The sequence below is a fragment of the uncultured Parabacteroides sp. genome, assembly GCF_905196875.1.
Lineage (GTDB): Bacteria > Bacteroidota > Bacteroidia > Bacteroidales > Tannerellaceae > Parabacteroides.
In genome coordinates this window covers 1-46,486 of record NZ_CAJJWO010000039.1, presented here as the reverse complement: position 1 = coordinate 46,486, position 46,486 = coordinate 1, and the positions used below count along the sequence as shown (strand labels likewise).

General features: G+C 42.8%; 37 protein-coding genes. 16 read left to right on the top strand and 21 right to left on the bottom strand.

The window, feature by feature from the left end; translation table 11 throughout:
• The first annotated feature begins 218 nt into the window (after positions 1-218).
• From prmA to kdsA, 7 genes are all read left to right on the top strand, one after another.
• Entirely contained in the window at positions 219-1,070 is an 852-nt protein-coding gene (gene prmA / locus QZ076_RS13760) for a 50S ribosomal protein L11 methyltransferase (RefSeq protein ID WP_293713889.1), read from the top strand.
• Between the two features lie 88 nt (positions 1,071-1,158).
• Positions 1,159-1,380, top strand: coding sequence for a YtxH domain-containing protein (locus QZ076_RS13755; RefSeq protein ID WP_028730468.1), 222 nt, complete (start codon positions 1,159-1,161; stop codon positions 1,378-1,380).
• 6 nt (positions 1,381-1,386) lie between these two features.
• A complete protein-coding gene (locus QZ076_RS13750; protein ID WP_293713884.1) occupies positions 1,387-1,794 on the top strand; it encodes a phage holin family protein in 408 nt (135 codons plus the stop codon).
• The gene (locus tag QZ076_RS13745) at positions 1,751-2,131 is read left to right on the top strand and encodes a hypothetical protein (RefSeq protein WP_293713882.1); all 381 of its coding nucleotides are present in this window, start codon (positions 1,751-1,753) and stop codon (positions 2,129-2,131) included. Before QZ076_RS13750 ends, QZ076_RS13745 begins: the two co-directional genes overlap by 44 nt.
• A 238-nt stretch (positions 2,132-2,369) precedes the next feature.
• Positions 2,370-3,371, top strand: coding sequence for a type I glyceraldehyde-3-phosphate dehydrogenase (gap, locus tag QZ076_RS13740; protein WP_293713880.1), 1,002 nt, complete (start codon positions 2,370-2,372; stop codon positions 3,369-3,371).
• Positions 3,372-3,444: 73 nt separating this feature from the next.
• Complete coding sequence (gene miaA, locus QZ076_RS13735) at positions 3,445-4,368, top strand: tRNA (adenosine(37)-N6)-dimethylallyltransferase MiaA (protein ID WP_293713878.1); 924 nt, start codon at positions 3,445-3,447, stop codon at positions 4,366-4,368.
• Positions 4,365-5,168: a 3-deoxy-8-phosphooctulonate synthase gene (gene kdsA, locus QZ076_RS13730; protein WP_293713876.1), complete on the top strand. Its 804-nt coding sequence runs from the start codon at positions 4,365-4,367 to the stop codon at positions 5,166-5,168. The genes miaA and kdsA overlap by 4 nt, the downstream gene beginning before the upstream one ends.
• Before the next feature lie 81 nt (positions 5,169-5,249).
• On the opposite strand, the gene QZ076_RS13725 is transcribed toward kdsA, so the two are convergent.
• A complete protein-coding gene (locus tag QZ076_RS13725; protein ID WP_075558185.1) occupies positions 5,250-5,951 on the bottom strand; it encodes a Crp/Fnr family transcriptional regulator in 702 nt (233 codons plus the stop codon).
• 189 nt (positions 5,952-6,140) lie between these two features.
• Here QZ076_RS13725 and QZ076_RS13720 point away from each other — a divergent pair, with 189 nt between their 5' ends.
• Positions 6,141-8,300, top strand: coding sequence for a DUF5686 family protein (locus tag QZ076_RS13720; RefSeq protein ID WP_293713894.1), 2,160 nt, complete (start codon positions 6,141-6,143; stop codon positions 8,298-8,300).
• Here QZ076_RS13720 and QZ076_RS13715 read toward each other — a convergent pair.
• Genes QZ076_RS13715 through QZ076_RS13695 form a run of 5 tightly spaced genes read right to left on the bottom strand, consistent with a single transcriptional unit; the run spans position 8,294 to position 14,868 of the window.
• Positions 8,294-9,145 carry an N-acetylmuramoyl-L-alanine amidase-like domain-containing protein gene (locus QZ076_RS13715; protein WP_293713874.1) on the bottom strand — a complete coding sequence of 284 codons (852 nt, stop codon included), beginning with the start codon at positions 9,143-9,145 and terminating at the stop codon, positions 8,294-8,296. The genes QZ076_RS13720 and QZ076_RS13715 overlap by 7 nt on opposite strands.
• A 33-nt stretch (positions 9,146-9,178) precedes the next feature.
• Positions 9,179-11,197 carry an excinuclease ABC subunit UvrB gene (gene uvrB, locus QZ076_RS13710; RefSeq protein WP_293713873.1) on the bottom strand — a complete coding sequence of 673 codons (2,019 nt, stop codon included), beginning with the start codon at positions 11,195-11,197 and terminating at the stop codon, positions 9,179-9,181.
• A 2-nt stretch (positions 11,198-11,199) separates the two neighbouring features.
• Complete coding sequence (locus QZ076_RS13705; protein WP_075558188.1) at positions 11,200-11,400, bottom strand: PspC domain-containing protein; 201 nt, start codon at positions 11,398-11,400, stop codon at positions 11,200-11,202.
• A gap of 60 nt (positions 11,401-11,460) precedes the next feature.
• The gene (locus QZ076_RS13700) at positions 11,461-14,124 is read right to left on the bottom strand and encodes a DUF5916 domain-containing protein (RefSeq protein WP_293713871.1); all 2,664 of its coding nucleotides are present in this window, start codon (positions 14,122-14,124) and stop codon (positions 11,461-11,463) included.
• A gap of 6 nt (positions 14,125-14,130) precedes the next feature.
• Entirely contained in the window at positions 14,131-14,868 is a 738-nt protein-coding gene (locus QZ076_RS13695) for a copper homeostasis protein CutC (protein WP_293713869.1), read from the bottom strand.
• Between the two features lie 187 nt (positions 14,869-15,055).
• Between QZ076_RS13695 and QZ076_RS13690 the strand changes: the two genes are divergently transcribed.
• The 7 genes from QZ076_RS13690 (at position 15,056) to thrC (ending at position 24,684) form a co-directional block, all read left to right on the top strand.
• Positions 15,056-15,985: a DMT family transporter gene (locus QZ076_RS13690; RefSeq protein WP_293713867.1), complete on the top strand. Its 930-nt coding sequence runs from the start codon at positions 15,056-15,058 to the stop codon at positions 15,983-15,985.
• A gap of 38 nt (positions 15,986-16,023) precedes the next feature.
• Positions 16,024-16,719, top strand: a complete 696-nt coding sequence (locus tag QZ076_RS13685; RefSeq protein ID WP_293713865.1) for a prolyl oligopeptidase family serine peptidase — start codon at positions 16,024-16,026, stop codon at positions 16,717-16,719.
• Between the two features lie 69 nt (positions 16,720-16,788).
• Positions 16,789-17,814, top strand: a complete 1,026-nt coding sequence (locus QZ076_RS13680; RefSeq protein WP_293713863.1) for an HlyD family secretion protein — start codon at positions 16,789-16,791, stop codon at positions 17,812-17,814.
• On the top strand, positions 17,814-19,376 hold the full coding sequence (locus QZ076_RS13675; RefSeq protein ID WP_293713861.1) for a DHA2 family efflux MFS transporter permease subunit: 1,563 nt from the start codon (positions 17,814-17,816) through the stop codon (positions 19,374-19,376). Before QZ076_RS13680 ends, QZ076_RS13675 begins: the two co-directional genes overlap by 1 nt.
• Positions 19,377-19,727: 351 nt before the next feature.
• Positions 19,728-22,169: a bifunctional aspartate kinase/homoserine dehydrogenase I gene (gene thrA / locus QZ076_RS13670; protein ID WP_293713859.1), complete on the top strand. Its 2,442-nt coding sequence runs from the start codon at positions 19,728-19,730 to the stop codon at positions 22,167-22,169.
• Between the two features lie 2 nt (positions 22,170-22,171).
• The gene (locus QZ076_RS13665; protein WP_293713857.1) at positions 22,172-23,374 is read left to right on the top strand and encodes a cofactor-independent phosphoglycerate mutase; all 1,203 of its coding nucleotides are present in this window, start codon (positions 22,172-22,174) and stop codon (positions 23,372-23,374) included.
• Complete coding sequence (thrC, locus tag QZ076_RS13660; protein WP_293713855.1) at positions 23,371-24,684, top strand: threonine synthase; 1,314 nt, start codon at positions 23,371-23,373, stop codon at positions 24,682-24,684. Before QZ076_RS13665 ends, thrC begins: the two co-directional genes overlap by 4 nt.
• A 35-nt stretch (positions 24,685-24,719) precedes the next feature.
• Here the strand turns inward: thrC and QZ076_RS13655 are convergent, their stop codons facing one another.
• The gene (locus tag QZ076_RS13655; protein ID WP_293713853.1) at positions 24,720-25,088 is read right to left on the bottom strand and encodes a DUF488 domain-containing protein; all 369 of its coding nucleotides are present in this window, start codon (positions 25,086-25,088) and stop codon (positions 24,720-24,722) included.
• Positions 25,089-25,236: 148 nt separating this feature from the next.
• Between QZ076_RS13655 and QZ076_RS13650 the strand changes: the two genes are divergently transcribed.
• Positions 25,237-25,653 carry a DUF5856 family protein gene (locus tag QZ076_RS13650; RefSeq protein WP_293713851.1) on the top strand — a complete coding sequence of 139 codons (417 nt, stop codon included), beginning with the start codon at positions 25,237-25,239 and terminating at the stop codon, positions 25,651-25,653.
• Between the two features lie 77 nt (positions 25,654-25,730).
• Here the strand turns inward: QZ076_RS13650 and QZ076_RS13645 are convergent, their stop codons facing one another.
• The 14 genes from QZ076_RS13645 to QZ076_RS13580 form a co-directional block, all read right to left on the bottom strand.
• Entirely contained in the window at positions 25,731-26,732 is a 1,002-nt protein-coding gene (locus tag QZ076_RS13645; protein WP_293713849.1) for a LacI family DNA-binding transcriptional regulator, read from the bottom strand.
• Positions 26,733-26,774: 42 nt separating this feature from the next.
• Positions 26,775-28,217 carry a sodium:solute symporter gene (locus QZ076_RS13640; protein WP_293713847.1) on the bottom strand — a complete coding sequence of 481 codons (1,443 nt, stop codon included), beginning with the start codon at positions 28,215-28,217 and terminating at the stop codon, positions 26,775-26,777.
• 23 nt (positions 28,218-28,240) lie between these two features.
• Positions 28,241-29,911: a ribulokinase gene (locus tag QZ076_RS13635; RefSeq protein WP_293713845.1), complete on the bottom strand. Its 1,671-nt coding sequence runs from the start codon at positions 29,909-29,911 to the stop codon at positions 28,241-28,243.
• A gap of 60 nt (positions 29,912-29,971) precedes the next feature.
• A complete protein-coding gene (locus tag QZ076_RS13630) occupies positions 29,972-31,960 on the bottom strand; it encodes an SUMF1/EgtB/PvdO family nonheme iron enzyme (RefSeq protein ID WP_293713892.1) in 1,989 nt (662 codons plus the stop codon).
• A 158-nt stretch (positions 31,961-32,118) separates the two neighbouring features.
• Positions 32,119-33,759: a RagB/SusD family nutrient uptake outer membrane protein gene (locus tag QZ076_RS13625; protein WP_293713843.1), complete on the bottom strand. Its 1,641-nt coding sequence runs from the start codon at positions 33,757-33,759 to the stop codon at positions 32,119-32,121.
• Between the two features lie 23 nt (positions 33,760-33,782).
• Positions 33,783-36,815, bottom strand: coding sequence for a TonB-dependent receptor (locus QZ076_RS13620; RefSeq protein WP_293713841.1), 3,033 nt, complete (start codon positions 36,813-36,815; stop codon positions 33,783-33,785).
• Between the two features lie 35 nt (positions 36,816-36,850).
• Entirely contained in the window at positions 36,851-37,762 is a 912-nt protein-coding gene (locus tag QZ076_RS13615) for a dihydrodipicolinate synthase family protein (RefSeq protein WP_293713839.1), read from the bottom strand.
• 6 nt (positions 37,763-37,768) lie between these two features.
• Positions 37,769-39,544 (bottom strand): L-fucose isomerase, encoded by a 1,776-nt coding sequence (locus QZ076_RS13610; protein ID WP_293713837.1) that lies wholly within the window; start codon positions 39,542-39,544, stop codon positions 37,769-37,771.
• A gap of 331 nt (positions 39,545-39,875) precedes the next feature.
• Positions 39,876-40,313, bottom strand: coding sequence for a DUF695 domain-containing protein (locus tag QZ076_RS13605; protein ID WP_293713835.1), 438 nt, complete (start codon positions 40,311-40,313; stop codon positions 39,876-39,878).
• Between the two features lie 30 nt (positions 40,314-40,343).
• Entirely contained in the window at positions 40,344-41,075 is a 732-nt protein-coding gene (locus QZ076_RS13600; RefSeq protein WP_293713833.1) for a DUF5036 family protein, read from the bottom strand.
• A gap of 27 nt (positions 41,076-41,102) precedes the next feature.
• Entirely contained in the window at positions 41,103-42,065 is a 963-nt protein-coding gene (locus tag QZ076_RS13595) for a transporter (protein ID WP_293713831.1), read from the bottom strand.
• A gap of 129 nt (positions 42,066-42,194) precedes the next feature.
• Positions 42,195-43,280, bottom strand: coding sequence for a glycine cleavage system aminomethyltransferase GcvT (gcvT, locus tag QZ076_RS13590; RefSeq protein ID WP_293713829.1), 1,086 nt, complete (start codon positions 43,278-43,280; stop codon positions 42,195-42,197).
• A gap of 12 nt (positions 43,281-43,292) precedes the next feature.
• Complete coding sequence (gene pepT / locus QZ076_RS13585) at positions 43,293-44,513, bottom strand: peptidase T (RefSeq protein ID WP_293713827.1); 1,221 nt, start codon at positions 44,511-44,513, stop codon at positions 43,293-43,295.
• Positions 44,514-44,527: 14 nt separating this feature from the next.
• The gene (locus tag QZ076_RS13580; protein ID WP_293713825.1) at positions 44,528-45,931 is read right to left on the bottom strand and encodes an amidophosphoribosyltransferase; all 1,404 of its coding nucleotides are present in this window, start codon (positions 45,929-45,931) and stop codon (positions 44,528-44,530) included.
• Positions 45,932-46,486: the final 555 nt, after the last annotated feature.

The following is a 46,486-nucleotide window of genomic DNA, read 5'->3' as shown; positions in this document are numbered from 1 at the left end:
ATTCCTTGATTATTTTATGAAGTTCAATATTATTCTGCTGATAATCTTTTTACTTGCTAGAAAAAACATCCCGCGAAACATCGCAAAAAGAACAGGAAACACAAACACACACCTTCCCGCTTTCCCCTTTTATCGCCCTGATTATAGTACTGCTCCTACTTAGATTTATTAAATATATTCGATACCTTTGCCCCAAAAACAGATAAAAAGTAACGAATATGAATTATTACGAACTGAAATTCACATACGAATCGCCTGTCGAAACAACCGTTGTCAGCGACATTCTCGCCGCCGAACTGGGCGAGATCGGATTCGAGAGCTTCACCGAAAGCGAAGACGGGTTGCTGGCATACGTATCCGACTCATTATATAATGTAAATACATTACAGGACAAACTGAAGGAATTCCCGCTTGAAAACGTCGCCATCCATTACACCGCACAAGAGGTAGAAGGTAAAGACTGGAACGAGGAATGGGAAAAGAATTACTTCAAACCCATCCGTATCGGCAACGACTGCATCATCCGCGCCTCTTTCCACGAACCGGAGCCGGGCTATACATATAATATAATTATAGACCCGAAAATGGCATTCGGTACAGGCAACCACGAAACGACCTTCCTCATGATCAGCGAAATGCTGAAACTCGACCTTGAAGGTAAAGATCTGCTCGACATGGGATGCGGCACAGCCGTCCTGGCTATTCTGGCAAAGATGAAGAAAGCCGGCAAGGTAGTCGGTATCGACATTGACGAATGGGCTTACAACAATGCGCTTGAAAATATTCGCCTGAACAATACGGAAGATATACAGATTGCACTGGGCGGCGCCGAACAAATAACCGGATTCGGACAGTTCGACATCGTATTTGCCAATATAAACCGTAATATACTTTTGAACGATATCAAACACTATGTCAGCTGTATGAAGTCGGGGGCACTTCTTTTTATGAGCGGATTCTACACTCAGGACATTCCATTCATCCAGGAAGAATGCGAACGCAACGGACTGATATTCCAGTCTTACGAAGAAAAAAACAACTGGGTGGCCGTCAAAACGCAGAAGCCATAACTTTATTTAACAGTAAAAGTTAATGCAGAAATAAACCATCATCCAAAGAAAAGCGTTATTTTAGTAGACACATTTAAATGTAAGAGTTATGAAAAATGTAGATTCTAAGTTATTACTAGGTTTGGTAGTGGGTGCAGCAGTTGGTGCAGCAGTCGGATATCTGGCAGCTACCGATAAGAGAGAACAGTTACTGGAAGAATTGAACGGTGTAGTTGGAAAAGTAAAAGAAGGCTTTAATTCCGCTCTCGCCAAGTACAAAGAAGGTAAAGCTGAGGTAGTAAAAGCTACAGAAGAAATTGTAGCTGAATAATCATTTATGGAAAAGGATTCAGGAAAAATCTTTCGTGAGCTCAAAGACGATGTCTCGACTTACGTAGAATTAAAGCTTGAACTTTTAAAGTTAAGCACATACGAAAGGAGCGGCCAATTGATTGCCATTCTTTCGTATGGCTTAATTTTATTGTTCCTTGCTTTCTTTGCTATCCTGTTCATATTCCTGGCTTTAGGGTTCTTTATGGGAGATATATTCGGTTCGATGGGAACCGGGTTTGCCTTTGTGGCAGTGCTGTATCTCCTATTGATCGGGCTCATTATAATGAACAAAGGTAAAATCTGCAACACTGTACTCAACGTAGTGATCGCAGCATTAAACGGTAATGACGAAAAAGACGATGCAACAGATGCAAAACAAGCCACTGACACCGCTGGAGAAGCTGATTTCTGATAAAGAGCGTATCCGCAGGCAATGTGTTATACAGGAACAAAAACTGAATGACGACTTTTCTTATATCCAGGAAAATGCAGGAAGTCTGCTGATTTCCGGTTTTACCACCCTATTATTCCCGAACACTAAATCAAAAAAAACAGAATCCGCCGATCAGGCAACTTCACCCGTATCTCCCGCAGAAGCAGCAATCCCTATCGGCTTCTCGGATTATCTGAGCATAGCACAAGGACTTCTTCCCGTTGCATGGGACGTTGCAAAGCCTTTTTTGCTTACTTGGGGAATACGAAAGGCTCAAAGCTGGTTTACAGGCTTATTGTTCAAGAAAAAGAAATAGCCGTGAACAATTAATTTATGTTAGAGGGCATATTTTTCTCTACATAATAAATGTAAAATAGAAAAAACATGACTACATTTGCAGTCGTTAAAAACAAGGATAAATAATGAAACATAGTATTTCTCTTTTGATCGCATTCACAGGAATGCTCCTGATGTTGGTTTCGTGTGCAACTCCTTGTGGCTGTTAAATGGATTTTACGTAATATTTTTAATAAACCCATAAAAGTTTTATTACAATGATTAAAGTAGGTATTAACGGTTTCGGCCGTATCGGACGTATGGTGTTCCGTGCTGCAGTTAAAAACTTCGGCAATGATATTCAGATCGTAGGTATCAACGACTTGTTGGATGCTGATTATTTGGCATACATGCTGAAATATGATTCAGTACACGGCCGTTTCGATGGTACAGTTGCTGTAGAAGGTAACAATTTGGTTGTAAACGGTAACAAAATCCGTTTGACTGCAGAAATGGATCCTGCTAACCTGAAATGGAACGAAGTTGGTGCTGACGTTGTAGTTGAATCAACTGGTTTCTTCCTGACAGACGAAACAGCTCGCAAACATATCCAGGCTGGTGCAAAGAAAGTTATCATGTCTGCTCCTTCTAAGGACGCTACTCCTATGTTCGTTTATGGTGTTAACCATACTTCTTACGCAGGTCAGGACATCATCTCTAACGCTTCTTGTACTACTAACTGCTTGGCTCCTATCGCTAAAGTATTGAACGACAAGTTCGGTATCGTTAAAGGTTTGATGACTACAGTTCACGCTGCTACTGCAACTCAGAAGACAGTAGACGGTCCTTCTAAGAAAGACTGGAGAGGTGGCCGTGGTATCCTTGAAAACATCATCCCTTCTTCTACAGGTGCTGCTAAGGCTGTAGGTAAAGTTCTGCCGGTATTGAACGGTAAACTGACAGGTATGGCTTTCCGCGTTCCGACTTCTGACGTTTCTGTTGTTGACTTGACAGTTGTTCTGGACAAACCGGCTACAGTTGAAGATATCAACGCTGCTATGAAAGAAGCTTCTGAAGGCGAATTGAAAGGTGTACTGGGCTATACAGAAGATGCAGTTGTTTCAACTGACTTCCGTGGCTGCGCTATGACTTCAATCTTCGACTCTAAAGCTGGTATCTCTTTGGATGCTAACTTCGCTAAGATCGTATCTTGGTACGATAACGAATGGGGTTATTCAAACAAAGTTTGTGAAATGGCTCGCGTTATCGCTGGTAAGTAATCAAAATACAAATCAGTATATGGAAGCCGTCCGCTGCAAAGTGGACGGCTTTTTTTGTATCTTTGTCATGTAAATGAAAACATATCAACTTATAACGATACTTGGGCCGACCGCTTCCGGTAAAACTCCTTTTGCCGCAGCCCTGGCCGACCGGCTGGATACGGAAATAATCAGTGCCGACTCCCGCCAGATCTACCGTGGCATGGATATAGGCACCGGAAAAGACCTGGCAGATTATACTGTCAACGGCAAGCCCGTCCCCTATCACCTGATCGACATCTGTGATCCGGGATATAAATACAACGTTTTTGAATACCAGCACGATTTCTTCCGCGCCTATCAGGATATACGGGAAAAAGGGAAACTACCTGTCCTCTGCGGTGGCACGGGCATGTATATCGAGGCCGTACTAAAAGGTTATAAACTGCTCGACGTTCCTCAAAATCCGGAACTACGTGAGTCATTAAAAGAGAAATCACTCGCAGAGCTGGAACAAATACTGTCTACCTACAAGGTTTTACACAACAAAACCGATGTAGATACAGCCCAGAGAGCTATCCGGGCTATAGAAATCGAAGAGTATTACAAGGCGCAAGCCCCCGATACCAACGAATATGATCCGATCGACAGCCTGATCATCGGCATAGATATAGACCGTGAGCTACGCCGTGAAAAAATATCCAAACGATTACGTGCGCGTTTGGACGAAGGCATGGTTGACGAAGTAAAAGGAATCATCGACTCGGGCGTAAAACCGGAAGATCTTATTTACTACGGACTGGAATACAAGTATCTGACATTATATATCATCGGTGAACTTTCATACGAAGAGATGGTTTCACAACTGGAGATAGCCATCCACCAGTTTGCCAAGCGGCAAATGACCTGGTTCCGCGGAATGGAACGCCGGGGATGCACGATCCACTGGATCGATGCCACCCTGCCGACCGAGGAAAAGATAGAAAGGACATTGGAATTATTGAACCAACAATTATGATAACAGTAAACGATTTTAAGAATAAAGAAAACTTCTTCCTGATGGCCGGTCCTTGTGTGATCGAAGGAGAAGATATGGCGCTGCGAATCGCAGAGAAGGTAGTTGGTATTACTGAAAAGCTGAATATACCATACATCTTTAAAGGTTCATACCGTAAAGCCAACCGTTCCCGCCTGGACTCGTTCACCGGGATCGGCGATGAGAAAGCACTGAAGATACTGCGTAAAGTAGGCGAAACATTCAATATCCCTACCGTAACAGATATCCACGAAAACCACGAGGCAGCAATGGCCGCCGAGTATGTGGATGTATTGCAAATCCCTGCTTTCCTCTGTCGACAGACCGACCTGTTGGTGGCAGCCGCGAAGACCGGAAAGATAGTCAATATCAAGAAAGGACAGTTCCTTTCGCCGGGAGCCATGCAGTTCGCCGTACAGAAAGTGGCCGATGCAGGCAACGACAACATCATGGTTACGGAACGCGGGACGACATTCGGCTACACCGACCTGGTTGTCGATTATCGCGGCATTCCGGAAATGCAGACATTCGGTTATCCGGTTATCATGGATGTAACCCATTCCCTGCAACAGCCCAACCAGACATCAGGCGTAACAGGTGGTCTGCCCGCATTGATAGAAACGATCGCTAAAGCAGCCATCGCCGTAGGAGCAGACGGTCTCTTTATCGAAACACACCCGGAACCCTCCAAGGCAAAATCCGACGGTGCCAATATGTTGCAACTGGATCTGCTGGAAGGCCTATTGACACGCCTGGTTCGTATCCGCGAAGCTATCAGGTAAACAGTCGCTTAATCACAAAAAGAAAGGGCTTTCGATCGACGAAAGCCCTTTCTTTTATATTCTCAAAATACCAGGTCTTTATTATCCCATCTTACTAATCTTCCTCAACTTATCGTCGTCAATCAACTTGATCTTACGTCCGTCGATAGCGATGATACGCTCAGAGACAAAGGTGGACAGCGTCCGGATTGCGTTGGAAGTAGTCATGTTCGACAAGTTGGCCAAGTCTTCACGGGATAGGTAGATACTCAGGGTAGCACCGTCCTCTTCCAACCCGTAACTGTCTTTCAGGAATAACAAAGATTCTGCCAGACGACCCCGGATATGCTTCTGCGTAAGGTTCACGGTACGTTCGTCCGCAACTCCCAAGTCGAACGATAGCTGGCGGATAAAGAACATGGCCAGATGCGGGTTACCCATTAACAATTCGGTAACAACCGTCATCGGTATCAGGCAAACTGAAGATGCTTCGAACGCAGAGGCATTCGTCAAATAGTTCTCCTGAGCAAAGTTTGCGCGATAACCAAAATATTGTACAGGCTTGATCATACGAATAATCTGACTTCGACCGCCAACTCCTTCTTTAAAGATCTTCACCTTGCCTTTTAGTAAGCACATCATGTCCCTTGGTTCGTCGCCCTCGCAATAGATCAACTCGTTACGTTTGAAATGCTGGATCGTCGAATTATTACGGAGAATCTCCCGTTCTTTATCGGTCAGAACTCTCCATACTTCTGCTAAACTGGCCGATAGATCGACCTCTTCTTTTTGTTGTTTAACCACGACTGTTTTATAACATACTTGTGAAGCACAAATGTACAACTTTTCTTTTGAATTAGTAAAATGTTTAATACGATAAATTGTATTTTAGATTACATTTTACTTTCTTTTACTACAAATTCAAATTTTATTCGTTACGTTTGCAGCAAAAGGGGTGATAATTTGTTGAAAAGATACGTTTTGATATTTGCTCTGATTTTGTTTACTATAACTGCTTTCGCCAAACCGGAAAGTGGTTATAGAAGTAAGTTGTTGCCTGACTCAAAAGAGAAAACAGAGTCGTCCGTAAGAGCCGACTCCATTATGAAAGAAGTGATTAGGAACGCTGAAAAATACCAGCATGTACTGTCAAAATACGAAGCGGAGATATACATTAAAGGACGCACGGAAATACTCAAACACAACTTCCTGTTACGCTTCGGGCACCATCTTTTCCCCGTCGACTGGAAGAACAAAGACATGATCTTCGAGATGGTAAGTTACTCCAAGTTCAATGCTCCGAACAGTTTCCAGCATAATTTCCAGGCAGTAAACGGGAATAGTATCCCCAACAGTAAAAAACAACAGGAGGCTTTGAGCTTCCTCAACCTGAATGTATATTCCTCGACGATCTACAACGAAGGCATCATCACGCCCATGACTCAAAACGCATCCAAATTTTACTCCTTCAATCTCGAGGAAGTCTCCGATACGACCGGCATAAAGATCTACAAGATACGGTTCATGCCCAAGCTATGGAGCCAGAAGTTGATTTGCGGGGATCTGTACATCCGCGACAAGTCATGGATCATCGATAAGATAGATGTGAACGGTCGCTTCGACTTTGCTGAGTTCAACCTGGTAATGACATTCGGAAGGGATTACCGCCGGTTCATCCTTCCGGACAAGGCCAGTCTGTTCCTGCGTTATCATGTATTGGGTAATGCTATTGCCACCAGCTATCATTCTTCGTTTAAATACAACGCAATCGAGTGGGTAGAAGAAGACAATGAAAGTAAGAAATGGAAGTCACTCGACCTTACCGGATACTACAAGCTTTCGTCCGATACCGTCCCCATTATCACCGATACAGCATTTTGGAACAAGGAACGCGACCTGCCACTCACTCCAGATGAGGAAAGACTCTACCAGATAGCCGAGAAGAAGAAGAAAAATGAACAGGAAACGGATACCGCCAATATCACCAAGTACCTGAAGCTGACGGAAAAGTTCACCAACACGATCAGCATGGACTACAAGACGACCCGTCTTAAATATTCGGGTATATTCAATCCGTTCCAACTGGGTTACTCCGGACACAACGGTATCACGTACAGGCAGCGTCTGCGTATCAGTAAAACATTCAACAAAGACCGCCAGCTTCGTTTCCGCCCGGATGTCGGTTTCGTATTCAAAAGGAAAGAAATATTTTTCAGCGTAAACGGCGACTGGGAGTACCAGCCCGAAAAGAAAGGTATACTCAGTATTTCAGTCGGTAACGGTAACCAAAGTTATTCGTCGGCTATCATGAAAGATATCAACGAACAACTCAAAGACTCATCGTTCAACTTTGATGACCTGAATCTCGAGTACTTCAAACATTACTATGCTGAAATACGAAATAACATAGAACTGTTCAACGGTTTTCAACTCTGGACCGGTGTCACCTACCACCGCCGTATCCCGGTGAAAAAAGGCAGCAATATAACAGATCCCGGCGAAGGAGTGGAAGAGCTGATCAATGAAAACTATCACGATTTCACACCTGTTATCGGTATCTCCTATACTCCCCGGCAGTATTACTGGATGGATGGATACCGGAAAGAATATCTGTATTCCCACTATCCTACCATATCCGTCGAGTTTGCCCGGGCGATACCCGGAGTAGGCAAGAGTACCGGTGATTATGCGCGTATAGAGGCTGATATTCATCAAAGTATCCCTTTAGGATTGGCCAGGAAGCTGAATTATCATCTTAGCGGTGGAATGTATCTAAACCCGAAGTCGATCTATTTTGCTGACTTCCGTTATTTTTCGCGCCGGCAATTCCCGGAATCATGGGGGGATGAGTTCGGAGGTGTATTCAATCAGTTAAGAAGTTTTTGGTTTAATGCATCCGACAAATACGTACAAGGTCACCTGATGTATGAGAGCCCTTTTATCCTGTCGCAGTTATTCAAGAAAAAGACGTCCAAATATATCTTGTCCGAACGTTTTTATTTCAGCCAACTTTGGACACCTGTTCTTCCTAGCTACACGGAGGTGGGATATGGTTTCGGTAACCATATCTTCAACGCCGCCCTATTTGCCGGCTTCGACAGGTGGAAGTACCAGAATATCGGTGTCAAATTCGCCTTTGAATTGTTTCAATGATGTGCCTGCGGACGGACAATCATAATCCCGCTATTCCGCTTGATACCTTCCACATACTCCTGCAAAGGGGCTTCATTGACTATTACCTTCTTCAGTGTAGTGGAAGCATGGATAAAAGTCAACTTCTCTCCTACCCGGCAAACGACACCGACATGGGATATATCCAGCCCTTTTATCGTAGTGACGAAGCAGACGATATCGCCGTCTTTGATGCCGGCAGACAGCTTGTCTATATCTGTTTCCGGAATATAATAATAAGAGCGTGCATTGATTTCCTTTTCTTTGGAGGCGATCTTCGCGACAAGCGCCGGATTCTCTTTCAACGACTTGTAACTATCCGGGTGAGTCGACATAAAAGAGACGTCGACAGGAAGGGAGATCCCTCCGATTTCCCGGGTTACATCTTTCACGATGCCTTTCCGTTGATTCTCAAATATCCAGTCTGTCGTATAATGCAAACGGTCTGCGTAATCATGAATTTCCCCGTTACGATAACGGAGGGTTTGCAGATTCTTACAAAACTCTTCAAAGGAAGGAGAAACAGATTGCATAGTCCTCGTTAATGCGATGACATTCTCTACCAACGTCATACAATCCATTTCCCGAAGGTTGATGACTAATCCCTCCGGTTCCTTTTCCAAAGTAGCGGCCACATAAGGGGCATTCAGGAAAAAACGGGCCGTTTTAACCATCAACTCTCCGGTCGGCAATGACTTATTTTGGGCCATCTCCGCAACATATCGGTCAAAGACAACACGGTCTTCATCGGTACAATATATTTTATCGGCAGCTTGCACACGAAAAAAGAAAAAACAAGTAAAAAGCAAGAAATAGATTATTTTCATAAATTCATTATTTGTCAGATTTAAGCTATCTTTCTATACTTTAGTTTTCAACTGGTCTTCCAACTTAATCAGCTCATCCCTAAACTGTGCAGCCTCGATAAAGTCAAGCTTCTTGGCAGCTTCGGTCATTTGCTTCTTGGTTCGTTCGATGGCCTTTTCAAGCTGCGAACGGTTCATATACTGAACAACCGGATCGGCAACCAAGCTTGGTTCCGGTTCGATATAAGCATACGGTTCGGCGGTAGCCTGCTTTTCACCCAGGAGGGAGACACTATTTTTTACTACCTGCTTAGGAGTAATGCCATGCAGTTCGTTATAAGCCAACTGCTTCTCGCGGCGACGGGTCGTTTCGTCCATCGTCAGTTTCATACTCGCTGTTATCTTATCGGCATAGAAGATAACTTTTCCGTTCACGTTACGGGCTGCACGTCCGGCTGTCTGCGTCAGAGAACGGTGGGAACGGAGGAAGCCTTCTTTATCGGCATCCAGGATAGCAACCAAAGAAACTTCCGGCAAGTCGAGCCCCTCACGTAACAGGTTGACTCCGATCAGGACATCAAAAAGGCCTTTCCTCAGATCATCCATGATCTGGATACGATCCAACGTATCGACATCGCTATGGATATAGTTACAACGTATTCCCATACGGGTCAGATACGTTGTCAGCTCTTCCGCCATCCGCTTGGTAAGGGTTGTCACCAACACACGCTCATCGATAGCCGAGCGCTGGATGATCTCTTCCATCAAATCGTCGATCTGGTTCAACGTCGGGCGCACTTCGATCACCGGGTCAAGAAGTCCGGTCGGACGGATCACCTGATCCACCACGATACCTTCGCTCTTCTCCAATTCGTAGTCGGCAGGCGTTGCACTGACGTAAATGGCTAACGGGGTAAGCGATTCAAACTCATCAAACATCAGCGGACGGTTATCCATCGCGGCGGGCAGACGGAAGCCATATTCCACCAGGTTCTTTTTACGCGAATAGTCACCTCCGTACATCGCACGGATCTGCGGGATCGTCACATGGCTTTCATCGACAACCAGCATAAAGTCTTTCGGGAAATAGTCGAGCAGGCAGTAGGGACGATCACCCGCCCCACGCCCGTCGAAGTAACGGGAATAGTTCTCGATACCCGAACAATGCCCCAACTCACGGATCATCTCGAGGTCGAAAGTGACACGTTCGTACAAACGTTTCGCTTCATAATGCTTGCCAATCTCCTTCAGGAAGTTCACCTGCGTACCGAGGTCGACATCTATCTGGCCAATAGCCGCGTTGATACGTTCCTGGGTAGTGACGAATAGGTTAGTCGGATAGATGTTCAGTTCATCCTGCTCGTCTATCTCCTGCCCTGTCTTCGGATCGAAAGAGGACAGGCGGTCGATCTCGTCTCCCCAAAATTCTATGCGGTAAGCCACACCGTCGAATGTTTCGATGGCGGGGAAGATATCGACCGTATCACCGTTCACACGGAAACAGCCGCTATTAAACTCCAGTTTGTTGTTCACATACAACGCATCGACAAAACGCCGCAATAACTTATCGCGGTCGATCTGCATCCCTTTTTCCAGATGAGTCACCTTTTCAGCAAAAGCCGTCGGGTCTGCCATACCATAGAGGCAGGAGACGGAAGAAACTACGATCACATCCTTTCTGCCCGATAACAGAGATGCGGTCGTACGCAAGCGGAGTTTATCGATTTCCTCGTTGATCTGCAAGTCTTTCTCGATATAGGTATCGGAAGAAGGCAAATAGGCTTCCGGCTGATAATAATCGTAGTATGAGACAAAATATTCTACGGCATTATTAGGAAAGAAGGCCTTAAACTCGCTATACAGCTGGGCTGCCAGCGTCTTGTTATGACTCAATATCAGCGTAGGCCGTTGCACCTCTTTAATAACGTTGGCAATAGTAAAGGTTTTCCCGGAACCAGTAACACCGAGCAGTGTCTGGAAAGGCACACCACTCTCTATGCCCTCCGTAAGAGCCGCTATTGCTTCCGGCTGATCTCCCGTAGGGCTGAATGGTGAAGATAATTCAAAATTCATTCTTAATAAAAAGTCTTTTTAGGTATAACTAACCAAAGGATAAAATAGGCTATCACTCCGGAAAACATTGTAAATAGACTCAACAGGATGTATCCCACACGGACCAGCGTCGGATCCAAATCAAAGTAATCCGCTATGCCGGCACATACACCGGCAATCATTCCGTTATTCGAACGGGTAAGTCTTTTAGGTTCTTCTTCCATGATCTGTCATTTTAGTTTTGTAAAGATACTAATTATATATATATGGTAGAAGAGATCAGGCTACAAATTGAACCAGTAATTCATCTTCAGCATAAAAGTATTGGTAGCCGGAAGACCGAACATCCGGTCGAGGTTACTCCCCCAGCCGCTTACCATCTGGTTATCCTGGTTAGACATACGGTGTTCCCATACAAAATAAAGTGTAGATCCCGGCAGATACTCCCACCGTGCCACGAGGTTGGAACGAAATTCATTAAAACTGAAATCTGGGTTCCTGAACGAAGCCTCCCCTTTTCCGCTCTTTATCCCGTAAACGCCATCGGCATAACTGATCTCGTCGGCAGTAAAGAGGTGGAAACGATTGTCGTAAGTATGCGAACGGGTATCGGCCGCCTCCTTGAAGCCGCTGAACTTTGCTGTCGACGTAAACGGAGAACCATAGAACTGGATGGAAATATCCGGTGTGACATTTACCTGTAACTTCATAGTCAATCCATACGTTTTCTGCTTCATATGCCCCATCAGGTAGATCAGCGAAAGATCGCCCGGGGAGGCAGATGCATCCGAGGGCAGTAATGTTCCGACATACTGCATGTTGTCCATATTCCAGGCATAATCTACCTGTCCGGATAAATAGACATGGTTCCCCAAGCGGAAGGTAAGACTCGGCATCAGCGTATTGAAGCGGTTATATCCGTCGAGGTTATGATTTCCTTCATATTTGAGCATGAACATCATCCGCTGGGCCTTATCCGTATTGACTTTTACGGAGGTCTGGAAATAAGGATCGAAACGCATATCAGGCCCCCCACGAAGCATGCGGCTGTCGAGACGGTTCCAGACAAAAGTTTCTTTCATATCCATTTCGTAACGGTTCATCGTCATACTCTGCCAGCGAAGAGCCAGGTCGTTACTAAAAGGCGTCCCCCCGTAATTCCATTGATTTTTCTGGGTAACGGTAAAAGCGTTATAACGGAATATTTTCCAGATATCGGTCTGTCGGTAAGCAATCTCCGTCTCATTCGTCCGGTTATCGGTTTCTTTCATATATCCCATATCGTTGAGGTCGAAACCTGGAGACGACCAACTGAATGTTTCCGAGAAAGCCCATTTGGCATTCCCCTTTCGTCCGGCTTTCACATATCCGCCCGTCCCGTTCAGGGAACGGCGGTCCGGATCGACTCCCAGGTAGCCGACTGCCGATGCCCGCTGGTAATAATGCACCGGGTTCGTTTGCAGGAGGGTAATCGCCTTCTTGCTACCGTTCAGCGAGCTGACCATCCCTTTCACATCGATATAATAAAGTCGGTTCTTAAAATACTGGGTAAAATCGATACCGGCGGTAAAGGCGTTGCGTACCATGAAATCTTCCAGGTAAGGTTGTTCCAAGGCCCGGTTAACGGAGGTTATCATTCCTCCCAGCAGGCTGTTTCCTTTCCAGTTTTTCTGGACACGTGCCACGGTGTAATTGGTCAGGGGTTCCACCACTTCGACATCTTCCACCCCGCTACGGGTCACCTTAGCCGACGAGCGGGCTGTGACGCTCTGCACCACTCCGATCGTCACACCCTGCCGGTTCGTGCCCGTCAATTTCAGAGCACCGATAATAGGAACGTTCTCTTTACTGTCGGCAAAACTGTTTATATTGTCTATCCCTTGCGGTGTATAGGAAGGGGCTGCTCCGATACGGCGGGTGTAAAACATCATATCGTTGCCGTTGGCAAAATCGAGGATATGTTTTCCTTCCAGGAAGAAAGGACGCTTCTCGTCGTAAAAGGTTTCGTAAGCGGTCAGATTCATCACCGAAGGGTCGAGTTCGACCTGCCCGTAATCCGGGTTGATCGTCAGGTCCAGCGTAAAATCGGAAAGGGCGAACTTGGCGTCGAGGCCGACATTCCCTCCCCAGCTATGCCCCTTCTGGTAAGGACTTCCGGGTATCTTCGGTTCGTTGCGGTATTTTCCCATCACATAGGGGAGAAACTCGATGCCTCTCGGTTTGGGAAGATCGGTCATCCCGTGCATTTCTCCGAAGGAAAAGACATGGCCGTTGTTCTTCAAAGGGATCATGCTCCAGTTCTGCACTTCGTTGTTCCGGCGGATGATACGGCGCACATGAAGCCCCCATATCCCATCTTCCGAATGCTGGTTATACCGGAGCTGGCTGAACGGGATGCGTAACTCGGCCGTCCAGCTCGAATCCGGCAGATTGATATGTGTCTTCCCTTCCCAGACAGCGTTCCAGCTGAGGTTGACATTCAATTTATCTGTTACAACCAGGTCGGTCTTGTTTCCCCCCAGGTTGATGTTGAATTCAGGAGCGGCCCGGTAATCATGATAGGTGTCGAAAGCCACGCTGATCAGGTCACCCATACTGTTATCGTCTCGGTTCCCGATAAAAGGGATCATCTTATCCGGGCGGATATCTTTACAATAGACACCTACGTAGATGTATTTGTTATCGTAGAACAATTTGACACGGGTCGGGGAATCCGGTATACCGCGTTCGTAAGGAATGATCTGGACAAAGCGGTCGGACCACTCCCCTTGCTTCATCCAGAAATCTTCGTCCAGGCGTCCGTCCATCACCGGCTTCGTTCCTGTCACTTTCGTTATATTATAGATGCGCTTGTAAGCGTCTTTGAACGGGACAATAGAGTCCTGCTGTGCATGACAGAAGGCACAGAGTGACAGGAAAAGGGTAACAAAGGATGGCCGGTGTTTCATTCTATATCAGATGTAAGCGGCCACTTTATTCCGGTCGGTTTCCACTGTTTCAAACTCAGAAGAAACGATACTGCTGCCCATCGGGACATTTTCGTTCCGATACTCCATCTTGCTGTACACGATACTACGGGCAGAAGTATGGAACTCCTTCGCTCCGGTTTCGGTTTCGATCCGGGCGATATTATTTTCGCGCACGCCGCATCCCGGCATAATAATGATACGTTCGTCGGCACGCTTCACCAGTTCGGCGATGAGGGGGATACCTTTCACGGCATCCGATTGTTGGCCGGAAGTAAGGATACGGTCGCACCCTAGGTCTATCAGCTGCTCCAGGGCTGTGAAGGGATCACGGCAGACATCAAAGGCCCGGTGGCAAGTGACGGATAATGGCTTGGCCGCCTCCATCAGGCGACGCATGAGGGGGATGTCGATATCGCCCTCTTTCGTCAGGCATCCGAACACGACACCGTGCACCTTCAGTTGTTTACATAATTCAATATCGAGCAACATGGAGTCTATTTCGGCCGGAGTGTACAGGAAGTCACCACCACGCGGACGAATGATTACGTTTATATCGATCGACGAAGTGAGAGCCTGAGCCGTTTTGATTTCGCCATAACTCGGGGTGGTTCCCCCTTCCGGTATGCCGGCACAAAGTTCCACACGTTTAGCTCCTCCGGCTTCAGCCTCCACACAGCTTTGTGCCGAGTTGGCACATATCTCGATTATTCGGGTCGGTTTCATTGATATTCTTTTTATCATATTATTAGATATACAAAGATACGATAAATTAACGAAACCAAGATAAATATAGCGGACGCTGTCGCACAAAGTTACATTACCCTCACAGATGTTATTACGGTGGAAGATGAAACCTAATTGTGCGTTTAATAAATATCACTACATTTGCATTGCATAAAACAGCAAAAGAATGAACTCAGAAAAATTAAAGGGTCACATACTGATCCTGATAGCCAATATACTATTCGCTATCAATATGCCTATATCTAAGTACTTGTTGCCGACACATGTTCAGCCCGAATCACTGACTATCATGCGAATGAGTTCTGCTTGCCTGCTGTTTTGGATAGCATCTCTCTTTGTGAAACGGGAAAAGGTGACGATGAAAGACCTGGGTCTGCTTTTCGTTTGTGCCCTTTGCGGGGTCGGGTTCAACCAGGGGTTGTTTATTATCGGGCTGAACCGTACATCTCCGGTGGATGCTTCCATAATCGCTACGGCCGTTCCCATCTTCGTTATGCTGCTGGCTGCCGTTATTTTGAAAGAACCGATTACAAAGATGAAAGCTTTCGGTGTATTATTAGGCTGCTGCGGTGGTGTTTCCTTAATATTGGCCTCCACACATAACTCGGGACAGGCCAGCGGACTTACAGGGAACCTGATGATCACGACCAGTGCAATCATCTATTCTATCTATCTGGTCCTATCCAAACCGTTGAGTTTACGTTACTCGGCCGTGACGATGATGAAGTGGATGTTTCTTTTTTCCACGCTCGTATTGTTGCCCTTCACTTACCAGCATGTACTTGAAACCCCTGCTTTTCAACGGGAAATATTCGATATGAAAGAGATCGGGGCGATCAGCTTTGTCCTGATAGGCGCCACATTTATTCCTTACCTGTTGATACCGATGTCGTTGAAACGTATTCGTCCGACAACGGTGAGTATGTATAATTATGTACAACCGATCATCGCCTCGCTGATAACTGTTATGGTGGGACAAGATACATTTTCCTTCCAAAAAGTATTCTCGGCCGTCCTCGTTTTCGTAGGAGTTTATCTGGTAACCCAAAGTAAGAGCCGGGAAGATATGGAAAAAAGCAAGGCGCGTACAAATTAATATTAAACGAAATCATCCCTGCAACAATACGATTACGCATGAACAAACTATTCCTTTCCATCCTGGTTTTCCTTTTCGTTTTCAATATGAAAGTGGATGGTCAAACACCGCAAAAGCCCAAAGCGGATTACCCGTACCTGCTCTATCTTCCGAAAGATTACCCAACGAATAAGAAGGATTACCCGTTGGTTATCTACCTGGGCGGCGGTGCACAGAACGGGGATGACCTGAATAAACTGAAAGCCTATGGAATCCCTTATTATATAGAACAAGGGCATGAATACGATTTCATCATAGCCTCCCCGCAGTGTCCACAAAACAAATACTGGACAACCGAGAATTGGTTCGATTCATTGTATGCCGAATTAACTTCCAAATGCCGGATCGACACGACCCGGATTTATGTGACCGGTATCAGTAACGGTGGTTTCGGGACCTGGCAGGTAGCGATGGATTATCCCGACAGGTTTGCCGCGATTGTCCCCCTGTGCGGTGGTGTAAACGATAGCGATACTGCCAAAATCAGCAACCTGAAACAACTTCCCATCTGGACATTCCACGGGACAGCAGATGATATGATCCCAATAAATGAAACAGAAAGGGTTGTAAGCAAACTCGAGACGTATGGTCATATCCAGTTCACCCGCTTACCCGGTGAAGGACATGGGATCCAATACCTTTATAAAGATAATAAGATCTTTGACTGGCTGTTACAGCATCAGAAGAAAGAGTAGTCCTTACGGCAGTTACCCTGAACCTTTGTATATTTTATTTGTTTTATGCAATAAATATACGTCAAAACTATGGATACAGTAAGTCCCTCTAAAAAAACATCGGGCAATAGTATGGTATGGCTTATCGTTATACTGATCGTTGCTGTTGGTATTGCTTTCCTTTGGTGGTGGAACTACCGCAAATATATCTCGACCGACGATGCAAACCTCGATAGTTTCCGGGTTAGCGTTGCGGCGCAAGTTATGGCTCCGATGCTTAAACAGTATGCCTGGGAAGGCGATACGGTGAAAGCAGGTACGATTCTGGCCGAACTGGATAGCAGCACGGTTGTTGCTCAATTGCAGGAAGCCGTTGCACGCCGGGAGGAAATGGTTGCCAACCTAAAACTGGATAAAGAGAATCTCAACACGGCAATCAAGAACCTGAGCCTGGCAGAGATCGACTATCATCAGGCTGAAGTAAACTACCGCCGCGACAAAAAGTTATACGGAAGTGATGCTGTTTCACAGGAGACATTCCAGAATACGGAAGATACATATAAAAGTGCCGCCATAAAAGTGGATGTTGCCAAAGATCAAATCAAGATATCTCGGGCACGGATCTCCGCCGGAGAAGCAGTTATCGTTTCGGCAAATGCCGCTATCGAGTCCACCCGCGTATCCCTGGGATATTACCGGATCACGGCTCCGGTCGACGGGGTGATAGCTAAACGCTGGTCGCTGCCCGGCGATATCATCCAACCGGGACAAACACTTTTCACCATCAACGAAGGTAAAGACCTGTGGGTTGCCGTCTATCTCGAAGAGACTAAATTCGACCACATTAGGATGGGACAACCGGCAATCTTCACACTCGATGCCTTCCCCGACCTGACCTTCTCCGGAAAGATCTTCTATATAGGGACGAATACGGCCTCGGAATTTTCACTTATCCCTCCCAACAATGCTTCGGGTAATTATACGAAAGTAGCACAACGTATCCCCATAAAAATATCCATCGACAAGGCCGTAGGGAAAAGAGACAAAGTAGAAAAGCCGAAACTTGTCTCCGGAATGTCTGCAACCGTTAAGATCGAAAAGGAAAAGTCAAAGTAATGGACAAGACGGATAACACAAGCAACAGTTCGTATAAATGGCTGGTACTGGGCAATATTATGATCGGTACATTCATGGCTGTGCTCGACTCGACCGTTGTCAACACCGGACTGCCTGCCATTATGGGTACGCTCGGGGCAAGTATCAATACGGCCGAATGGGTGCTCACCGGTTATATGCTGGCAATCGCCAGTATCCTCCCGGCAGCAGCCTGGTTATCCGACCGCTTCGGATATAAAAAGATTTATTTTCTCTCCCTGTTGGTCTTCACTTTCGGCTCATTCATGTGCGGCAACTCCACCTCCATCGAGGAATTAATCTTCTGGCGCGTGATCGAAGGACTGGGCTGCGGGGCTATCATGCCGGTGGGTATGGCTATCGTGAGTAATGTATTCCCTCCTGAACAACGAGGGATGGCGCTGGGATTCTGGGCGATCGCTTCGGCAGCATCGGTATCGTTCGGCCCGTCTATCGGGGGTTATCTGGTAGATAATATGAATTGGAACTATATATTTTATGTAAACGTTCCGGTCGGGGCACTAGCCTTGTTCTTTACGGCTATTTTACAGAAAGAGTATAAAGCGCAGACGGTACAGCCTTTCGACATACCGGGATTTATTACATCCGGTATCTTCCTTCCCTTGTTCATGTACGGCCTGTCGGAAGTAAACTCGTCGACCAACACACAGGGATGGAATAGCCCGATAGTATTAGGTTCCATGTGGGTATCGGCTGTCGTGTTTATTCTGTTCATCTACTTCGAACTGACTGTGAAATACCCGCTTATCAACCTGCGTATATTCAAAGATCGTAATTTCGCACTCTCTAACCTAATGATGTTCATATTCGGTATCGGAATGTTCGGAAGTACGTTCCTGATTCCTCTTTACCTGCAAAATAATCTGGGATATTCAGCGTTTCAGGCTGGTATGTTCTTTATCCCGGTGGGGATCATCCAGGGTTTCTGTTCGCCCGCAGCCGGTGCTTTAGGACAAAAGATCAACCCGAAGATACTGATTGCGGTCGGACTGATCCTGATGTCACTCAGCTTCTATCTCAACTTTTACCTGTCTTTTCTTACGGAGAAATGGTATATCATGCTGAGTCTTTACCTGCGGGGCGTCGGCATGGGAATACTTTTCACCCCGTTATTAACCTTGTCGCTAGCCAAAATCGGAGTGGATATGATGGCACAGGCATCCAGCATCACCAATATCGTCCGCCAGATGGGTGGCAGCTTCGGCGTTGCAATCTTCAGCCACATGCTTACCGGGCGTACCAGTTATCATACGCAGCGTTATAGCGAAGCCTTGAACTATACCGGAGAAGTCTACCAGCAGACCATCGACAAGTTAAGTGCCTTCGCCTCACAAACCGCCGGAGCCACCGAACAGTCCGCCCGCTCTCTGGCCGAACAACTCATAACCAAACGGCTCGAACTCGAAGCATACATCGGCGGTATCAACGACGATTTCTACATCGCATTCATCGTCACAATGATTTGTATCCTCCCGGTTTTCTGGCTTCGCAGGGTGAGAAAAGAGAAAATAAAAAAACAATAGTAACCAACCTATCCTCTTTTCCTGTCAACTTTCCACTATTTTATCACTTTCTACTGAAAAAATGCTTGCATTTGAAAAATAATGTGTAATATTGCCCCTGCAATAAGATATGAAAACTAGAAAAAGAAAAGAATGATTGCAGGTATAGCATATTATACATGGGCATTGATGACCCCTTGGGGGGTTAGAATTTACAAATAAACAAGCGCAGCGGCCACGTCCTGCATTGTTGCAATCATTTGTATTGCATCCTTTATGCCGGTTCCATCCGGTTCTTATTATCAATTAATTTAGTTACAAATAAATTGTCAATTGTCAACCGCCAATTGTCAACTAAAATAATACATACCGATGAAAGTATTGAAATTCGGCGGAACGTCCGTAGGTTCCGTGAATAGTATTCTGAGTGTAAAGAAGATAGTAGAGGCTATTGAAGAGCCTGTAATCGTTGTCGTTTCTGCCCTGGGAGGCATCACAGACAAGTTGTTGGCAACTTCTGTCATGGCATCCAAAGGGGATGTAGGATACGAAAGGGAGTTTTCCGAAATCATAACACGCCACCTGGACGTGATTGAAGGTGTTATACCCGACAAGATGCAGCGGATAGAAGTACAGAAAAGAGTCATGAGCCTGCTCGACGAACTGGGGAATATCTTCAAAGGTGTGTACCTGATCAATGACTTGTCTGCCAAGACTTCCGACACGATCGTCAGCTATGGGGAACGTATCTCTTCCCTGATCGTTTCGAATGTGATCGAAGATGCGCGGTTGTTTGATTCACGCAAGTTTATCAAAACGATCAAGCAGTTCAATAAGCATATTGTCGACTTCGAACAGACCAATCAACTGATTAAAGAAACATTCAATCCGCTCCCCAAAGTATCGCTAGTACCCGGCTTCATCTCATCAAGCACGGAAAACGGAGAAGTAACGAACCTAGGACGTGGTGGTTCCGACTATACGGCCTCTATCCTGGCTACTGCCCTCGATGCCAACGTACTCGAAATATGGACAGACGTGGATGGCTTCATGACTGCCGACCCTCGTGTGATCAGCTCTGCTTACGTGATCGACCGGCTTACATTCACCGAAGCAATGGAGTTATGTAACTTCGGTGCCAAAGTGATCTATCCGCCAACGATCTATCCGGTATATCATAAGAATATTCCGATCCGTATCCTGAACACATTCAATCCGGAGGCTCCGGGAACTTATATTTCCAAAGAAAAAGTTAAAGAAGAAGGTAAAGCCATTATTAAAGGTATCTCTTCTATTAACGACACCTGCCTGATTACCGTTCAGGGCTTGGGTATGGTTGGTGTGATCGGTGTTAACTATCGTATCTTTAAGACATTGGCTAAAAGTGGTATCAGCGTATTTATGGTATCACAAGCCAGTTCTGAAAACAATACCACATTCGCTGTCCGTAACGCAGATGCCGACCTGGCCGTACAGGTACTCGACGAAGAGTTTGCTCTGGAACGCGCCCAGGGAGATATGAACGATACCGTAGCAGAAAAAGATCTGGCTACCGTAGCAATCGTCGGTGAAAACATGAAGCGTACTCCCGGTATTGCCGGAAAATTGTTCGGCACATTAGGTAGCGCCGGTATCAGCGTTATAGCCTGTGCACAGGGTGCTTCCGAAACAAATATCTCGTTCGTTATTAAGTTCAAATACCTTCGTAAGGCACTGAACTCTATCCATGACTCCTTTTTTCTGTCACAATATAAGGTTTTAAACCTGTTTATCGCCGGTGTGGGAACTGTCGGGGGAAACTTATTGGAACAGATCCGTATCCAGCAGCCTAAATTGATGCAGCAGAACGGATTGAAACTGAATGTCGTAGGAGTATCGAACAGCAAACGAGCCCTCTTCCTGCGTGAAGGGCTCAACCTCGAAAACTGTATCGACGAACTAAAGAAAAACGGAGAAGAAAGTTCCCCGGAACATCTAAAGGAAGAGATACTGAAAATGAATATTTTCAACTCTGTCTTCGTTGATTGTACGGCTAATTCAACCGTTTCCGACTTGTATGAAACATTGCTCAATAACAACGTTTCGGTAGTAGCCGCTAATAAAGTCGCCGCATCCTCTTCTTACAGTAATTATATCAAATTGAAGGAAACAGCCCGTCATCGTGGTGTAAAGTTCCTGTTCGAAACAAACGTAGGTGCCGGACTTCCGATCATTAATACGATGAACGACCTGATAAACAGTGGCGATCATATCCTGAAACTGGAAGCAGTCCTTTCCGGTACATTAAATTATATATTTAATACACTTAGCGCAGATATCCCTTTCAGCAAAGCCATCCTGATGGCTAAAGAGGAAGGATATTCCGAACCCGATCCACGTATCGACCTAAGTGGCAAAGACGTACTCCGCAAACTGGTTATCCTGGCACGCGAAGCTGGCTATAAGGTTGAACAGGAAGATGTTCAGCGTAAATTATTCATACCTGAAAAATTCTTTGAAGGATCGTTGGAAGAATTCTGGTGTAAGATAAAAGAAGTCGATGCCGAATTCGAAAGCAAACGTCAGCAACTGGAGGCTGAAAACAAACGTTTCCGCTTCGTTGCCAAAATGGAAAACGGAGCATGCGAAATCGGGTTACAGGAAGTTGACAGCCATCATCCGTTCTACGAACTGGAAGGCAGCAACAACATCATCATGATCTCAACCGAAAGATACCACGAATATCCCATGATTATAAAAGGATATGGCGCCGGAGCCGACGTAACGGCTGCAGGTGTATTTGCCGACATCATTTCCATTGCAAACATACGATAAAGATGAAAAGTATAATCATTCTAGGTGACGGCATGGCCGATGAACCCATCGAGGCATTGGGCGGTAAAACGCCCATGCAATATGCCGACACTCCCTATATGGACAAGCTGGCGGCATTGGGAGTCACCGGACAAATGAAAACGGTTGCCGACGGTTTTCATCCGGGCAGCGAAGTTGCCAACATGGCCGTATTAGGATACGACTTACCCAAAGTATACGAAGGGCGTGGTGTATTGGAAGCAGCCAGTATCGGTGTCACCCTCCAACCAGGTGAGATGGCAATGCGTTGCAACCTGATCTGTGTGGAAGGAGAAATACTGAAAAATCATTCCGCCGGACATATTCACACCGAAGAAGCCGACGAATTAATACAATTCCTCAACGAGAAACTAGGCTCCGACCGGGTTAAGTTCTATACAGGAGTCTCTTATCGTCACCTGCTGGTGATAAAAGGCGGTGATAAAAGACTAGATTGCACTCCGCCGCACGATGTGCCCCTCCACCCCTTCCGTCCTCTGATGGTAAAACCCGAAGTTGCAGAAGCAAAAGAGACGGCAGACCTGTTGAACGAACTGATCCTGAAATCACAGGAAGTACTCAAAGACCATCCGGTTAATCTGAAACGTATGGCTGCAGGAAAAGATCCGGCCAACAGTATCTGGCCCTGGTCGCCCGGTTATCGTCCAGCCATGCAGACCATGCAGGAGATGTACGGATTTGAAAAAGGTTCCGTTATTTCCGCTGTGGACCTGATCCGCGGTATCGGTGTTTATGCCGGACTTGAGGTGATCAATGTGGAGGGAGCTACCGGTTTATACGACACAAACTATGAGGGCAAAGCGTATGCCGCCCTTGAAGCTCTTAAGACAAACGATTTCGTTTACCTTCATGTAGAAGCCAGCGATGAAGCCGGACACGAAGGAGATGTCGACCTGAAAATAAAAACAATCGAGTTTCTTGATAAGCGGGCCATCCGTATTATTTACGAAGAGTTACAGAAATGGAATGAACCGGTTGCCATTGCCGTACTCCCCGATCACCCGACACCTTGCTCGATCCGTACACATACCAACACACCTGTTCCTTTCCTGATCTATAAACCCGGACAGGAACCGGATGCAGTAACCTGTTTCGACGAGTTCTCTGTATTGAAAGGAAAATATGGTGTACTTGAAAAAGATGAATTTATAAAGGAATTATTATGAAATATTACAGCACAAACAAAAAAGCTCCGCTGGCCACCCTCGAAGAAGCCGTAGTGAAGGGGCTTGCCGGTGACAAAGGATTGTATATGCCTGAACATATCGTCAAACTCGACGAAGGCACAATAAACAATATGAAGAACCAATCTTTCCACGACATAGCCTGCACAGTTGCACAAGCCTTCTTCGGGGAAGATATCGAAACGGAGACATTGAATGAAATTGTAAAAGATACTTTGTCGTTCGACACTCCGGTGGTTCATGTCAACGATAATATTTATAGCCTTGAACTATTTCACGGTCCCACTCTGGCATTTAAAGATGTAGGCGGTCGCTTTATGGCACGCGTGTTGGGATATTTCATCAAAAAGGAAGGTATTAAACAAGTTAATGTATTGGTTGCCACTTCGGGAGATACCGGAAGCGCTGTAGCTAACGGTTTCCTAGGCGTACCTGGCATTCATGTGTATGTGCTTTATCCGAAAGGAAAGGTAAGCCCTATCCAGGAATGCCAGTTCACAACATTAGGACAAAACATTACTGCTTTGGAAATAGACGGTACCTTCGATGATTGCCAGGCTTTAGTTAAATCGGCTTTCATGGATGACGAACTAAACGGTCACATGAAACTGACTTCAGCCAATTCAATCAACGTTGCCCGTTTCCTTCCACAGTCTTTCTATTATTTCAATGCGTATGCCCAATTGGATAAGATAGGCAAAGCTTACAATCTGGTGATCTCCGTCCCCAGCGGAAATTTCGGAAATATCACTGCCGGTCTTTTCGCCAACTGGATGGGACTGCCGGTTAAACATTTCATCGCAGCCAACAATCGCAACGACGTATTCCTCGAATATCTGAGAACAGGTGTTTATACGCCACGTCCTTCCGTAGCTACCATCGCTAACGCAATGGATGTAGGTGATCCGAGCAACTTCGCTCGCATCATGGATCTGTTCGACATCTATGGCGATAAACATAAGGAGATATGCCAATGTATCCACGGCTACCGCTTCACCGACGAAGAGATCGAAGATACAATCAGATACGTATATAAAAACGACGGTTATCTACTCGATCCACACGGTGCCTGCGGCTATCAGGCCCTGATACATGATGCACTTGAAGCGGACGAAACCGGCCTCTTCCTGGAAACAGCCCATCCAGCCAAGTTTAAAGATACTGTCGACCGTATTCTGGAAGCGGAAATAGAAGTACCGACTAAGCTCAAAGCCTTTATGCAAGGAACCAAGCAAAGTATCGAACTAAGCAAAGATTTTGATACTTTCAAATCCTATTTAATGAAGCAATAGCAACTTCTTGAAGTCACAAAGCTGAGTTATTAACCTCAGCTTTGTGACTTCATATTTTCATCTAAAAAATCCTTCAAGATAAGAGCATGATTATGATCCGGATTCTTGGAAGCATAAAGTAACGTAACGACCGGATATTGCCTGATCTTATTCACAAATGCCTTGGCTGCCTCCGAACCGTTCAGTTCCTTTCGATACAATCCGACAAACTCATGCCATCTTACATCGGGATCCTGATGAAACCACTGACGTATCTCCGGTGAAGGAGTAATATCTTTCGCCCATAAATCATAATGCAAAGCTTCCTTTTTCATTCCACGGGGCCATAAACGATCCACAAACACTCTGTAACCGTCTATGCTTTCCGGATCTTCGTACACTCGTTTTATCTTTACCTGTGTCATATCTTTTTTATTTACACACTGTTAGATATAAACAAGGTCGATTATCGGATTGTTGCATTCAATTTCATAGCTTGCTTTTCCTCCTTTTCCATAAACATTCCTTTAATCCGCCTTGTTAGATTAGTATAAAACATAAACATTAAAAATCATGAGTACAACAACCGTAAAAACAGAACAGAAAAAAGAAGCTGCCCGTACATCAAACAAAGAGATCGCAGCATTTATCGGAGAACTATTCTCATTCAACAGCAGTTTAAAACTCTTCCATTGGAGTGTTACCGGAACAGGTAGTTACGCCAAACACATGGCTCTGGACGAAGCTATCGCATCTTTATTGGACGTGATCGACAGAATTACAGAAACAACATTCGCTATGGCTGGCGACATGAATATTTCAATCCCCGAAACAAAAACTCCGAAGGATATCGTTAAACATGCTACCGATTTCTACAACTATGTAGAAAAACACAGAGATCTGTTCCCGGAAGCATTCTCGCAATCAATTATCGATGACTATCAGGAAGCCATTCAACAATTGCTCTATAGATTAATTAGACTACAGTAATCTATAGTTCCATTGTTCTTTTTTGATATAAATTAAAAAGTTATCTCTTTAAGGAGATAACTTTTTATGTTTTAACCCTATTCTATCATTAATTTGGCTGATAATTTATGAACCAACTTATCATCAGTCTCCTCTTCTTCAATTTGCTTTATTAACAGTTGAGATGCTAATCGTCCCATATCCGCTATTGGTTGATGAATATAAGGAATAAAAACCGGCATGAAATCAAAGGCATCACTTTTATCAAAACAAACAACATGCACGTCTTCTCCTATCCGAAATTTCAAATTCAACAATTGCTTGATTCCAGTCATAGCAATCGTGTTTGTTGCAAAAAGAATACCATCCATATCTTTCCTTTTTTGAGCCAGCCAGGTTATTGCTCCGATGATATCTTCATCCATAAATTTATAACGTACTTTTTTTACTAACTCTTCATCATATAAACAGGCATCTTTCAATGCATTGGTGTACCCTCTTTCACGTTCAGTCATATGAGGTTGGTTATTCTCATAAATAAGCAATGCTATTTTCTTACAATGAATATCTATTAAATACCGGGTCGCTTCATAAGCGACCTGATAATTGTCAATTAATACACTATTTACTTGCAATGATGGATAATAACGGTCTATCAACACTAAAGGTATATGGTTATTTACAAGTTGTGCGATATTTTTCTCTCCGAATTCAGTTGGAACAATAATAAATCCATCAACCTGGCGACTTCTTAACAGACTTATCATCCTTTCCATCTGCAAATCACTTTCGTCTGTATTCATTATAATAACAGCATATCCTGCTTTTTCCATTTCTTCCTGCACATAAAAAGCCAATGTTCCGAAAAAGGGGTTGGATATATCAGCAACAAGCAGTCCTATAGTCTGTGAACGACCACTTTGCAAACTCATTGCTAACCTGTTCGGCTGATAATTCATTTCATGAGCTACCTTTTTTATCTTTTCAGACATTTCCTTTCCGACACGACCATTTTTATTTTTTCCAGTCAAGACCAGAGATACAGTCGCTGTAGAAACTCCTACAGCTTGAGCTATATCTTTTATAGATATTCTTTTCATACGTTCCATCATAAATTCCATGCAAAGTAACAAAAAATAACTCTATTTACTACCCTGTTTTCCAGCGAATAGAGATAATAAGAACCCTATTAAAAATATTAAAATTGTTCCAAATACAATAGTCAGATAGCTATGGAATACCGTATTATTACCAAAACTCATCCAGGCAATCAGAATAACTCCACAAATAACCCCGATCATCGCATGGATATTCTTTACTCGCTTTGCCATATATCCCAATAGGAAAAGTCCTAACATTCCACCGCTAAATATAGCAGCTAAACTCCACCAGGCTTCAAGGGCACTCTGTACAGACATCATAGCCAAGCCTAATCCCATCCCCAGAATACCTAAAATAAAAGAAGTCCCATAAAGAACATACATATTCTGTTTATCCGTCATTTTTCGTTTATGTTGAAAGAAATCTGTCAGAATAATAGTGGCAGAACTATTGATACTGGTTGAAACAGTACTCATGCCCGCTGCACAAATAGCTGCAATCAATAGACCTGTAATACCAGTCGGCAGACCATGAACAATAAAATAAGGGAAAACAGCATCATTGGCTATACCTTCAGGTAGTAATTCCGGTGAAACTGTATAATAAGCGAACAGGGCAGTTCCTATAAAAAAGAAAAACATACTTACCGGAACATATAGAAGGCCGCCAAATAAAGCGGCAGAGCATGCACTTTTGTCATCTTTGGCTGTTTTATAACGCTGTACATAATTCTGATCGATACCATAATTCTGCAAATTGATAAAAAGACCATACACCAATGTTACCCAGAAAGTAGTAGTACTCAACTCTGGTCCAAAACTACCTAATGAGAATTTATCATATTCCATCGCAATAGAAAACAATTGTGAAGGGCCTTCCGGCATAGAAAACAATAAAACCAATACGCAAGCCAGTGCTCCGGCAATCAAAACGAGGCCTTGTATAGCATCCGTCCATATTACAGCTGTTATCCCGCCTAACACAGAATAAATAACCACACAAAGTCCGGAAACAACAATAATGACCGGTATACTCCAGCCTAACATAGAGTGCAACGGCAAAGCCATTAAATACAAGACAGAACCGATCCTGGCCACCTGTGTTAATAAATAGCAACAGGATGCATATACCCTGGCCCAATATCCGAATCTTTCTTCTAAATAACTATAGGCAGATATACTACTGATATTCCGATAAAAAGGGACAAAGTATTTAGCTGCTATCCAGGATGCTATTGGAATAGACAAACTGAATACAAACGGATTCCAGTTTCCCATATAAGCATTCCCTGGCAATGCTAGAAAACTGATACTACTGACATAGGTTGCAAAGATGGACATCCCTACCACCCAGGCAGGTAATCTACCTCCGGCAGATGTATATTCGTTCGAATTCCTGTTTTTAGAAAAAAACGAGCATCCAAATAGCAAAGTCCCTGCCATAAAAGCAAAGAAAACAATAAAGTCGAGTATTGATAGTTCCATGGTATTTCTATATATAATTTACATCATAATCTTGTTTCTATGAAATTACCTAAATCTAAATATTTTTGATACAGAGATAAATACTGGCGATGTTTCTCCTCATCCGGAGTATATTGAGTAATAAAACCTTTTCCCATAATCTGCTGGGCCTTCTCTACTTTTGGATAGACTCCGGCTGCAACAGCAGCAAACATGGCTGCTCCCAAAGCACAAGCTTGTTCGGAACGGGCAACTTTAATAGGCATATTCAATACATTAGCCAACGTTTGCATTATGAAAGGAGATTTTAAAGAGATCCCTCCGATCGCTGTTATGTTCTCTATCTCCACATGTTGCCTCAAAAAACAATCCACAATTGACTTTGAACCGAAAGCTGTGGCTTCAACTAAGGATTTAAAAAGTAACGGTGCAGAAGTACCCAACGTCAAACCGGAAATAAGTCCGGTTACATTCTGGTTGGCATCAGGCGTACGCCGTCCATTCAACCAATCAACAGAAACAGGTACACTTTCGCTGACCAGTATTTTTTCTGCTTCTTCTGTCAACAATGGTAATATCTTGCTATCCAGCAACTGGATAAGATTTTCAGCATCTCTGTTATCACAAACAGACGGCAACAAAGTCTCCAAAGGCCACAACAACAAATCTTTAAACCAGGCATATACATCACCGAACGCCGACTGTCCGGCTTCCAGTCCAACCATTCCGGGTATTACAGAGCCGTCAACCTGTCCGCAAATTCCGGAGATCTGAGAGTCTTTTATCTCATCATAAGGAGAAACCATAACATCACAAGTAGATGTACCCATCACCCTAACAAATGTTTTTTCTGATATTTCGGCTCCAACAGCTCCCATATGACAGTCGAGAGCTCCTACTGCTACCGCTACTTGGGTAGACAATCCCAGACGGTCAGCCCATTCTTCTGACAAATATCCGGCACAAGTATCACTCGTATAAGTGGAATGATATAGATGTCCGTTGAATAAGTCCAACAAAGGATCTAACGCGGTAAGAAAGTCAAAAGAAGGCAATCCCCCCCATTTTTCACACCACATCGCTTTATGCCCTGCTGCACAGCGACTACGATAAATCTTTTCCGGAAGAATATTTCCTGTTAACAAAGCTGGCATCCAATCACAATGCTCGACCCAACTATAAGCAAACTTCCGTATTGCCGGATCAACACGAAGTATGTGTAGCATCTTAGCCCACACCCATTCGGCAGAATAAGTACTTCCACTATACGCTGTATAATCTATTTTCCAACGTTTAGCTAATTCATTTATCTCACTAGCTTCCTTTACAGCCGTATGATCTTTCCATAGAACAAACATGGCATTAGGATTGTCTGAAAACTCGGGTAACAAAGATAAAGGTGTTCCATTCCTATCCAACAGTATAGGAGTAGATCCGGTCGTATCAATAGCTATGCCAACTACATTGCCAGCAATACCTTCCGGACAAATACTCAAAGTTTGCTTGATAGCCAGCTCCATACTTTCCATATAGTCCAACGGATGTTGGCGATACTGATTTATAACCGGGTTACAATAGTATCCTTTCCTCCACCGAGGGTAAAACTCAGTAACGGACAGTAATTCTTCTCCTGTAGTAGCGTCCACTAATAATGTACGACATGAGTCAGTACCAAAATCAATACCGATTACATATGCATGATCTGTTTTATTCATACTTTATTCCGATTTATGAAGAAACTATCTGAATTTTAACAATAACTATTTTATTGTACATTATTGCTCAATCCATGATAAATTAAACCGATAATGCAATCGACTACTAACTATGTGAATCATATTATCGGGTGTTTGTGTACCAGCAAGATATCCTCGTGGTTCAGCCCTATGTCCATCCATTTCAAAAAATCCGGTCCATGCTCCTCCATTTAAAAAACGATAAACTCCATCTGTAATCAATTTTTTTACCGTCCAGGTTTTTCCCTCATCATATGAGAGAGCAGCATACATTCCAGACCCTATATAGTCCTTCCCTTCTTTATCTTTAAAAAGCATCCCACGTTCTTTAATGGGTGTGCGCAAGGGATGATCTGTAAAGGAAACTAATAGTAAAGGGCCTTCATTCAATCTCATTAATACCAAACGCTGTCCTCCGTCAATATAAGGTAACGAAGTCGCTGAATACTTCCAGCTCTTTCCCATATCATCAGATATACTCATTGGCATTCTATCTCTTCCCTCTTTATCCCGGATGCTATTGCCACGTCCTAAAGCAAGTAAACGACCATCTTTTAATTGAACAATACCTGCATGAATACCTGCAATTGTACTACCGGAATTTCCTTCTTTGAAATCTGGTAAAGGAGATCCGTCCCATGGGTCATACCATGTTTTTCCATTATCCTTACTTATATGGATTGCAGCTCCATCATGACTACCAGCCCCGGCATCGCATGCTTGAATTAACCAACCTTCACGTGTTTTGATGGTACCGGCTATCACTTGATGACGTTTAGTATGTTCCGGAGCAATCAGGTTTGGAGAACTCCATGTAGCTCCATTATCCCGACTGGTTCGTAATATCATTGCCAGATTTTGCCAATCACCCGAAGCTTCAACCCCATTCAGATGATACAATGTTCCTTGTCCATCATTATAAAGAGCACTTCCAGTCATATTCCGGTCGGGAACTTTAAAAAACAAAGAGGCTTCGTCCCACTCATTGTTACCGGCTCTTAAACGTGATCCTAAAACGACCATTTCTCTCCCATTTTCATTATTTGATGAAAACCAAATACTTAACAAATCCCCATTATTACACCAAGTTATTGCAGGTTGATGGTTGTGCAAATAGAATGGCGTTTTGGAATCACAGGCCGGAGGTATTACATATGGAATTGGTGGGAAGAAAACCGGGGTAAGAGTCTGACTATTCCATACCTTATTCTCCTGAGAAACAAGAGCTTGATTTAAAGGTTCTGGCTCATGAACCTCATAGTTGTTTAAAGGATATGAGGCTTCGACAATTCTAAAACCTGTTTGAGAATGTTTATCTCCCGGAATCATAGCCAATCGGTTGGCACTTCTTAAATATTTCACCGGCGTATGATGGCTTCCCCCTCTTGTGACACGAAATTCTCCACGAGACGGACCGGAAGGATTCGTTTGCGTTTCTTCCAGATACGGGGCATACCAATCCAAACACCATTCCTCTACATTTCCATGCATATCATAAAGTCCGAAAGCGTTAGGAGGAGTTTGAGCTACTTTTAAAGAAACATAAGAGAAATCACGTGCAACTCTCTGATTACGATGATATATAGGAGCTAAATCATCTCCGGTTGAAAATAACGTATATGCACCTGCCCGACAAGAATATTCCCATTCAGCTTCCGTCGGTAACCGATAATTTTTACCTTCCTTATGACTTAGCCACTCGCAAAATGCAATCGCGTCATGATAACTTACATTTGTAACTGCATCATCATCTTCGACAGAAACACCGTTTCTCCCTCTCATTTTCAGATGTTCAGGATCAAATGCTTCATATTGTTTATTTGTTATTTCTGTAATCCCTATCTTGAATGAGTAAGGGAGAACAACCTTGTGTATAGGTGCTTCATCATAATCTATTCCTAAACCATTACTTCCCATATAAAAGCTACCGGAAGGAATCTCAACCATTGGAATGAATGGAGCCGGTGAAGATTGGGAATATGCTACAAAATAGAAACAGAGAAGCAACAGTATCAATTTAATTTGCATGTAATGATAAATACGATATTTCTTCTTTTTTAGACAATCAATGTTACACATATTATTTCTTCATTTATTGTAGTTTATTATTAACATTCTGTTTCAATTCATACACTAGTTGAAGTAAGAGTTGAAATAATGCACATTCAACTCTTACTTAACCCAAATTATTTTGCATAGCCAGGATTCTGTCCCAAATTAACTCCCAGATTAGCATCAATAGCAGATTGTGGAATCGGCCATAAACCATGATAATCCTGAATTGTATTTCTCCAGTCGACCATCAAGCCATATTCTTTCACCCTTTCGACTAACATTCCCATTCTAATAAGCGTTCTACGTCGGGGTTCTTCAAATAATAATTCTCTCGCTCTTTCATCTAGGATGTAATTTAAGGTTACCTGATTCGGAGATACAGGCGCTGCATGAGCACGGCTCCGTACTTCATTAATATCAGCCGCAGCTTCCTGAAGTTGATTATTCCTGAAATAAGCTTCGGCCCGCAAAAGATAGGTTTCCGCAAGACGATACACATAAACATCATCGGAAATTTGGCCCGAGGTATTATTGTCATTCCATGGAAGACCCTCAATTTTTCTTGGATAAGCATATAATCGTCTCAAGGTATCTTCAGCATTGGTCAAAGGAGGTATCTCCTCGCCATAATAAGAAGACTTCGGATTATTATAATAAAATTTACGACGCATATTAAATTCTGAATTCCGAATATCGTTAGGATCATCCCATATTGTATAAAGAGAATAAACCGTACCTCTGACACGACCGACTCCCCGTCCTAAAGTATCTGTAGCTAAATTAGAATAACCATCCGGAGATACGATCTTGGTTTGAAACGGACCACAGTTACGAATACTCTGATTTCCACCGACAGAACCACCACCTCCCGGTGTAAGAGGTTCGATCTGCCACACATAAATTGCTTCTTTATTTTCAGAACTGTTAAAATTACCATTCTCAAAAAGATCGGAGAACACATCACCTGGTTGGTTGGATGAGCTGCCAAAACGCTCCTTCATCAAATGATAGAGCCCGGAATCTATAACATTAGATGCACTTGTTATAGCTTCTTCATACAATCCCAGACTAATATTTACTTCTGTAAGTAAATGATCAGCCGCGGCTTTAACAATACGTCCTTTTTGCGATACTGTAACAGGCAACCATTTGGAAGCAAAATCAAGGTCGTTCTTTACAAACTTATAGACTTCTTCCCGAGAAGCACGAACATAATCATATTTTGGAACATTCTGTATAGAATCGACAATCGGTACCCCTCCATAAAGATTTGCTAAAAAATTATAAGTATATCCTCTAAAAAAACGGGCTTCTGCAATAATTGCATTCTTTTCAGCCTCATCTGCCCATATATGAGATAATTCGGGCTTATTAGCGTAAACAATGATATTATTTGCTAATGGTATCATTTTAGTATATGCCCAAACCCAGTTTGTTTTAACCTCCGGTGTATTGGGGGTCAAATACGAAATCCAATTCCGATAGGTAAAATATTCAGATCCGGCATCTTCTCCGACATCAGTTCCGGGGAAGTTTGTAATAAAGAAACTATTATCATCTTGGGCATACTCCTCTCTTGCGCACCAGACCAGACCATTAATATAGGATTCGAATCCTTTTTTCGAAACCAACGTATTCTCAGCACTAAGCGAAGATAAAGGTACTTCATCAAGAAAATCATCTGAGCAAGAATAAGAGATTCCGACTAACAAAACTATAAATATCTTAGTAGTAAGTTTTGTTAAATGTTTGTATATTAAATTATTTTCCATAAGTTATTCTATTTTTAAGTTGATTAAAATGAAACATTCATTCCAATAGCATACGTCCGCGGCATTGGGTATGACATATCGTACCCTTGCTCATCTACATAATCACCTCCATTTTCAGGATCTGCTCCTAACCAATTTGTAAAAGTAAATAAGTTTTTTGCACTGACATATACACGTAATCCGGAAATATGTATTTTGCTCAATAATGCTTTGTCAAACTCATACGCTAAAGCAATATCCTTTACTCTCAAAAAATTACGACTTGAATACCAACTGGTCTTCAATGGATTGCTGTAGTTTAAAGAAGGTCTTTCATTTGATTTATTTTCTTTTGTCCACCAGCCTACATCGATTGAACCGAAACTTCTTCCCGGTGCAAGAGGATTAATCAAGTTAAATTTCGCATCCCAGTCTAACATTGAAACTAATGAGATCGATAAAGAGAAGTTTTTATATTCAAAATTATTTCCCAAATAAAGTTGGTACTTAGGAGTACCTCCGGAAGCAACTACTGTCCTGTCTTGTGAATCAATTATACCGTTGTTATCAAGATCTTTTACTCTTACAAATCCGGGTTGTGATCCTGCCGGGATATCTGTATCACCCTCCTGATAAATACCATCATATACATAATCATAATACGAATTTATTGGTTTTCCTATGAACCAATTATTATCAATGTCATCGTCTTCTTTTCCGTCATTATTCAAATCCTGACCATACAAATGGACTATCTTATTACGGTTATAGGTAAACGAGAAATCACTTCGCCACTTAAAATCAGAAGATTTAATATTGACAGAATGTAGTGCTATTTCGACACCCCGATTATTTGTTTGACCAATATTAGAAAAAATGGAAGTGTACCCATTCATCACTGGAATAGACCTTTTAACCAACAGATTTTTTGTATCACTGTTGTAAAACTCCAATGTACCACCAAACCGGTTGTTGAACAACTCAAAATCAATTGCATAATTTTGCGATGTAGTGTTTTCCCATTTTAAGTTCTCATTACCTAATGTGGATGTAACAATCCCTATACTGGTAGCTCCTCCATCACCGAATACATACTTTTTCATATCGGATAAGCTAAGTGATTGATAAGGAGAAATAGCTTGATTCCCTACTGAACCATAAGAAACTCTCAACTTAAGCATATCAATAAATTGAAATTTCTTCATAAAAGATTCTTCAGACAAAATCCAGGCTAAAGAACCTGAAGGAAACGTTGCATATTTATTATTCTTAGCAAAGACAGAACTACCATCCCGTCTCGCTGTCAAAGTAAGTAAATAACGATTTTTCAATCGGTAATTAACACGTCCCATATAAGATACCCCTTCTGTAACATAAGCATCAGAAGTATTTGTTAATGTGGAACCAAATTGAAGAGCATTATATCCCAACCCCTCCACTTCTAACCGTTCAGCGTTCGCTTTTGTAGATTCAAAATCTAAATGATTACGGCTATAAAGGAAAGTAAAATCCAAGAAATGGTCATCATTGATTGCTTTCTTATATGTCAAGATATTCTCCAATTCCCACATAAACATACGTTGATTAAATTTACTGGCACTTGTCATATTATTATCCCGATACTGATCTTGTCTGACATAATTATAATCATGTTCCCAACGAACGTTTGGTGAATAATTAATTTTATAGCTTAACCCTTCTATGAAAGGGATATCAATGTCTAAATATATATTACTGAACAAGTTTTCTTTTATTTCTTCATTTTTAGTCAACATCGCATTATATAAAGGGTTAGTACCCGCTTGTTCTTCTAATACTGAATATTGAGTGGGTTCACCATCTGGATGATAGAAAGTTGAAAAAGGGCTTGCTCGATAAGCATCACTCACGTTTGCTTCCTTTCCTGATAAATCTCTGTTGGAATATGTGGCATCCAATCCGAGAGAAAGCCAATTCGTAATCTTGCTTCCCACATTTGCCCGAAAAGTACTACGACTCTGATTATCATTATATATCAATCCTTTATCCTTATTGAATGAACCTGATAAATAATAGGAAACATATTTTGCATTGGCTGAAATACTTACATCAACTGCATTTGTTCTGGCGTCCTGCGAAATCACATCCCATGCATTACTAGAAGCTCCCCTATTATAGACTTCTGCTTCTGAAACAGTTAAATAATCTGCTATATTCTCAGGATTAGCTTCCATGCCCTGCTGTTCTCTCCAATCCAATTTCCGTTGAATATAGCGTTCAGGGGTAAGAAGTTTGAGTTGATTAGCAGGATTTGAAAACGACGTAAAAAAATTAACTCTGATAATAGGTTTCTCTGTAGTTCCTTTTTTTGTTTGAATCAGAATTACTCCGTTTGCAGCTTTCGAACCATATACGGTTGCCGAACTTGCATCTTTTAATATGTCTATGCTCTCTATGTCTTGTGGATTTATATCCGACAACGTTCCTGAGAAAATACTACCATCCAAGACTATCAATGGAGAGTTACCTCCGCTTAATGAGTTTTGCCCTCTGATCAGTAAGCTTCCATCCTGTCCAGGACGACCATCTCCAATAAACAAAATACCTGGGACACTACTTAGAGATTGGGCAACATTCGTATTGGGCAAATCTTTACCCACTTCCGATAATTTAACACTGGAAATAGAACCAGAAACAAACCGTTTTGATTGTGTTCCGTAACCGACAGCGACAACCTCATCTAAACCTATTGCGTCTTCTTCTAATCGGACATCAATAACATTTTTCCCCTTAACTGGTAATTTCTGGCTTTTCATTCCCACATAAGAAAAAACTAAGATTGCATTTGACGGTACATCTGTAAGAGTATAATTTCCATCAATATCAGTAAGAGTTCCTATTGAAGTTCCATCTATTATGACATTGGCTCCAATAATAGTTTCTCCTTGTACATCTGTTACGTGTCCGGTTATATTTTTTAAATCATCATTCTGTACATTTACTGTAACTTGTTTATCCTGGGCATGTAGGCAGGCACAGCCTATGAGCATGAACAATAATATCCAATTGATTTTCATAAAACTAAAATGTCTTTTCATATTTATTGATTTAAATGATTATTGAAGTCTATAAATTATAACCGTACACCTAATTCTATAAGCTTGCTGTATACAGTGTCGCGTTCTTTCTTTTCGAACTTATGGAACGGTTCCGCCATATAATCGCTGCAAACTCCCATCAGGTTTAAAGCCGTCTTCACTCCTTTTATATAGCTGGAAGCATATTTCCCGATATTATATAAGGAAAGACTTATCTTCAACACCTGTTGTTGTAATTCTGCTAATTTCTCAAAATCTTTATTCGCCGCAGCATTATAAAGAGCCACATATAATTCAGGGAAGAGATTTGCACCTCCGTTCACCCCACCATGACCTCCCATCAAAACAACTTCAGCCGTCATTTCCTCCGGGCCGCATAATAATGTAAACTCAGGATTGTTCCTGAATAAATAGATCAGTTTCTGAAAATAGACACCATTAGCAGAACTATCTTTCAATCCTATAATATTCGGGTTCTCAGATAAAGCCAGGACCGTTTCTGGTTCAATCATAACCTTGACATGAGAAGGCATATTATAAAGGAATAGCGGTAAAGGCAATCGATTCGCCAGATCGTTATAATACTGAATCAGTTCAGCCTGTCCGGGAGCAAAATAATAGGGGGGAGCTGCAACCAAAGCATCAGCTCCATGATGAGCTGCACTTGTTGCTAAAGATAAAGATTCAGAAAAACTCGTATCTGTAATTCCGACTAAAACTGGAATACGTTTCGCCACAATACGACAGGTTTCCTTTATCAATTCTTTTCTCACAGTGTAACTGATATTCTGGGCTTCACCGCTTGTTCCCAAAATGAATACACCTGACACACCTCCCTTTATCATACGATTCAGGAGATTTTCCAATCCAATGATATCTAATGTATCATTATCGATCATCGGAGTAATAACTGGAGGAATAATACCTCTTAATGGTTTAGTAAACATAGATGATTATTTATATAATGGTCCAAAATTTTCACATGCACGATAATCTGCACCTTCCGGATCAGAGCCGAATGCATTCCAGGCAGAAGGACGGAAAATTTTATCCTCCTCTACATTATGCATACATACAGGTATAGATAATATAGAAGCCAAAGAAATCAGATCCGCACCTATATGTCCGTAACTGATAGCCCCATGATTTGCTCCCCAATAGTTCATTACAGAATATACATTTTTGAAATGCCCTTCTCCTGTCACTCTAGGCACAAAGAATGTGGATGGCCAGGTCTTATCTGTCCGTTTATTAATAATATCAAAAACATGATCCGGAAATGTAGCAGTCCACCCTTCTGCAATCTGCAATACCGGACCTAAACCTTTCACCAGATTCAGACGACACATAGTCACCGGCATTCCCGAACGGGTAAGGAAGTTTGAAGAATATCCGTTACCACGAAAATACTCGAGAGAAGCCGGATACCATGTTGTTGCTTGCAACATCTTATCGACTTCTTTATCTGTTATTTTCCAATACGGCTTCATTACAGGCAAACCATTTTCATCTTCTTGTTGCCCGGTTCCATCCAGTGTCGTCGAACCAGAGTTGATTAAATGAATAGCTCCGTCAGCTAAAAGACCGTCAGGTTTCCAACCACTCACACGCTCTATTGCTTCCGGACTCCAATACGTTCTAACATCAGAAAATATCTGCGCACGATTTGTCAATAAATAACCGAACAACATGGATATACCGTTCAAATGATCATCTTCCGTAGCAAATGGTATAGGAGCTCTTTTTCCGTTCCAATCGAATGATGAGTTTAAAATAGCTTCAGAAAAATCACCGTTAGGTAAAAAGTCAGTCCACTGCCGTTGTCCCTGGAATCCCCCGACAATAGCATTATGTCCCATGGCCTCCTCCTCATATCCCATATCCCATAGTTTGGAATTTCCAAACATCAGGTCACGCATTATAATCGTCATCTTAACTACAAACTCCCAGTCCGAATCTTTTTGTTTACGCGTTTTTCGAATGGATTCCGGATTATAATCCTCTCCTTCCCGGGGCATACAATTTTTCTTTGTCCACTCCAATGCTTTCTCATATTCATCTTTATCATAAATATTCAATTGAATACGCCTTAGCAGTTCCGAACAATCGACATACTCCGTACGCATTCCCAAATATTCCTGCAAGAAATCCGGATTCACAATAGAGCCGGCAATCCCCATAGAAACAGAACCTATAGCCAAATACGATTTACCACGCATCATAGCAACAGCCAGGCCTACTTTTGCAAAACGCAATAACTTTTCTTTTACATCTGATGGAATTTCTGTATCCGTTACCTCCTGAACATCCTTACCATAAATACCAAAAGCAGGTAAACCTTTCTGATTATGAGCAGCCAGAGCAGCAGCCAGGTAAACAGCTCCCGGACGTTCTGTCGCATTAAATCCCCAAATAGCTTTCGGGATCAAAGGATTCATATCGATCGTTTCAGAACCATAGCACCAACAAGGTGTGACGGATAAAGAAAGTCCTACCCTCTCTCTCTCAAATTTTTCTGCACAATTGGCCGCTTCTTTCACTCCACCGATACAAGTATCGGCAATAACACATTCCACTGGGGAACCATCAGGATAGCACAATGTTTCACTATAAAGTTCTGCGACTCGAATAGCCAGACCCATTGTCATTTCTTCCAACGACTCACGAATACCACGACGCCGTCCATCAATTATTGGACGAATACCGATTTTAGGATAACAACTTTTCATGATATATAAATTTAGTACATAATTAAACGATTAACTCAACAGGGTATAATATTCTTTTCCAATTCATCAGTCATTCGAACACAAATTAAACGATTAACTCAACAGATTAAAAAAATATTTTTCCATCTGTTTGCAAACATAGATAAGTTAATCGATTAATCAAACGCATTTATACATGTTATCAAACATATTTTAAAACATTATTGCATAAAAACGATTATAATAGCCCTTCTTCCAATGTTTTCATACAAAAAAGCCCCAATGCTTTTGCCTGGGGCTAGTTTATAAAACTATTGAAGAGCTTTCGCCTGATTACTTCAGTATAATTACTTTAATCGACAGCCCATTGCTTCATCTCATACATATCTAAATATTCTTCCCATTCAGGATCTATTTCCGTATAAATGGAAATTGGGAGTAATTCAAATGAGGACAATGCTTCATTCAATCGTTCGCCAAAGACACGAACAGTACGAGTATAATAAATCCAAACTTTCTCTCCCGCTCCGGTATATACGGCAGTCAGGATAGACAGTTTATCTTTTTCCATAGCTTTCTTCAATGCCTCCTGAACGTTTTCCATCTGTTCGGCTAGTGCATCACCAGGCATTCCTTTTTCATCTCCTTCATATTTCCAGGTGATCTCGACACGCTCTTTAAACTTTCCGGATTGGATAAACTCGCCTAGTTCATCACGACCATATATTGTTACCAAATTTCCTGATTCATCTTCCGACAAAGCTGTAAACCATTCATTGCTTAATCTCATATATATATTTTTTTACTGTTTACTAATTTATTAATCCAGACCAACATTAAATTTAATGTAAGTAAACGCCGACCCCAAACGAATATACATTCCATAGGTTCCATACGGACCGTAAATCTTATCTATTGACTTTAATAACGTTATAGTCAATTTTCCATCTGTTAGTTTTATATCAAAAGCATCTTTGTCACTATCTAAATAATCATTAAACACACATTCAGCTGTTTTAGGTAATGCATATTCAATGCTTTCCCCTGTTTGATCAATACTACCTATGAGTGTTTCATAATCAGGAAGTTCTGGAGCTTCCTGGAATGTTAATGCATATTTTACAGTTGCACCTGTCGTAATATCATCATTAATTATCGGAGAAATTACATAAACCTTATAATAGCCTGTCCCAACAAGAATAGCAACATTACCCGACGGGAAATTACGAAAAACATTTTCATCGTATATTTGATACAAATGTCCCGGAACAACAGCAACTTCTTGAGCAAGCTTATTTAATTGCAATTGAAGATTAGCCCCGAGTCCAGATGCTTCTCCCATACCCACCATGTAACATGAATGAGTTTTAAAATTATTGGAATTATTGATATAAACATCTGATGTTCCTAAAAGTGTTTTTCCATTTTTCTCGTTTAACATATTAAGTGTAATGGTATCCTCAGGGTCTTTAATATCATCATCACCACAACTGACCAAGCTGACAAAACAAAGGAATAAGGATAACACTCCCAATAAATGTCTAATATTCATACTCTTTTTGATTTAATGAGTTCTAATTTAAAAATCACATGATTTAATCTTATTTTTTCTCTTCTTCCACAACTGCCAACTGTTAAAGAGATTCTGCCACAACACATAAGAACCGGGACCTACCGAAGAAACAGGATCCAGATAAGTATATGCCATCCAGATAGCCAGAACGGTGTTTTTCTGTCCCAACGCTTGCCCTGCACTGATACGATCTTTATAGATCGTTCCGATCCTCTTGCCCAGATAAAACTGCATGGCACAAGTAACAAAACCTGCTAAAGCAATCAACACCTGTACACTTCCCGGTATACTACTGGTCATCAACGACTTCACCGTTTGTCCTGTTACGATAGTCAAAGCTGCTCCCCACAAATAAAAAGCCAAATCATGAAAGCCCAACAAAAAATGATGTATCTTAGGAAGAAGATACCGGAAAAATAAGGCTAGAAAAAATGGGAAAAGCAACAAAGGAAAAACTTTACTTAATATTTTAAGGAAAGCAGTAAAGAATGTAATATCTGCATGCGGTTCAACCAACGGAAAAATCAGAGGAACAGCCACTGCAGCCAATATGTTGGATAATAATGTATAGGTAGTCAGGCTGGATGCACTTCCACCAAGTTTACCCGTAATGACTGCTGCCGCCGTTGCCGTGGGACAGATAAGACACACCATGGCAGCTTCAAACACTTCCCGGCAAGAACCGCCCATCGGAATGAATATTAGTAAAGCAGCCAAAGCCGAAGCTGATACGATCTGGAAAAGCAATAACCAACCGTGCCAAGGAGATGGCACCAATTCCCGCCAATCCACTTTACAGAAAGTGAGCAGCAACTGGGTAAAGATCAGAAGAGGAGTTATGTAAGCAACAAAAGTATTTACAAACGGTTTCGTCGGCTCCAGAAATGTGAAGTTAGCAAATATAAAATAACCTAACACACCGGTAAGCATTGCAATAGGCAATGTCCAGTTTTTCAAAAAGTTAAACATGAGACCCATTCTATTTTATTCCGTTACAAACTTACAAAACATCTGTTACTTTCACAGGTATTTATCTTATAAAAAATTAGCCGGATAAAGATTATCCAGCTAATTTCAATTATTTATATGGCATATCTTTTATTTTCTGAACGGTGCCTTCACCACCTGGGCTTTCAGGTTACGGTTGCGCACTTTCACGAAGATTTCCGTGCCGGCTTTAGCATATTCCGGCTTCACGTATCCCATACCGATACCTTTTTTCAATACAGGAGACATTGTTCCGGAGGTAACCACACCGATCACCTGATCTTCCGCATCGACGATCTCGTAACCATGACGGGGAATACCTTTGTCTATCAGTTCGAATGCACATAACTTACGTGTTACGCCCTCTTTCTTCTGACGTTCCAGTTCTGCACGGTTGGTAAATTCTTTTCCTTCAGCGAACTTAGTGATCCAACCCAAACCGGCTTCAATCGGAGAAGTCGTATCATCCAGATCGTTACCATACAGGCAGAAGCCCATTTCCAGACGAAGCGTATCGCGTGCCCCCAAACCAACAGGCTTGATACCTTCCGGCTTACCTGCTTCAAAGATGGCATTCCAGATCGTCATAGCGTCATCCAGATAGAAATAGAGTTCGAAACCTCCTGCACCGGTATAACCTGTGTTAGAGATAATTACATTCTTGCATCCGGCAAATTCACCTGTTACAAATGAATAATAAGGAATAGAAGACAGATCGACCGGAGTAAGACGTTGCAACACTTCAGTCGCTTTCGGTCCCTGGATAGCCAGCTGAGCTGTACGGTCGGAAGAGTTTTCAAGCTCTGCTCCCACTGTGTTATGGCTTACGCACCAATCCCAGTCTTTCGCAATATTTCCGGCATTTACAACCAGCAGATACTTTTCCGGTTCGTAATGATAAACCAGCAGGTCGTCCACAATACCGCCCTTATCATTCGGGAAGCAAGTGTATTGTGCCTTACCCAAAGGTAAAACAGAGGCATCATTAGATGTGATACTCTGGATAAAAGCCAGTGCGTTCGGGCCTTTCACCCAGAACTCACCCATGTGAGATACATCGAACACACCTACACCGTCAACAACGGTCATGTGTTCGTCAATGATGCCGGTATATTCGATTGGCATGTTATAGCCGGCAAATTCGTGCATTTTTGCTCCCAATGCGATATGCACATCGGTAAACGGAGTTGTTTTCATGTTATTATTCGTTTAAGATTTTTGAGCTAACAGCTCGGTTATTTTTATTATGGTTTGCATACTTTTTTCCAGTGAGCCCACCGGAAGGAACTCATAACGTCCATGGAAGTTCAGCCCTCCCGCAAAGATATTCGGGCAAGGCAATCCCATGAACGACAAACGGGCTCCGTCCGTACCGCCACGAATCGGCTTAACCAGGGGCTTAACACCGACAGCTTCCATCGCTTCGAACGCCAGGTCTACAATATATTTCTTCGGTTCTACCACCTCACGCATATTATAATATTGATCGCGTAGTTCGAGGGTCGTGCTGCCCGGATGAATTTCATTCATACGTTTTACCAGCAGGCGCAACTGTTCTTTCTTTTCTTCGAACAGCGTGCGGACATGGTCGCGAATTATATAAGACAACGAAGCCTCTTCAACCGTGCCGGACATATTGGTCAGATGGTAGAAGCCTTCATAACCGGCTGTATGTTCCGGACGCTGCGATGCAGGCAGCCAGGAAGCAAACTCGATAGCCAGTAGCGAAGCATTCAGCATCTTATTCTTTGCATAACCCGGATGCACGTTCAGTCCCTTGAAAGTCACCTTTGCCCCGGCCGCATTGAAGTTTTCGTATTCCAGTTCGCCGATCTGTCCGCCGTCGATGGTATAAGCCCATTCGCAACCGAACTTCTCCACGTCGAAATGATCGGCACCTTGTCCGATTTCTTCATCAGGAGTAAAACCGATACGAATCTTTCCATGTTCGATTTCCGGATGGTCTTTCAGATACTGAACTGCCGAAACGATAGCCGCTACGCCACCTTTATCGTCGGCACCCAGCAAGGTCTTACCGTTAGTCACGATAATATCCTGACCTTTATAGTCGTTCAGTTCAGGGAACATCTGGGGGGAAAGTACAACATTCTCTTCTGCGCACAACACGATATCGCCACCTTTATAAGTTACGATACGCGGTGTTACATCCTTTCCGGACATATCCGGACTGGTATCCAGATGCGCAATAAAACCGATAGTCGGTACTTTCTTTGTTGTATTAGCAGGAAGAGTAGCCATCAGATAGCAATTATCATCCAGTGTAATATCTTCCAGGCCAATTGCTTCCAGTTCCTTTACCAATTCAAGGGCAAGCACCCGCTGTCCGGGAGTACTGGGCGTTGTGCCCGTCTCTTCGTCCGACTGTGTGTCGAACGTAACGTACTTCAAAAATCGTTCTGTCAGATTCATAAGGCTGTGTTTTTTTAGAAACAGCTTGACCCGTCATAGCAATGCGTACAAACACATTCCTTAGGCAAGCCGATCGATTGAATTAAATCTTCTACGGTGTTAAATTTGAGCGTGGTGATATTTAACTGTTCACGGATACGCTCAACAAGGTTATTATATTGTTCAGTACCAGTTGCCGCATACTTATCCAGATCCTTTGCATCATCACCCTCTATTTCTTTAACAATCCGGCGGGCAATAAGTTCGAGATGAGATTTGGAAGCAGAGAATCCGACAAACGGGCATGAATGCAGGATAGGAGGACATCCGATACGCATGTGTACCTCTTTTGCTCCATATCCGTACAATATATTTACATTATCGCGAAGCTGTGTTCCACGTACAATCGAGTCGTCACAGAAGATAACCCGCTTTCCACGCAACAGTTCACGATTTGGGATCAGTTTCATTTTAGCAACCAGATCACGAACAGCCTGGTTAGCCGGAGTAAAGCTACGAGGCCATGTCGGTGTATATTTCACAATGGCGCGGCGGTAAGGGATTCCTTTTCCTTCAGCATACCCCAAAGCCATACCGATACCCGAATCAGGAATACCGGATACGAAATCGGCTTCCACTTCATCCTTCTTTGCCATCGAAACACCGCTGGCATAACGTGAAGCGTCTACATTTACCCCTTCATATTCAGATACCGGATATCCATAGTAAACCCACAGGAAAGAACAAACCTGCATCTTTTTATTCGGTTTACGCAGTTGTGTCATCTTATCAGCTGTAAGATGTACGATTTCACCCGGTCCTACATTATATTCTATTTCATATCCCAGATTCGGGAAACTACAAGGTTCGCTGGTGGCTGCATAAGCTCCCTCCTTCTTCCCGACCAGAATCGGTGTACGTCCCCATTTATCGCGGGCTGCAATAATACCGTCTTCGGTAAGGATCAGCATCGAACAAGAGCCTTTTACCTTTTCGAATACCAGTTCTATTCCTTCCACGAAAGTTCTTCCTTCAGATATAAGTAATGAGATCAATTCTGTTTGATTGGTCTGTCCGGAACTTAATTCGGAGAAATGACAACCTTTATCCAGTAGTTCTTTCTCCAACTCATCCATATTATTCACTTTGGCAACCGTTACTACGGCATATTTACCAAGGTGAGAATTAATAAAGATAGGTTGAGGATCCGTGTCACTGATGATACCGATACCGGAGTTTCCCTGAAACTTGTCCAGTTCACTTTCAAAACGTGTACGGAAATAAGAATTTTCGAGATTATGGATAGAACGCTTAAATACGCCATTATGGAGAGTTGCCATACCGCCTCTGCGGGTTCCTAAGTGAGAGTTGTAATCTGTGCCATAGAATAAATCGGTAGCACAAGCCGAGTTAGAAATAGTGCCGAAAAAACCACCCATTGTTCTTACTATTTTTGATTTTTGAATTAGGACGCAAAGTTACAAGAATATTTATACATATGCCAGAGTAGATCATAATCTATCAAAAAATATAACCGGCTAACGTCTTTTTGCGAGCAAATGGAGTCATATACTTAAAACTGTTTCATTAGGAAGAAACAAGTGTTTCATCATAGTGAAACAACCCGCTTATGCTAAAGAAACAATTTCTTCCTCATAAGGAAATACCGAATCACACCTTAGGGAAGAGCCGCTTGCAAGACAACATAAGCCCCGGAGAAACATGTAAACATTTTTTAACCACATCGAAAATAAAAGGTTTCCAGCCATTTAGAAACAAATATCACTCCATGCAAACGAAAACGCTTGCATTGTAAAAAATAATATCTACTTTTGCACCCGGGTAAGTCCTACACGGCATGCTCCCTCGGAATCCCCCAGGGCTTGACCGCAGCAAGGGTACTTGGTTGTAGCGGCGCGATGTAGTAAGCTTACCCACCTGCCTCTTTAGCTCAGTTGGCCAGAGCACGTGATTTGTAATCTCGGGGTCGTTGG

Bases quoted from the DNA above. Each gene is read 5' to 3' on its own strand.
- prmA (WP_293713889.1), top strand. From the start codon at position 219: ATGAATTATTACGAACTGAAATTCACATACGAATCGCCTGTCGAAACA.
- QZ076_RS13755 (WP_028730468.1), top strand. From the start codon at position 1,159: ATGAAAAATGTAGATTCTAAGTTATTACTAGGTTTGGTAGTGGGTGCA.
- QZ076_RS13750 (WP_293713884.1), top strand. From the start codon at position 1,387: ATGGAAAAGGATTCAGGAAAAATCTTTCGTGAGCTCAAAGACGATGTC.
- QZ076_RS13745 (WP_293713882.1), top strand. From the start codon at position 1,751: ATGCAAAACAAGCCACTGACACCGCTGGAGAAGCTGATTTCTGATAAA.
- gap (WP_293713880.1), top strand. From the start codon at position 2,370: ATGATTAAAGTAGGTATTAACGGTTTCGGCCGTATCGGACGTATGGTG.
- miaA (WP_293713878.1), top strand. From the start codon at position 3,445: ATGAAAACATATCAACTTATAACGATACTTGGGCCGACCGCTTCCGGT.
- kdsA (WP_293713876.1), top strand. From the start codon at position 4,365: ATGATAACAGTAAACGATTTTAAGAATAAAGAAAACTTCTTCCTGATG.
- QZ076_RS13715 (WP_293713874.1), bottom strand. From the start codon at position 9,145: ATGAAAATAATCTATTTCTTGCTTTTTACTTGTTTTTTCTTTTTTCGT.
- uvrB (WP_293713873.1), bottom strand. From the start codon at position 11,197: ATGAATTTTGAATTATCTTCACCATTCAGCCCTACGGGAGATCAGCCG.
- QZ076_RS13705 (WP_075558188.1), bottom strand. From the start codon at position 11,400: ATGGAAGAAGAACCTAAAAGACTTACCCGTTCGAATAACGGAATGATT.
- QZ076_RS13700 (WP_293713871.1), bottom strand. From the start codon at position 14,124: ATGAAACACCGGCCATCCTTTGTTACCCTTTTCCTGTCACTCTGTGCC.
- QZ076_RS13695 (WP_293713869.1), bottom strand. From the start codon at position 14,868: ATGAAACCGACCCGAATAATCGAGATATGTGCCAACTCGGCACAAAGC.
- QZ076_RS13690 (WP_293713867.1), top strand. From the start codon at position 15,056: ATGAACTCAGAAAAATTAAAGGGTCACATACTGATCCTGATAGCCAAT.
- QZ076_RS13685 (WP_293713865.1), top strand. From the start codon at position 16,024: ATGAACAAACTATTCCTTTCCATCCTGGTTTTCCTTTTCGTTTTCAAT.
- QZ076_RS13680 (WP_293713863.1), top strand. From the start codon at position 16,789: ATGGATACAGTAAGTCCCTCTAAAAAAACATCGGGCAATAGTATGGTA.
- QZ076_RS13675 (WP_293713861.1), top strand. From the start codon at position 17,814: ATGGACAAGACGGATAACACAAGCAACAGTTCGTATAAATGGCTGGTA.
- thrA (WP_293713859.1), top strand. From the start codon at position 19,728: ATGAAAGTATTGAAATTCGGCGGAACGTCCGTAGGTTCCGTGAATAGT.
- QZ076_RS13665 (WP_293713857.1), top strand. From the start codon at position 22,172: ATGAAAAGTATAATCATTCTAGGTGACGGCATGGCCGATGAACCCATC.
- thrC (WP_293713855.1), top strand. From the start codon at position 23,371: ATGAAATATTACAGCACAAACAAAAAAGCTCCGCTGGCCACCCTCGAA.
- QZ076_RS13655 (WP_293713853.1), bottom strand. From the start codon at position 25,088: ATGACACAGGTAAAGATAAAACGAGTGTACGAAGATCCGGAAAGCATA.
- QZ076_RS13650 (WP_293713851.1), top strand. From the start codon at position 25,237: ATGAGTACAACAACCGTAAAAACAGAACAGAAAAAAGAAGCTGCCCGT.
- QZ076_RS13645 (WP_293713849.1), bottom strand. From the start codon at position 26,732: ATGAAAAGAATATCTATAAAAGATATAGCTCAAGCTGTAGGAGTTTCT.
- QZ076_RS13640 (WP_293713847.1), bottom strand. From the start codon at position 28,217: ATGGAACTATCAATACTCGACTTTATTGTTTTCTTTGCTTTTATGGCA.
- QZ076_RS13635 (WP_293713845.1), bottom strand. From the start codon at position 29,911: ATGAATAAAACAGATCATGCATATGTAATCGGTATTGATTTTGGTACT.
- QZ076_RS13630 (WP_293713892.1), bottom strand. From the start codon at position 31,960: ATGCAAATTAAATTGATACTGTTGCTTCTCTGTTTCTATTTTGTAGCA.
- QZ076_RS13625 (WP_293713843.1), bottom strand. From the start codon at position 33,759: ATGGAAAATAATTTAATATACAAACATTTAACAAAACTTACTACTAAG.
- QZ076_RS13620 (WP_293713841.1), bottom strand. From the start codon at position 36,815: ATGAAAAGACATTTTAGTTTTATGAAAATCAATTGGATATTATTGTTC.
- QZ076_RS13615 (WP_293713839.1), bottom strand. From the start codon at position 37,762: ATGTTTACTAAACCATTAAGAGGTATTATTCCTCCAGTTATTACTCCG.
- QZ076_RS13610 (WP_293713837.1), bottom strand. From the start codon at position 39,544: ATGAAAAGTTGTTATCCTAAAATCGGTATTCGTCCAATAATTGATGGA.
- QZ076_RS13605 (WP_293713835.1), bottom strand. From the start codon at position 40,313: ATGAGATTAAGCAATGAATGGTTTACAGCTTTGTCGGAAGATGAATCA.
- QZ076_RS13600 (WP_293713833.1), bottom strand. From the start codon at position 41,075: ATGAATATTAGACATTTATTGGGAGTGTTATCCTTATTCCTTTGTTTT.
- QZ076_RS13595 (WP_293713831.1), bottom strand. From the start codon at position 42,065: ATGTTTAACTTTTTGAAAAACTGGACATTGCCTATTGCAATGCTTACC.
- gcvT (WP_293713829.1), bottom strand. From the start codon at position 43,280: ATGAAAACAACTCCGTTTACCGATGTGCATATCGCATTGGGAGCAAAA.
- pepT (WP_293713827.1), bottom strand. From the start codon at position 44,513: ATGAATCTGACAGAACGATTTTTGAAGTACGTTACGTTCGACACACAG.
- QZ076_RS13580 (WP_293713825.1), bottom strand. From the start codon at position 45,931: ATGGGTGGTTTTTTCGGCACTATTTCTAACTCGGCTTGTGCTACCGAT.